Here is a 56,233-nt window from a genome sequence, read left to right as displayed (position 1 = left end):
CGGCGCCCAGTACTGCGCCTGACCGTTGGGGCCCATCACCCGGTCGTAACCGCCGATGCCGAAGTTGTCCTCGGCCGACACACCACCGGAGAAGTCCAGGGACTGCTTGCCGGTGAGCACCATCGCCGAATCCGGGGTCATCACCAGCACGCCCTTGGTGTGCATGAGCATGGTGGCCTCGGCGTTCCAGTACGGCTGGGCACCGACGTTGATGCCGGCGACGACGATGTTGATCTCGCCGCCGTCCTGGGTGAACTCGACGATCCGCTTGAGCGCGGCCGCGACCCAGTCCATGTTCTCGGTGCCCGAGGACATCGAGATCCGCGCACCCGAGGACAGCGCGTACCACTCGAGCGGAACCCGCATCTGCTCGGCCAGATCCAGCGCCGCGATCACCCGGCGGCACTCCGGCTCCGACAGGGCGCCCAGGGACTTGGTCGGGTCACCGAGCAACAGCACGCGGGTGACGCCCTCGGGGTGACGCGGGGTCGGCGTGGTGACCACACCGGCCACGAGCGCCGCCTTGTTGTGGCCCTTCGGTCGGTCGACGGGGACGAGCGCGTGGTTCTCGTCGAGGTCGTACTCGGTGAATTCGCCGAGCAGGCCGGTCAATTCGTAGGGGTAGACCGTGTTGCGGGCCGCCGCGCGCAGCACCTTCTGGCGGTACTCGTCGAGCGGTTCGACGGCTTCGTCGGTCCGCTCGCCGACCGTCACCTCGGTGCCGCCGGTGGCGTCGAAGGAGATCCGGACAACGATCTTGTTCAGCTCGCCGGTCTGCGGATCGCGCTGGCGGGCGATGAGCAGGATCTCCTCGAGACCGACACCGGCCGCCGACGGCAGCACGTGGCCACCGATGGTCTCGAGTTCCGCCCGGGTGACGTCCATCGGCGGCCAGATGTACATCACGATGCGGTTGGTGTTGAGCCGCTTGGCCGACGGGCGCCGCGACTGGGCCCGGCGGATCGAGTCGACACAGGTGGCGATGGCGCTCTCGGCCGTCGGCAGCGCGACCAGCCTGCCGTCCTGCTCACGCAGCGCCGCCAGGTCACGCACCTGGGCGAAGGCGATCAGGCGATCGTCGGAGGGGTTCTCCTTGGCCACGGCACGGAACAGGTACACCTCTTCGTCCGAGGACGACAGGCGGGTGAGGTCGAACTTGCGCAACCGCTCCATCTGCATGCGCTGCGCGATGTAGGGGTGCAGGCCACGGATCAGCCGCTCCTCGGCCATGCCGGTGACCGAAGGACGGAAGGTGAAGTGGTGGTGCATGACCGAACCGCCGCTGCCCGCGACCGTCGCGGTGATGCGGTGCACCTGGTTCGGCTGCGGGTGCGCGCCGAGCACTTCCTGCAGAGCCACCGCCATGGCGTCGAAGTCCTCGGGCTGGTCCTCCCAGCTGAGGTAGATGTCGGCGTCGATGGACACCGCGCCGCGGGCCAGCTCGGCCAGCCCGTCCAGTGCGGTACCGAGCGCGGCGAAGCTCACCGCGGTCGAGACCAGGCTCGACCCGGCGCGTTCGGCGACGACGAAGGTGGTCGAACCGACCTGCTCGGTGCGAACCCCGGTGATGCCCTTGTTGCCGTAGTAGCGGCGGGTGAGCACCTCGAGCATGGCGGTGTGGTCGGGCTTGCCGCGCTGCAGCCGCTGGCCGAGCAAGCGGACGAGCGGTTCGGTGCTGCGCACCATCTCCGCGATCCGCTCGGTGCGGTCGGACGCCTGCGGATTCGCGTCGAGGTAGCTCAGGTGCCTGCGGACATTGGTGTAGACGCGGGCACGGTTGCGGCGCAGCAGCGGCTGGCCGTACCAGGCGTACACCAGGCCGCGGGCGAGGTCGGCGACCACGGGGAAACGGACCTGGGTGGCGGCGACGAGCCGTTCGAGTGCCAGACCCACCGGTTCGCGCAGCACCTGGTCGGGCATGGGCTCGGTGAGCCATTCGCGCAGCAGGGTGGTGATCACCGCGCCGGTCTCGGCGGGCCGCTGCTGGGCCAGGAAGATCCGGAAGACGGCGGCCTCGAGATCGGGCGTGCGGTCCAGTTCGGTGATGCCGTAGTGGCCGAGCGCGGCCGACAGCTTGGCCTGGTAGGACTCGGGCAGCCCGGCCCGCTCCACGTCGAGGCTCTGCAGGTAGGTGTGGAAGTACTCGCGGGCGCTGTGCACGTGGCTGTGGGCGCCGTCGTCCTCGGCGGGCCGGTTGTGGCTCAGTTCGGCGAGGTCGGCGAAGACCTGCACCAGTTCGAGTTCCTCGCCGAGCGGGCGGATGTTGTCGGCGACGGTTTCCTTGCGCGCGATGACGTAGTCGTCGAGTACGCGACTGTTGTCGTGCGGGTCGACGTCGAAGCCGAGCAGCAGGCTGCGCAGGTCCTGCAGGCCACGCGACATCCGCTCGTGCGGGCTCCGCGGGGTCGGCTCGGCGGGCAGGTCGAGGACGACCGTGCCGGTGGCGGCGGTCTCCTCGGCGTCGTCGTCGGCCAGCGGTTCCAGGCGCAGCAGCGGCGCGCCCGTCTCCACCTGGGTGCCGACCGAGACCGCGCACTCCTTGAGGCGGGCGCGGAACGGCGCGCGCAGCACGGTTTCCATCTTCATCGACTCGAGCACGAGCACCGGCGCACCGGCCTCGACCTCGGCGCCGACTTCGAGCGGGGTGCCGACGACCAGCGCGGGCGCGGGCGAACGGACCACGCCGCCCTCGTCGCGGCTGATGCGGTGGGTGATGCCGTCGACGTCGACCACATGGGTGGGGCCGTGGGTGCCGGTGATCAGGCGGTACCGGGTGCCGTTGACGACGATCTGGCCGGTGTGGCGATCGAAACGATCGAGGTCCACGTCGGCGGTGCGCAGATCGGCACCGGCCTCGATGCCGACGCGGAAGCGGTGCGCGCCGATGCGGGCCACGCGTACGCGGTAGCTCGCGCCGCGCAGTTTCAGGTCGAGCGGGCGACCGCTCTGGTGCTGCACCTGCGGACGGCCACCCGAGGCGGTGGACAGCAACCGGTGCTGTTCGGCGCGTTCGTCTTCCTCGTAGGCGTCGATCGCGGCGACGGCCAGCGCGACGGTGGAGTGGCGGTGGGTGACCAGGCGGCCCTCGCCGCGCACGCGGTCGATCCAGCCGGTGTCGGCGCTGGCGTCGATCACCTCGGGCTGGTCGAGCAGGTCGAGCACGAAGCTCTTGTTGGTGGCACCACCCTCGATGACCACGCGGGTCTCGGCCATGGCCCGGCGCAACCGGCCGAGTGCCTCGTCGCGGTCGCGGCCGTAGGCGATGATCTTGGCGATCATCGAGTCGAAGTCGGCGGGGATGGTGTCGCCTTCGCTCACACCGGTGTCGACGCGGATGCCGGGGCCCGCGGGCAGGTCGAGGCGGACGATGCGGCCCGGGGCGGGCGCGAAGTCGCGGTCCGGATCCTCGGCGTTGAGGCGGGCCTCGATGGCGTGGCCGCGCTCGGCGGGCGCGGTGCCCTCGAGCTTGATGCCCGAGGCGACGCGGATCTGGGCGTGCACGAGGTCGAAACCGGTGGTGATCTCGGTGATCGGGTGCTCGACCTGGAGTCGGGTGTTCACCTCGAGGAACGCGAACAGCTGATCGCCGGGGTGGTAGAGGAATTCGACGGTGGCCGCGCCGCAGTAACCGACGGCGATCGCGAGCCGCTCGGCCGAGGCTTTCAGGTCGGCGGTCTGCTCGGCGCTCAGCACCGGCGAGGCCGACTCCTCGATGACCTTCTGGTTGCGCCGCTGCACCGAGCAGTCGCGCACACCCAGCGCCCACGCGCTGCCCTGACCGTCGGCGATCACCTGGACCTCGACGTGGCGGGCACCGGTGACCAGGCGCTCGAGGAACACGACACCGCTGCCGAAGGCGCGGGCGGCTTCCTGCTTGGTGCGCTCGTAGGCGTCGACGAGTTCGGCTTCGTTGGTGATGACGCGGATACCGCGCCCACCGCCACCGGCCGTGGCCTTCAGCATCAGCGGGTAGCCGATGCGGCCCGCCGCCTCGATGGCGTCGTCGATGGTGTCGACCGGGCCGCGGCTCCACGGCGCCACCGGGACGCCGACTTCCTCGGCGATCAGCTTGGCGCCGATCTTGTCGCCCAGCTTGCGCATGGCGTCGGCGCTCGGGCCGATGAAGGTGACACCGATGTGCTCGCACAGCTCGGCGAAGGCGGGGTCCTCGGCGACGAAGCCCCAGCCGACCCAGGCGGCGTCGGCTTTGGTGGCGACCAGCGCCTTCTCGAGCGCCTTGAGGTCGAGGTACGGGCGGGCCGAGGCGGGCCCGAGGTCGTAGGCGATGTCGGCCTCGCGTACGAAGGTCGCCGTGCGGTCGACGTCGGTGTGCAGGGCTACCGTTTCGATCGGTAGCCCTGTCGCCGCCGCCAGATCACGCACGGCATGGATGAGGCGCATGGCGGCCTCTCCCCTATTCACGATGGCGATACGGCTGAACACTCGCCGACTCCTTCCACAATTCTCCAAGGACCTGGCCCGGACGGGTGAGGTTGCGAACTCGCGATTGCTGGCAGTCTGCCTTCTTCTGCCACGTATGTGTACCGCGAGGCAGGGTTACCCGCACGTATCGTTGTCCGAAGCGGCAGTACGCGTCTGGCGATACAGTCGTATATCGCCGCGTGAGGGAGATGATTACGGATGGCGAGCCGATTTCGTTCGAGCCCGAACGCACGTTCGGCGGAGAACTAGGCCATGGCGAACACGGTCTCGTCGTACTCGATGACGTCGTCCACGAGGCGGCGAGGGGTGGATTCCAAAGGTGCGGCCGCGTGGGGCATGACGCCGAGGCGGACCATCACATGCGGGAAGGCGCATTCCTGCAGGACCGTGGTGCGGATCTGGTCGCGCAGGTCGAGCATGCCGAGGGGTTCGGACTGCAGACTGGTGGCGAGACCGAGCCGGGTGGCTTCGAGCAGGATGGCGCTGGTCGCCTCGCCCGCGCGCAGCTGGGAGAGCCGGGTGTCGCGCGGGGTGCACACCACCAGCCAGTGCGCGGCGTCGGGCTCGTCGGTGTACTCCGACAGCCGCGCGTCGGCGAAGACCCGCACCGGTAGTTCGTCGGGGCGTCGGGGTGCGGGGGCGTTGTGGGCGGGCACACCTGTGAGCTCACCGTGGCAACCGCTCCATTCGCTCAGTTCCGCGAGGTAGTCACCGTCGACGGCGTGCCGGGCGGCGGCCGAGCGCATGGGTTCGGCCAGCTCGGGCAGCAGCATGTCCGGAACGTGGCGGGCCGCGGCGCCGAACCGTGAGGCACAGCGCGACACCGTGCGCAGGTCGCGCGGCGGGATGGGCAAGTCGGGAAAGCGGCGCCGATCCGAGCGGCGCACATGGATGGCGGCGGCCAACCGGATGTCGTGGTCGCTCGGCGAGCGCGGGGTGAGTTCGACCCGCGCGAGGTGATCGGTCCGCGCGGGATCGGGCAGCCGTTCGACGACCGCGTGCCAGCCGAGCATCGCGAACGCGACGGTCAGATGGTGCAGCGCGGCACCGCAGCTCACCGTCAACGCGCGAGCACGCGGATCGGTCGCGGTGACCTGTCGGCCGAAATCGGCGAACAGGTCGACGCGGCCGTGGCCGATGCGCCACCGCCACGGTTGGGTGTTGTGCACCGACGGTGCTCGCACGGCCAACTCCACCGCGTCACGGCACGTCTGTGTACTGGGTCTCTTGCGAAGCAATGTCCGCCCCCGACTTCCTCTTGGCGAATACTCCATTTCGTCGAGCTCGGTAACCGACCCTAGGCGCACCACCTGGCACTTTCCATGTGATCTGGGCCGTTGACCAGTTCGTGACCTGGGCGCGGATCGGCGAAACCACCCGTCGATCGCCGAATCCCGCGCCCGCTCCCCCATCACGAGGACGGTCGGCAGTGGCGAAGCTCGCACCCGCGGTTATCTCGTCGTGACCACCGCCGACCAACCCTACCCTTACGGGAGGGTAGGGTTGGTCGATCGCACGAGCGTCCGCTCGTGCCGGCCGAGCGCCGTGAGGGCCAAATTTTCGTTGGGAGCAGCCGATGGGGACAGCCGTGCCCGCCAGTAGACAGACCGAAGGGTCGGTGATGGCCGCCCTGCGCAGCCCGCGCCGCCTCCGCACGGAAGTGCTGGCCGGGCTGGTGGTCGCCCTCGCCCTGATCCCCGAGGCCATCTCGTTCTCGATCATCGCCGGAGTCGACCCGAGGGTGGGGTTGTTCGCCTCGTTCACCATGGCCGTCACCATCGCGTTCGTCGGTGGCCGCCCGGCGATGATCTCGGCCGCGACCGGCGCGGTCGCCCTGGTGATCGCGCCCGTCATGCGGCAGTACGGGCTGGACTACCTGATCGCCACGGTCATCCTCGCCGGTGTGCTGCAGATCGTGCTCAGCGTGATCGGGGTCGCGCGGTTGATGCGATTCATCCCGCGCAGCGTGATGGTCGGATTCGTCAACGCGCTGGCGATCCTCATCTTCACCGCGCAGATCCCGCACCTGCTCGGGGTGCCGTGGCTGGTGTATCCGATGGTCGCCATCGGTATCGCGATCATGGTCTTCCTGCCCAAGCTGTCCGACATCGTTCCTGCCCCGCTGGTGGCGATCGTGCTGCTCACCGCCGCGACCCTCGCATTCTCGCTCGACGTCCCGAACGTGGGTGACGAGGGCGAGTTGCCGTCGAGCCTGCCCTCCTGGCTCATCCCCGATGTGCCGTTCACGCTGGAAACGCTGAAGATCATCGCCCCGTACGCGGTGGCGACGGCGTTGGTGGGCCTGCTCGAGTCGTTGATGACCGCCAAGCTCGTCGACGACATCACCGACACCCACTCCGACAAGACCCGCGAGGGCTGGGGCCAAGGTGTGGCCAATGTGGTGACCGGGTTCTTCGGCGGCATGGGCGGTTGCGCCATGATCGGCCAGACGATGATCAACGTGAAGTCCTCCGGTGCGCGCACCAGGATTTCGACGTTCCTGGCCGGGTTGTTCCTGCTGATCCTCGTCGTCGGGCTCGGTGACATCGTCGCCCTGATCCCGATGGCCGCCCTCGTCGCCGTGATGATCATGGTGTCGGTGGGCACCATGGACTGGCACTCGATCGCCCCGAAAACCTTGCGCCGCATGCCTGTCGCCGAGACCGCCGTCATGCTGGTCACCGTCGCCGTCACGGTGGCGACGCACAACCTCGCCTACGGTGTGATCGCCGGCGTGCTCACCGCGATGGTGGCCTTCGCCCACCGCGTCGCCCACTTCACCGAGGTCGAGAAGATCGGCGAGGCCGATATCGACCACGACGGCGACATCGACACCAGGGTCTACAAAGTGCGCGGCGAACTGTTCTTCGCCTCGAGCAACGACCTGGTGTACCAATTCGACTACGTCGAGGACCCACGCAATATCGTGATCGACATGTCCGACGCGCACATCTGGGACGCCTCGACGGTCGCCACCTTGGACGCGATCACCACCAAGTACGAGTCCAAGGGCAAGAAGGTCGAGATCGTCGGGCTCGACGCGGCCTCCGAACAGCGCCACGGCAGGCTCTCCGGACACCTGGCAGGGCACTGAGATGCCCGCCCGCGCGCACTTGCAGATCGGTCAGGTCGCCGAACGAACCGAGTTGTCGGTCAAGACGATTCGGCACTACGACGAGGTCGGCCTGGTGCGGCCGTCGGCACGCAGCGCGGGCGGGTTCCGCCTCTACACCGAGGACGATATCGACCGGCTGCTGGTGATCCGCCGGATGAAACCGCTCGGCTTCACCCTGGCCGAGATGGGCGAATTGCTGTCCGCCCTCGACGATCTCGGCAACCCGAAGGCCCGCGAACTGCTCGCCGAGTTGCACGCCAAAGCCGAGGACAGCGTCGCGAAACTGCGCCGCCAGCTCGGTTACGCCGAGGAGTTCACCGCGTTGCTCGCCGAGCGACGAGCGCGGTGATCACTTCTGCCAGTAGTTCTTCGGGCCGACGGTGGTGGCCGCCGCGTTGGCGCCCGCCTTGCACCATTCCTCCAGGCTGCTGTTGTCGGACAGGTCGATGTAGATGCCGGTGGCCTGGGTGAAGTAGCGGTGACTGTAGGCCGACCACTGCACCCGGGTGGCGGACATGATGTCACCGTGGCAGGTATCGCTGGCCAGTCCCGTTGTGGGGCACCAGATTCCCCAGTCCTGGGTCTGGCCGTCGAGAGTGTCGTAGGCGGAGCGGGCCGCGGAGTCGGTGGGGAACACCAGCACGTTCACCGACACCAGGATGTGGTCGTCCTTGTCGATGTAGGAGCCGGTGATGTTGGTGGTGCATCCGTTGGATGTGATCGCGGACGACACGTTGTCGGAGTTGCCCGGCTGATCGCACCCGTGTTCGCCGCTGGCACGCAGGGTGTAGAGCACACCCTTGGAGTCGGTGAAGCTTTGCGGCAGCAGAGCTTTCACGGTGAGCGGGGTGTCGTCGGTGGCGGCACTGTCGAGGGAGTTCCAGTCGAACGGCTTCGAGGTCGGTGCGGCCGAGGTGGTCGAGTAGGTGGACGGCACCGTCGAGGACGTGGTGGTCGGCGCGGCGACGACGGGCGAATCGGAATCGGAGTTGCCGCCGATCACCACCGCGACCACGATGAGCACGAGGAACGCGCAGACCACCGCACCGCCGATCAGCCACGGCGTCGACGACGACCCCGACCGCGCGTACGGCGGCCGCGGCTGCTGCCACTGCGGCTGCCCCATCATCGGCTGACCCTGCATCGGCTGACCGGGCATCGGTTGTCCCGGCATCGACTGCTGCCACGGCTGGCTCATCGGCGGCTGCTGCCACGGCTGACTCTGCTGACCGACCGGCCACTGCGGCTGGCTCGGCGGGGGCTGGGGCCCGAAACCGGGCGTATCCGCGCGCACCGTCGGCGGGGCGGCATCGGGCTGTTGCCCGTCGGTACGCGGTGTCATCCACCACGAACCCTGATCGTCGGCACCCCCGGCGGGCGGATCTTCGCGTGTCACAGGTCTCTCCCAGCCCCGCGCGGCATCGATTCGGTGATGTCCGCGTCCCTTCCCGCAATTTTGGCGCCTGTTCGGGTGGAAGGCAAACCCGTCGCGCCATGTTCGCTGCGGCGCACCGTTTTCGATGCCTCGATGTGACATCCACGCGGGCCGCGTGATAGTCACATGACATGGCGTGGTCACCCTCGGTTCTCTCGCCGGAGACCTCGGCAGGTTCGGGCTCGACGGCCGAACAACGCAGCGGCACAGTGCAATACCGCTCCGACCTCGACGGTCTGCGTGGTCTCGCGATCGGCCTTGTCGTGGTTTTCCACATCTGGTTCGGCCGGGTGTCGGGTGGCGTAGACGTCTTTTTGGTGCTGTCCGGTTACTTCTTCACCGGGATGCTGCTGCGTCGCGCCGAGCACGGTCCACGCGGGTGGGTGTGGCCGGTGGTGCGGCGTACCGCGCGGCGGCTGCTGCCTGCCATGGCGGTGGTGCTGGCCGGGGTGCTGGTGGCCTCGACGCTGCTGCTGCCCTACACCCAGTGGTCGGCGGTCGCGGCGCAGACACTCGCCTCGCTGCTGTTCGCGCAGAACTGGGAATTGGCGCTCACCTGGGCCGACTATCTGGCCGCCGACCCGTCGGTGAGCCCACTGCAACACCTCTGGTCGATGTCGGTGCAGGGCCAGTTCTATCTGGCCGCGCTGATCCTCGTCGCGGTGTGCGCTCGGCTGCGCCAGGCGCGAGCCTTTGTCGGAGTGATCGTGATCGCCGCTGCCACGGCATCTTTCGTGTACGCGACCCGTGGCACCGCGACCCATCAGGGCTGGAACTACTACGACACCTTCGCGCGCGGCTGGGAACTACTGATCGGCGCGGCACTCGCGGTCGCCGCACCGTACCTGGTGCTACCGCGCTGGTGCCGGGCGCCGCTGGCCACCCTCGGCATCGCGGGAGTCGTGCTGTGCGGCTGGCTGATCGGCGACGCCGCCAACCGCTTCCCCGGCCCGGCCGCCCTGCTTCCGGTGCTCGCCGCCGCCGCGGTGATCGTGTCGGTCGCGAACGTGCCACGCCACGAATGGGACGGCCCCAACCGGCTGCTCGCGCACCGGCACATGCGGTTGCTCGGCGAACTCGCCTACCCGCTGTACCTGTGGCACTGGCCGATTCTCATCTTCTTCCTCACCGAACGCGACAGCCCCGACGTCGACCTGCTCGGTGGCACCGGCGTGATCGCGGTGTCGCTGGCACTGGCCTGGCTCACCAACCAGCTGATCGAGAAACCACTGCGCGCCAAGACGCGCAGGCCCGGCAGGCGCCTGGTCACCGCGGGCATCGCGGCACTGCTCGCGGCCGTGGTTGCGACCGCGTCGGCCTGGGAGTACGCCGTTGTGCGGGCGGCGCCACCGGCCGCGACCACCGACGTCGAGGCGACCAGGTATCCCGGGGCGCGAGCACTCACCGCGAACACTCCCGTCGCGCCCGAACCGTTGCGGCCCAACCTCTTCGAGGCCCGCAACGACCAACCGCCGCCGACGCTGGACGGCTGCATCGCCGACTGGAACACCCGCTCCGTCATCACCTGCACCTACGGCGACCCCGACGCCGAACGCACCATCGCCATGGCGGGCAGCTCCCACGTCGAACACTGGTTGCCCGCGCTGCAGATACTGGCCGAGGAGCATTCCTTCCGCATCCAGGTGTATCTGAAGATGGGGTGCCCGCTCACCCTCGCCGAGGACGCCACCTACAACGGCGAACCCATCCCCGACTGCCGGGACTGGTCGCGCGAGGTGATCGACCGGCTCGGCACCGACCGCCCCGACTGGGTGTTCACCATCGGCACCCGGCCCCGCGACGCGGGCGGTGACGAGACCCCGCCGGAATTCCTCGATGTGTGGACGGCGCTGTCCGAGCGCGGCCTCGCGGTGCTCACCCTGCGCGACACACCGTGGCTGCGTCGCGACGGCGTGCGCTACCGCGCCACCGACTGCCTGGCCTCGGGCGGCGACCGCATCAGCTGCGGCATGCGCCGCGGCGACGCACTCGACCCGATCGACCCGCAGCGCGAAGCGGCGGCACCCTTCCCGCACGTCTTCCCCGTCGACCTCACCGACGCCGTGTGCGGCCCGACCGTCTGTGCCGTCGCCGAGGGCAATGTGCTGATCTACCACGACGAGCACCACCTCACCGCCACCTACTCGCGCACCCTCGCCGACGCGCTCGGCCGCGCCATCGGTCCCGTGCTCGGATGGTGGTGAGGCAGCGAAATCGCTTGGGCATGCGGGTAACTCGGGAAGTCCGTAGCCTCGGAGCTGTGATTACTCTGAAGAAGGAAGACGGCGCGGCCGATCTCGCCGGTATCACCAAGATGAGCGTGGGGGTGAGCTGGGACCCGTCGGCCGGTTCCAGCGGTGGACTGCTCGGCATCGCCCGCCGCAAGCGCGGCGTCGACCTCGACCTCGTCGCCGTCCTGATGCAGGGTGGCGAGCCGGTGCGTTTCGCCGGTCTCGATTCGCTCGACCCGCTCGGCAACGGCGCGGTGCTGCACACCGGTGACGAGCAGACCGGCGCGGCCGCCGGCGACGACGAGACCGTGCACGTCACCTTCGCGAATGTGCCAACCGCGATCGACGCCATCGTGTTCGTCGCCGCCGCGTTCAAGAAGGGCTCCTCGTTCGACAAGGCCAACAACGTCTCGTTCAAGATCTACGACGCCACCGGCGCCGACAGCCAGCCGGTGGCCGATATCTGGCCGTCGCTGCTGGGCGCCGAGAACGCCAACGCCATCGCGCGGGCCTTCCGCAACGGCCCGGTGTGGCAGCTCGAGGTGCTCGATCGCAAGGGCAAGATCAAGCAGGGTGACAAGCAGGCGCTGCTGCGTTTCGCCCTCGGCTAGCGAGGCGCACGGTTTGCACGGGGTGTGGTCGGTGCGGCAAAGTTAGGCTCGGTGCGCCGGGAAGTCTGGTCGGCAGCCCGGCTCGAATTCCGTCGAGCGGGGTTCGAGCGAAGACGGGAACCCACATGTCCGCACCTACCTCTTCCCGGCACGGATGATCCGCGCAGCACGCCGCACCGTTCTCACCCGGGGCAGCTGGCCCGAGGCCCGTCGCGTCAGCGAGGTGCTGCGCCGCGAAACGGTCGGCGGTATCCTGCTGATCGTCGCGGCGATCGTCGCTCTCGTCTGGGCGAATACGCCATGGGCGGATGCCTATGTGGCACTGCGCGACTACCGCATCGGCCCCGAATCGCTGCACCTGAACCTGACGCTGAGTCAGTGGGCCGCCGACGGGCTGCTCGCCATCTTCTTCTTCGTCGTCGGCCTCGAACTCAAACGTGAGTTCGTGGCGGGCGATCTGCGCGACCCGCGCCGCGCCGCGCTGCCGGTGGTGGCGGCCGTCGGCGGGATGGCCGTACCCGCGCTGATCTACTTCGCGATCAACCGGGGCGGCGCGGTCGACGGCTGGGCGATCCCCACCGCCACCGACATCGCCTTCGCGCTCGCCGTGCTCGCGGTGATCAACACCCACCTGCCCACCGCGCTGCGCACCTTCCTGCTCACCCTCGCCGTGGTCGACGACCTGCTCGCCGTCACCGTGATCGCCGTCTTCTACACCAGCGAACTGCACCTGCCCTATCTGGCGCTTGCCCTGATCCCGATCGCCCTGTTCGCCGTCGCCGTGCAGCGCCGGATCAGTTCGCCGTTCCTGCTGGTGCCGCTGGCCATGGTGACGTGGTGGCTGGTGCACTCCTCCGGCGTGCACGCCACGGTGGCGGGCGTGCTGCTCGGCTTCACCGTTCCGGTACTGGCCGGGCGCGGCGAGACCGACACCGAACACGGCCTGGCCGAGCGGTTCGAACACACCATCCGCCCGCTCTCGGCCGGGGTGGCGGTGCCGGTGTTCGCGTTCTTCGCGGCCGGTGTCACCATCGGCGGTCTCAGCGGGTTCACCGATTCCCTCGCCGACCGGGTGACGCTCGGCATCATCGCGGGCCTGGTCCTCGGCAAGCTCGTCGGCATCACCGCGACCACCTACCTCACCGCCAAACTCACCCGCGCCGAACTCGACGCCGACCTGGCCTGGGTGGACGTGGCGGGTGTCGCGCTGCTGGGCGGCATCGGTTTCACGGTGTCGCTGCTCGTCGGCGAACTGGCCTTCGCGGGCGACCACACCCGCGCCGACCACGTACGCATCGGCGTGCTGTGTGGCACGCTGGCCGCGGCCCTGCTGGCGACCATCGTGCTGCGCGCCCGCAACCGCGTCTACCGCCGCCTCGACGAGGCCGAACACGTCGACGCCGACGGCGACGGCATCCCGGACGTCTATCAGCAGACCCCACCATGATCCAGGAGCTCCACCATGTCTCTCACCCACGTCACTGTCGGCCTCGGCTGGGACCCCGCGCCACCGAGCGGCCCCTTCGGCAATACCCGCAAGGACATCGACCTCAATGTGACAGCCCTGGAGTTCGCGGGCAACGACTTCGTCGACGCGGCGTTCCACGAACAGCTCACCTCCCGCGACGGCGCCCTGCGCCATCTCGGCGACAGCGTCACCGGCGACGGTGACGGTGACAACGAGATCATCACCGTCGACCTCACCCGCGTCGACGCCGCGACCAGCACCATCGTCTTCCTCGTCACCTGCTACACCGGACAGACCTTCGCGCAGGTCGTCAACGGCTTCTGCCGCGTCGCCGACAGCGTCGCCGGGGTCGAGCTCGTGCGCGTCGACCTGTCGAGCGCCACCTCACACACCGGGTTCGTCCTCGGCAAACTGCACCGCACCGGCGCGGGCTGGGAATTCGCGATGATCGGTGACCCGATCTTCGCCGATCACCCGACCGTCGCACTGCCCCAGCTGACCGTATATTTGGGCCAGGTATGAGCGCGCAGTTGATGATCGTGGAGGACGACACCCGGGTACGGGAGTCGCTGCGGCTGGCGATGGAGGACGAGGGGTATGTCGTCGCCGAGGCCGAAAGCGCCGAACACGCGCTGGAACACGTGCACAACGTCGGTGTGCCGGACGTCCTGATCGTCGACCTGATGCTCGGCGGCATGGACGGTTTCACCTGCATCCGCGAGGTGCGCCGCGAACACGACGTGCCGATCATCGTGGTCAGCGCCCGTGACGACACCCACGACGTGGTCGCCGCCCTGGAAGCGGGCGCCGACGACTTCGTCACCAAACCGTTCGAGGTCAAGGAACTGACCGCGCGCATCCGGGCGGTGGGCAGACGCACCCGCAACAACACCGAGCGCGAGGTGGTCGAACTCGTCCTCGACGCCGACCGGCAGCTCGTCCTCTGCCCGGAGCGCGGTTCGGTGCGGCTGGCGGGCGAAGACGTGCACCTGACGCTCACCGAATTCCGGTTGCTGTGCGAACTGGCACAGAACGACGGGCTCGTGCTGAGCAGGCAGGTGCTGCTCGACAAGATCTGGGACCGCGGCTTCTTCGGCGACGACCGCATCGTCGACGTGCACATCCGCCGCCTGCGCACCAAGATCGAACGCGATCCCGCCGAACCGCGCCTGATCGTCACCGTGCGCGGGCTCGGCTATCGCCTCGATGCCGGGTCCTGAGTTGCCCACCCGGTTACGCGGCCTGCGTGGTCGCGTAACAGCGGCGTTCGTCCTCAGCGCCAGCCTCGTCGCGGTGCTGCTGTCGGGCTCGGTGTATGGCATCAGCACCAATTACATGGAGTCCCAACGGGTTCGGACGGTCGAACGCGCGGTAGGAGTGCACGCCGAGATCCTGCGGCTGCGGATGGAATCGCTGGCCACCGGGCAGGAGGCCCTCGAATCGTTGCGGCTGCCCGCCGGAACCATCGCCCTCCTCGACACCACCACGGGCACCGGTGTGCTCGGCGCCGACCAGGCCACCGTCGCCACGCTCGAACGGGCCGCCGAGGTGCCCTCGCCCGCCACCCGTGTGCGCATCGCGGGCGAGCCCTATCTGCGCACCGCGACCTACGTCGAAAACGGCGCCGTCCTCCAGGAATTCGCGCCGCTGCGCGAGCTGGAGGACACCCTGAAGATGCTGCGCACCATCCTCTTCGCCTGCGCGGTGCTCGCCGTCGCGGTGGCCGCCGCGCTCGGCGCCTGGGCCGCGCACCTCGCGCTGCGCCCGCTGCGCCAGATGGCGGGCACCGCGTCGCACATCGCCGCGGGCGACCTGGACCTGCGCTTGTCGCGGCCCGAAGACGTCGACCTGTCGCCGACCGTCGAGGCCTTCAACGCCATGGTCGACTCCCTGCAGCGGCGCATCGAGCGCGAACGCAGGCTCGTCTCCGACCTCAGTCACGAGTTGCGCACCCCACTCACCACCCTGACCACCACCGCGACCGTGCTGGCCGGGCACCGCGACGAACTGTCCGAAAGACCGCGCGCCGCACTGGGACTGCTCGTGGAGGAGACCACCTACCTGCGCGGTCTGCTCGACGACATGCTCGCCCTCGCACGCGCCGAGGCGGGCATCCACCGCTCCGACCCGGCGCCGCTGTCGCTGGCCGAACTGCTTGCCCACCTGCTCGCGAGCCGTCGCGTCGCGGCCGAAGTACTCACGGCTACCGACCCGGGACTGGTGCGCGGACGGCGGATGGAACTCGAACGCGCCCTGCTGAACCTGCTCGTCAACGCCGAACGCCACGGTGGCGGCGTGGCCGCGGTGCGCGTCGAGCGCGACGGCGACGACGTGCGCGTCACCGTCGACGACGAAGGCCCCGGTGTCGAGGCGGCCGATCGCGAGCGCATCTTCGAACGCTTCGTCACCGCCTCGCGTCGCACGGGCGGCACCGGCATCGGCCTGGCCCTCGTCGCCGAAACCGTTGCGGGACACGAGGGCCGGATCCGCTGCTCGGAGCGGCCGGGCGGTGGTGCGCGCTTCGAGTTGACGCTGCCCGCGCTGGATCGTCACGTGATCGCAAAGAAAACGTCCGAGCCGCCGCAATGAAAGTGATCCATTCTCGTCTCGGTCACCGGGTCGGGTGATCGCCACGGCCTCGGGCTGGAGGAGGACAAGTCGCGCTGCCACGGCACGCGGCCGATTCCCGAAGTCGTCGCGCGACACCGACACCGGTGACTTCTCGTCATCACGCAGCGGGGCCCGGCGTCACTCGACGCCGGGCCCCGCTGGGGTTGTCAGGATCAGCCGATGCTGAAGGGCTGGCCCCACAGGGTGACGACCGAGCTCACGTTCTCGGTCTCCACCTTGACCTTCACGAAGGCACGCGCCTGGGCGTACCCGGCGCAGCCGCTCAGGCCGATGGTCGAGTCGGCCCAGGTCACCGAGCCGCTCTTGCCCTTGAACTTGTTGTTGGTGCCGTGGTCCTCGTTGCCGTAGTCGTCGGCCTTCTCGATGTCGAGAATGTAGAACGACTTGGCCTGGCCGGGGCCGAGGCTCAGCTCGGCACCGGACTCGGCGCCGACGCTCACGTCCTCGCCGTCCCAGCTGCTCTCGCCTTCGACGCCACCCTCGACGCCACCGCCGTCGATGTTGACCTGGCAGCCCACCACGTAACCGGGGTAGATCTTGCCGCCCTTGGCGTTACCGGAGACCTCGACCTGCGCGGAGCCGGACACCCACGCGTTGCGGTGCACCGGGGTCGAGCCCATCGACGGGCTGATGAGGGCCGACTCGCCGACCAGGCGAACGGTGACGGTCGAGCCGTCGGACAGGGTCTTGACGATCTCGCCGCCGGGCAGCGGAACGAAGGTGTCGGCGTTGGCGGCACCGGCGGACAGCAGGCCGAAGGTCACGGCGGCCGCGCCGACCAGACCGGCCATGCGGGCCGAATTCTTACGGTCGATCATGTGTGTCATTCCTTGCGATCGAAGTCGGACGCGCTCAGCCGATGCTGAACGGGGCACCGTAGAGGGTGGTCTTGGAGTAGTGGTCGCCGATGATCTCCACGACCGAGTAGGCGCGGGCCTGGGCGTAACCGGCGCAGCCCTGGATCTCGATCTCGACGTCCTGGTACTCGACCGAGTAGACGCCCGCCTTCAGGATGTCCTTCTTCTCGATCTGGACGAACTTCACCTCGCCGGGGCCCAGGTCGAGACCGACCGAGCCGCCGATGCTGCCGCCGGACAGGTCGATGCCGCCGGAGACGCCCGCGGAGATGGCGTCGTCACCGATGGCCACCTGGCAACCGACGATGTAGCCGGTGTTGAGCTGCGAGGCGCCGTGGGTGGAGGAGTTGTTGGAGCCGTCCTTGCCCGCCGGACCGTTGAACGGGCCGACCTCGCCCTCCGGCGTCGCGGTGACGTCGGCGGTGACGGTGCCCGAGACCCAGGCGACGCGGCCCGCGCCGTTGGCCGCCAGCGACGGCGAAACGGTGGCGCGCTCGGCGGTGCGGGTGATCGTCACGCCCGGGCCTGCCTTCTGGCCGTCGGGCAGCGGGACGAAAGCGTCGGCGCCGGCGGAACCGGCGGCGAAACCACCGAGTGCGACCGCGGCGGCCGTGGCCACGTAGAAGCGTTTGATTGTCATTCTTCCCCTCATCAGGTTCGAGCGGTATCGCCTCGACGTCGGCACCTGGCAGGGCGCGTCGAGGGCCGGATCGAAGCATTCACGCGCCCCATGGCGGGGTGAGAACCAGTCGAGGACCCGGCGATGAAGCTCACGGAACGAGAAGATTTCCGGTTCTTTGCGATGGTGTTGCGATGGGCGCAGACCGATCGTCACAAACACGGCGTTCAGCCAATGTTGCGAAGTTCGGTATAGGGGGCGTGATTTCGATGTTCCCTGGATAGTTGCTGCGTTACGGTTTCCCACATGGACGACATCGAGTTGGATTTGCCGAGCGTCGCTTCTCCCAACAACTCCGGACGAATTCTCGACATCGGCGCGGTCGGATTGCGCAATCCGCTTCCGGTCGACGGTGAACAGACCCACGCCTATGTTTCCTGCGTCGACGGCACCACCCTGCGGCTGCCGGATTCTTTGCAGAACTGGGCAATGCAGACCCTCGCCGCGAACTACGACCTGCGCGCCACCGGCCTGCCGTCGCTGTTCCCGTGCCGGTTCGAATTCGGCATCCGCGACGGGGCGGCCTACGCTGTTCCAGTCAGCGATCAGGCGCGTCAGAGGAGGCCATCATCACCACCGCAGCAGATGTCGGCGACTTCGCCAAGCGTCACGGGCTGACAGTCGCCGTAGCCGAATCCCTCACCGGCGGTAACCTCGCCGCCGCCCTCGCGGCGGCACCCGACTCCGCGCAATGGTTCCGCGGCGGTGTCGTCGCCTATTCCGTGACGGTGAAACAGTCCGTCCTCGGTGTGCCCGACGTGCCGGTGGTGTCGGAGACGGCCGCACTGGCCATGGCCGAAGGCGTGCGGGCACTGACCGACGCCGATATCGCCGCCGCGACCACCGGCGTCGGTGGACCGGGCGATCAGGACGGCGAACCGGCGGGGTCGGTGTGGTGCGCTGTCGCCACCCGCGACACCTCCTGGGCCGTGCACCGGAATTTCGACGGCGAACCCGAGCAGGTGCTCGAGCAGTCGGTACGGTGCGCGCTGGAGATGTTGCGCGAGAGCGAGAAACGCATCACCGGCTAGACGATCGGTGGCAGGTGCACCACCTGGCCCGCGTACGCCAGACCCGCCCCGAAGCCCAGCAGCAACGCGGTCTGGCCGGGTTCGGCGGCGCCGCTGCGCAGCAACTGTTCCATGGCCATCGGGATCGACGCGGCACTGGTATTGCCGGTGTCGACGATGTCGCGCGCCACGGCGACGCTATCGGGCAGGTCGAGGGTGCGGACCAGCGCGTCGGTGATGCGGATATTGGCCTGGTGCGGCACGAAGGCGTCCAGGTCGGCTGCGGTGACACCGGCCAGCTTCAAGGCCTCCCGGCACGCCTGTTCCAGAAATGTGACGGCCCAGCGGAATACCTCCGTGCCGTTCATCCGGATGTAGGGCCGCACCGTCGTGCCACCACTGGCCTCGGCGGCCGCCACCTCGGCGAAGTACTCCTGGAAGTCCTTGTCCTGCTTGATCGCCGAGGTGCGTGACCCGTCCGAGCCCCACGCCACCGGGCCGATCCCCTCCTGCTCGGCGGCGCCGACGACCACCGCGCCCGCGCCGTCGGCGAAGATGAACGCGGTGCCGCGATCGGTGCGGTCGAGCAGGTCCGAGAGCCGCTCCACACCGATCACGAGCACGTGGCGCGCCTGACCGGAGCGGACCAGGTTGGCGGCATCGGCCAGCGCGTAGCAGAAGCCCGCGCACCCGGCGGAGATGTCGTAGGCGGCGGTGTCGTGCATGCCGAGTTCGGTGGCGACCACCGCGCCCGCCGAGGGGCCGAGGACCATCTGCGACGAGGTCGCCAGCAGCACGGCGTCGACCTGATCGGCGGTGACGCCCGCGGCGGTGAGGGCGTCGCGGGCGGCGGCGGTGCTCATCGACACGATGGTCTCGTCGTCTTCGGCCCAGTGCCTTGCGGCGATGCCGGATCGGGTCTTGATCCATTCGTCGGAGGAGTCGATGGCCTCGACGATCTCCGAGTTGGGCACGACGCGGCGCGGCCGGTACACGCCGAGGCCGAGAATTCCCGTGTGGGTGATCGGAATCGAGGTGGCGATGGGGGTTGGCATGACATCCTCTCCATGTGAACCGATCGGTTCATCCGTTATAAGGTCTAACATGAACCGATCGGTTCAATCAAGCGTTTCGGGGAGGAGAGTCGGATGCCGGCCGGACCACGCGCCCGACTGATCGAGCACACCATCGCGACCGTGCAGGAGCACGGTGTGCACGCGGCGGCGTTGAGTGAACTGCTCAAGCGGAGCAATACCTCACGTAACTCGCTCTACCAGCACTTTCCCTCCGGCAAGAGCGAACTGGTGCAGACCGCCGCCCGCATCGTGTCGCGGCTGGTGTACTCGCACGTCAGCGCCGTGGCCGACGCTCTGCAGACCGCTCCGTCGGCGCAGCGGTGGCTGACCGACCTGTTCGCCTTCTGGCGGGTGCCGCTCGAACAGAGCGAGTTCCGGGCAGGTTCGTTCATGATGGCCGCCGCGCTGGACGAAAGCGATCCGGTGGTGCAGTCGATCGCCGGGCAGGCCTTCGCCGAATGGACCGCGCGCCTGGCCGACGGCATCGTCGCGGCCGGGATCGAACGCGCGACGGCGGTGTCACTGGCCGGGTTCCTGCTCACCACCATCGAGGGCACCATCGTGCACAGCCGGGCGCTCAAGTCGGCGCATCCGTTCGATCAGGCGGTCACCCAGCTGACCATCCTGTTCAACTATCACCTGTCTCAGCGTTGAGGTGAAACATCTTGTGCGCCATCTAGATCGGCGCACAGGGTGGTGACGATGTGGCGGCGGGCCGTTGCGCCTTCGGGACTCGGGGTCAGCGGATACACGTGGACCAGGCCCGGTTTCTCGATGTAGTCCAGGTCGACACCGGCCGCGCGGGCCTTGTCCCGCAGCAGGCGGGCATCGGGGTTGAGGATGTCGTCGGTGCCGGTGAACAAGGTGATCGGGCCGAGGCCGGTGAGCTCGCCGAACAGGGGGCTCACCATCGGGTCCTTCATCGGCAGCTCGCCGCTCCACCGGCGGCCGTAGACGAGCCCGCCGTCGCGACCGAGCCACGGGTCGCGTTGCTGTACGACGTCGATCTGCGGGTTCTCGAGGGTGAGGTCGAGGGCCGGGGAGATGAGGATGGTGCGCGGCAGCGTGGTACCGAGGTCTCGCAGGTGCAGCGCGGTGGACAACGCGATCTGGCCGCCCGCCGAGTCGCCGGCGAGGAAGGTGTGGCCGTGTTCGTCGGCGCTGGTGCGGACGAGCTCGGCCACGCGGGGAATCACCTCGGCGGCAGTGCCGAACGGGATGAGCGGGTAGATCGGCACCGTCACCGTGAGCCGGGCGCGGATCGCGAGCATGGCGGCCAGGCGCCAGTGCTGCACCGCGATCTCGCCGACCCAGCCACCGCCGTGCGCGTAGACCAGACCGCCGCGTGCTCTACCGGCGCGCGGGGTGAGGGTGTACACGGGCCAACCGGCCTCGCGCACCACGGTGATGTCGACTCCGCGCAGGGTGCGCGGTGGGCCGTAAGGCAAAGGGCGAAGCGCCAGTTCGCGGATATTCGCCTCGGCGCGTTCGGCATTGATGTAGTTGCGGTTGCGGCGTGCGACACGGAGGAACCCCGGAATCACGAACCGACTCATCACTGTCGCCACCACGACCTCCACTCCCCCCGCGACGACACGGGTTCCCGCCAAAATACCCGTCGGCCGCGCGCGGCGGGCGGGAGTCAGCCCAGCGGTTGTTCGGTGATCTCGGTACGCAGGCTCGTTCCGTTGAGGTCGAGGTACACCACACTTTCGGTGATCGACAGGCTCGCGGAATTGCGCCGGTCCACCAGCCGCGCGGCCTCGTCGATGAACGCCCGATCGAAACTGTAGAGCGGAATCGCGGCCGCGTTGTGAATCTTCTTGCCCGCGTACTGCGCGAGCACCTTCACCGGATCCCGATGCGTGTACACCGCCGCCCGCCCCGCCAGCTTGCTCCCCCGATGAACCCGCTCCGCATCCGGCGCCCCCACTTCGATCCACGCCGTCGTCCGCCCGGTCAGATCCCGCACCTGCACAGCCGGCTCGTCGGTAGCCGAGATCCCACCCTCACTGAACACGATCCCCTCCTCGTACTGCAGGCAGTACGCCAGAATCCGCGTCACCATGTACTCGAGCGTCTCCGAAGGATGCCGAGCCACCCGCAATTCCAACTCCTCATAAACCCCCCGATCCACATCGGCGAGCTGAATAGCGAAAGTGTGCACAGTAGCGCTGATTCCCATAAGACCCGCCACCCTAGTTGGTTGCGGACTCATGAGACTCCAGGAGGGCTCGGGGGGCGGCCTGGGTCCAGGAGTCGGTGATGATGGCGGTGAGTTCGTCGTGGTCGTCGAGGGCTGCGAGGCGGACTCGGACCCAGGCGTTGTTGGCTTCGTGGGGAGCGATCCAGAATTTGGCCGGTTCGGCTTGGACGAGTTCGTCGCGGTCGACGATCGGGCAGCGGACGGCCATCGAGGTCTCGTTCTCGGGGAGGGTGAGGAACAGGCGGCCCGAGACCTTGAAAATCGGCATGCCCCAGGCGAATTCCTCCGCGGTGCCGGGTAGGGACAGAGCGAAGGTGCGGACGTCGTCCCCGGTGACTGTCATGACCCGATCATCTCAAAACGCACCGACAGGCTCAGACGGCGAGCTTGGCCGAACGGGCGCGGCTCGCGGTGATGCGGCGGCCGATGATGCCGTGGCGCGGCGCGAACAGGTAGACCAGGGTGAAGGCGACGCCCTGGGTGACCACCACCATCCCGCCCGCGGCGGTGTCGAGGTGGTAGCTGATGTACAGACCGGTGACCGCACACACCACCGACACGCTCGGCGCGATCACCAGCATCCGCGAGAAACGGTCCGTGAGCAGGTACGCGGTCGCGCCGGGAATGATGAGCATGGCGACGACGAGCACCACACCCACCGCCTGCAACGCCACCACCGAGGTCAGCGCGAGCAGCGCAAGCAGCGCCGTACCGAGCACGCGCGGATTGAGACCGATCGCGTGCGCGTGCGTGGCATCGAACGCGTACAACGTGAAGTCGCGACGCTTCAACACCAGGGCCACGAGTACGATCGCCGCCAGGATCATGATCTGGATCATCTCGTCGCGGCTCACCCCGAGCAGATTGCCGAAAACGATGTGGTTCAAGTCGGTTTGGCTCGGTGTCACCGACACCAGCACCAACCCGAACGCGAACAGCGTCGTGAAGACGATCCCGATGGCCGCGTCCTCCTTCACCCGGCTGGTATCGCGCACCACCCCGATCAACGCGACCGCGAGGAACCCGAAGATCACCGCGCCCACCGCGAACGGCCAACCGACGATGTAGGCGAGCACCACCCCGGGCAGCACCGCGTGCGACACCGCGTCACCCATCAGCGACCAGCCGATCAGCACCAGCCAGCACGACAGCACCGCGCACACCACGGCCGCGGTGACGGTGGTAGCCAGCGCCCGGACCATGAATTCGTAGCGCAACGGGTCGAGGAAGAATTCTTCGAGGTTCACTGGTCTGTGTCCAATCCGAACGCCTTGGCCAGGTTCTCGGGCCGCAACACCACGTCGGGGTCGCCGTGTTCGAGCACCCGGCGGTTCAAAAGCACAGCCTCGTCGGCCAATCGGGGCAGGGCGTGCAGGTCGTGGGTGGAGACGAGGATCGTCGCGCCACCAGCGGCGAGCTCACGCAGCAACGCGGTGATGGTGGCCTCGGAGCGCTTGTCGACCCCGGCGAACGGTTCGTCCAGCAGCAGAATGGTCGCCTCCTGCGCGATGCCGCGCGCCACGAAGGTCCGCTTCTTCTGCCCGCCGGAAAGCTGCCCGATCTGCCGGTCGGCGAAGTCGGTGAGTTCGACCCGGGCCAGCGCCTCCTCTACGGCGGCCTTGTCGGCCTTGCTCGCACGCCGGGTGAAGCCCATTTTCCCGTAGCGCCCGGTCGTCACCACATCGCGCACCGACAGCGGGAAAGTCCAATCCACGTCCTCGGATTGGGGCACATACCCGAGGGCGCCCGCCTTGCGCGCGGCGGCGGGCGCGCCACCGTTGACCAGCACCCGGCCACGGTCGGGCGTGACCAGCCCCATGACGGTCTTGAACAGTGTCGACTTCCCCGACCCGTTCATCCCGATCAGCCCGCACACCCGACCCGACTTCAACGTGAGTTCCACGTTGTCCAGGGCGAGCACATCACCGTAGTGAACTGTCACGTCCTGGATTTCGACAACGGTCTCGGTCATTTCGGTGCTCCTGCCAGTGCCGCCGCGATGGTGTCGGCGTCGTGCCGGATCAGGTCGAGGTAGGTCGGCACGGGGCCGTCCGCCTCCGACAGCGAGTCGACGTACAGCGTGCCGCCGAAGCGCGAACCGGTCGCCTCGACCACGCGCTGCATCGGCGCGTCCGACACCGTCGACTCGCAGAACACGGCGGGCACCCCGCGCTGGCGGACGAAGTCGATCACCGATCCGATCTGCTGCGGTGTGGCCTGCTGTTCGGCGTTCACCGGCCAGATGTACTTCTCGGTCAGCCCCGCGTCACGGGCCAGGTAGGAGAACGCCCCCTCGCAGGTGACCAGGGCCTTCTGGTCGGCGGGTAGCGTGCTGACGGCGGCCACCAGCTCGTCACGGACCTCACCGAGCTGGGTCTTGTACGCCTCGCCGTTGGCGCGGTAGGCCTCGGCGTGGTCGGGGTCGAGATCGGTGAACGCGCGAACCATGTTGTCCACGTAGATCTGCGCGTTCACCGGCGACATCCACGCGTGCGGATTCGGCTTGCCCGCGTAGGCGTCCTCACTGATGTTCATCGGCGTCACGCCCTCGCTCACCACGGCGTGCGGCACCTCGAGGTCGGCGACGAACTGGGCGAACCAGGCCTCGAGATTGAGCCCGTTGTCGAGGATGAGATCGGCCTCGGCGGCCTTCTTGATGTCCCCCGGCGTCGGCTCGTACCCGTGGATCTCGGCACCGACCTTGGTGATCGACTCGACCCGTAGATGCTCACCGGCCACATTGCGCGCCATATCGGCGAGCACGGTGAAGGTGGTGAGGACCACCTTCCGGTCGTCGTCGGACGCGCCGACGCCACCGCAAGCGGTGAGCGCGAACACCATGACACTCAGCACGCACGCCGCGAGCACTCGCGACGAACGGTGGAACCCAACCTTCATCCCGGAATTATATTGTTCGGGTGACCGAACTTTCAAGTTCAGCCACCGAAACAGCGGTGGTGACCGGTCATGACGCCCAGGGCGGGACGAAGGTCGACCCGTCCGGCAACTCCGCGGCGAAACCGGCCCGGACGGCGACCAGCAGCCGCGCACCCGCCCCTGCTTCGTCGGTGAGCGCGATGAGCGAACCGGCGGGCGCCACGGCGGCATCACCGGGTCGCAGGGTGGCGGCCGCGCCGTCGATGGTCAGGACGATTTCGCCCGTGAGCAGCACGAATGCCTCCTCTCCGAGGATCCGGTGCGCGACCCCGGCCGTGCCGGGCGCGACCTCGGTCTGCCAGACGCACAGGTCGGCACTGCCGGTGCCGGGGCGGATCAACGAGGTGAAGCGGGCGTTGTGCACTTCGTGCACCTGGGCGTCGGCGGAACGGACAACCGGCATTGCGTCTCCCTTATGGTCAATTTACTTGTCTATATAGTCAAGTAGCTTTCCTATATCGTCAAGTGCCAGAATGACGGACGTGCCCCCTGCCGGTGACCTCCCCTTGTTGCTGCTCGCGGCAGCCGCCCAGGTGACCGACGCGGTCCAGGCCGGGGTCGCCGCGGCCGGCTTCCCCGATGTACGGCCCACGCACGGATTCGCCTTCGTGCGAATGGCACCCGACGGGGCGACCGTCGGTGAGCTCGCCGAGCATCTCGGCGTCACCAAGCAGGCGGCGAGCCAACTGGTCGACGAGCTGGTCACCAAGGGCTACGTCGAACGCAATCCGCACCCACGCGACGCACGCGCGCGGCTCATCACGCTCACCGACCGCGGCTGGGCATGCACTCGCGCCGCCGACGCGGCCTTGGGCGAACTCACCGAAAACTGGTCCGAAACCCTTGGCGCGGGCGACCTCGACCAGGTCAGGGACGCATTGGCGCGAGTCGTCGCCCCGGGTCGGGTCCGCCCGAGCTGGTGAGGGCGTAACCCTTCGCGACGGACGAACGATCTGTTGTCAGGTATCCGTTAATCCGAACAACAGGATTTTCGAAACCCGCGCGCGGCATCGCGACGAGCGGCATACTCGGCTGCGAGCGGTGACGCGCCACCGCAGCACCCCGGGCCGCCGGTCCGGGCGTGCCTCGTCACGCACCGTTCACGCTATCCCGGAGTTCCGAATGTCTGCTCTAGCCGCCGTCACCTCGGTCGACACCATCACCCGCCACAAGTACGAACGGCTGCAGTACACCGGTTCCGCCGGTGTCGTCGCCTCCCTCGAAGACCCGCGGCTTGTCGACCGCTGGCGCACCGAGCACCCCACCTGGCGTGGCGAGCACTGGGCGTTCGAGGCGGGCACCACCGGCAGCCTCCGCCCGATCAACGTGGCGACCCGCCACAACTGAGCCCTCAGGCCGCGCCCGCGTCGGCGCGACGGTCGGTGATCCGGGGGAACGGGCTGGCCGCTTCCAGCTGGTAGGCCAGGTCGAGCAGGGTTCGCTCCGCGCCGCGCGGGGCGGCCAGCTGCACCGAGCCGGGCAGACCCGTCGGCAGCAGCCCGTGCGGAAGTGAAATGCCCGGTCCCCCACCGACATTGTTGAGCGGCGTGAAACCGACATAGTCGACGAGCTTGGCGAACAGGTCGTCGAACGGCTGGTCCGGCGCCAGCTCACCGATGCGTGGCGCCGGATGTGACAGCACCGGGCTGAGCATCACATCGATATCGGCGAAGTGCCGGTCGTAGGCGGCGGTTCCGGCGCGTAGCCGCCACGCGGCGGCCGCGGAACCCAGTGGGTTGCGTTTGGCCATTGCGATCAGGCCGGTGGTGAACGGGTCGAGTTTGCGCGCATCGAAGCGTCCGCGATGACCGAGCCGGAACGACAGCGTCATCGCCGCGGCCATCACCGCCCAGTACTGCTTGAAGTCGTCGACGAAACGCGGGTCGACCTCCAGCCGCTTCGCGACGATCTCGTGCCCGAGACCCGCGAAGACATGGACGGCCGAATCGAGGACGGCCCGGTTGTCGGGATGCACCGGCCTGCCGAACACGTCCGCGGTGACCACGCCGATGCGCAGTCGTCGCGCAGTCGGGCCTTCCACCAGCCCCACCGGCGCCAGTTTCGGGTGGGCACCGAAACTCTCGACCGCGGCCAGGTAGTGCGCCGTATCGCGCACCGACCGGGTGAGCACACCCTCGGCCACCAGATGCACCGGCAGTTTGCGTGCGCCCGGCTGGTCGAGCAGCCGGTACCGGGTGGGCTTCAGCCCCACCAGACCCGTCGCGGCGGCGGGGATGCGGATCGAACCACCGCCGTCGTTGGCATGGGCGATCGGCACCGCCCCGGCCGCGACCAGCGCCGCCGACCCACCCGAGGACGCGCCCGCGGAGAACTCCGGATTCCACGGGTTGCGCGTCGGCGGGCGGTGGACGAACTCGGTGCTCGCGGTGAGCCCGAACTCCGGCAGCGTCGACTTGCCGAGCACGACGACACCCGAGTGCAGGAATTGCGCGGCGGGCCCGCTGGTCGCCGTCACCGGGTGCGGCGTGAACGCGGCCGACCCGTGACAGCTCGGCAGCCCGGCGACATCGGTGTTGTCCTTGACGAACGCGGGCACCCCGGCGAACACCCCGGCGGTTTCGGGTGCCGAGGCGGCCCGTTCGAAGCTGCGCACCTGCACGGCGTCGAGGCGCGGGTCGACGGCCTGGGTCCGGGCGATCGCGGCCTCGATCACCTCGGCCCGGCTCACCTCCCCGGCGCGCAGTGCGGCGGCGAGGCCGACGGCGTCGCGGTCGCCGAGGGCGTCGTCGGTGAATCCGTGGACGGCAGAGCTCATGACCGCAGCCTAATCGCGGCCGTACGCGCGGGTAACGAACTTCGGCCAGACAGTGCGGCCCGCCCGGCAGTGGGCGAGCCGCACCAGCGGGTCCCTACTTGGCAGGCGCCGTGAACGGCTGGTTGATCGTAGTGACGTACTGGATCACCGCGCCGATGGCGACCGGCGCGGTGACGAAGATCTGACCCGCGAGGACACCGAGGAAACCGACGGCGGCCGCACCCGCGACACAACCGGCCAGCGGTCCCGCACCGAACAGGGTGAGCAGGGCACCGGTGAGCACGACGCCCGCGGCCGCACCGGCGAGGCAACCGAGGGCCGCGCCGCCGATGCCACCGACGAGCGTGCCGATGGTGGCGCCCATGGAGATGGTGCTCGTCATCCGGGACCAGGCGGCCTGTTCACGGTCGTATTCGGACTTCCACGGCGCCTTGTCCTCGAACGGCAGGGCGACCGGCTTGTATACGGCCTTGTCCATGCTCAGCGCGGGGGTGAGGGTCGCCGTTCGACCGTCGACCCGGGCGTCGATGGGGAACTGGAAGTCGTCGATCGCGAAGGTCAGCGGCGTCGCACCGACCACGGCGCCCGCGGCGTCGCGCACCTGCAGGGTGCCGTTGTCGACCACCAGCGAACCGTGCTCGATCTCGATGACCGAGGTGGTGCCGTCGGTGTGCGCGGTGTATTCGACCGGCCGGGGTGCCGCGGGTTCCGCCTGCGCCCCGGCTGCGGTGACGGCCAGGGCCGACAGCGAAAGTGCCACGGGCACAGCGATTTTCTTCAAGAACATGGGTGATTCCTCATCGATTTCAGCCGATCGCGGTGACCGGCGGTGGCAATCGTAGCGATAACGGTTATCATTATCATCTCGATGAGGCTGGGAGGTCGTAGTGGGACATCTGCTGATGGTGGAGAGCTGGGTCGGCTCGATGAGCACCCTGTTGCCGCGGGGAATCAAGGACGGCGGACACCGATTCAGCTTCCTGACCAGGGATCTCGGGCATTACCTCCGCCCGGGCACACCGTCGCCGCACCCGCTGCTGGCCGCTGACAACGTGTTCTCCGCCGAGACCAACGATGAGGCCGCGCTGCTGCCGTATGTACGAAAGCTGCACGAGCTCTTCGGTTTCGACGGCGTACTCACCTCGTGCGACTACTACCTGCCGACGGTCGCCGCGATCGCCACCGATCTCGGCCTGCCCGGCCCCGGCCGCGAGGCAGTGGTCGCGGCGTGCGACAAGTCCCGGACCCGCGAGATCTGTCGCGCTGCCGGAGTTCCAGGACCGGACTTCGCGGTCGCCGAGACGGTGGACGAGATCCTCGGCGCCGCAGCTCGATTGGGCTTTCCGCTGGTGGTGAAGCCGATCGATCTGTGTGGCGGGATGTTCGTGCGCCGGGTCGACGACGACGCCGAGTTGCGCGCCGCGGTGGAGCGTATCGCGGGATTCCCGTTGAACGCCCGTGGGCAGCGCAGGTCACCGCAGGTGCTGGTCGAAAGATGCGTGCAGGGGCCGGAATTCAGTGTGGAGACGGTGACCGTCGCCGGGCGCACGACTGTCGTCGGGGTGACCGACAAGCAGCTCACCGGCGCCCCCGCCTTCATCGAGTCGGGCCATATGTTCCCGGCCGACTTGTCGGATACCGAGCACAAGGCCGTCGCCGAGACCGCCGTGGCGGCGGTCGAGGCGCTCGGTCTGGACGCGACCGTCGCCCATACCGAGGTCAAGCTGACAGCGGACGGTCCGTGCCTGATCGAGGTGAATCCACGGCCAGCGGGCAACCGGATCACCGAACTGGTTCGCCGGGTCACCGGTATCGACCTCACCAGAGCCCACGTCGAGGCGATCCTGGGCGGAGCACCCGACCTCACTCCACGACACACCGATGCCGCGAGCGCGGCCGTCGCCTTCGCCGTCCCCGACCGGGCGGGCGTGGTGAGCCGTGTCGCCGGGGCGGCCGGCTGGGCCGACGATCCGCGCATCGTGGAATACAAACTCCCGGAACCCGGCGTCGAGGTCCGGCCTGCCACCGACAACAACACTTATCTGGGCCACGTCCTCGTGACGAGCGAAAAGCCGGCCGGTGCGGGTGAATCGGCGAACTCCCTCATTGCCGGGCTGCGGCTCGAACTCGACGGTGGTGCCGCGTGATCCGGACGCACCCCGCCTCGGTGGCCGAGCTCACCGCGTGGGCACGGACCGGACGACTCGGCCCCGACCCCGACACTCTGAAGGCGTCGACCGCCTTTCTCACGACCTACGGCACCAGGCACGCGGGACGCACCCGCGCCTACCGCAACGAGGTGCTCAGCATCCGGGTCGGTGCGGCCGTCGGCTCGTGCGGTGTCGAACCACACACGGGCACAGCGGATTTGATCGATGACTGCGTCGGGGCGAAGCTCGGCGAGCTACTCGATCATCCGGTGACCGCCGTGCGGATCGCGGCACTGGACGCCTATCTGATGCACACGCAGCCGCATCCCCGGGCGGGCGGGCGGGACGGTCGTCCGGTCGTCGTGTCGGGACCGACTTCGTTGACGAAGTCGCGGCGCCGCGCGCACGCGGTGATCGATCTGCTGCCCGCGGAAGTCACCAAGGTGCTGGTGGTGGGGGTCGTGGGTTCGCTACTCGCAGAGTTGCGTGATCGTTCCGTCGCCTATGTGCCGTGTGATCTCGCGGGCGGTGTGACCGAGTGGGGCGAGCCGATTCTCGAATCCGTGGCGGCGGTTGCGCCGGACTACGACGCGCTGCTGGTCACCGGAATGACCCTGGGCAACGGCACATTCGACGAATTCCGCACCATCGCACACGAGCGCGGGTTGCCACTGGTCCTCTTCGCCCAGACCGGCAGTGCGGTGCTGCCCTGGTTCCTCGGCGCCGGCGTGCACGCGGTCTCGGCCGAGCCCTACCCGTTCTTCTCCCTCGACGGTGCCCCGAGCACCCTGGTCACGTATCGAGAGCTGTCATGATCGCGCCGCAACCCGACTTGCTGCGGCTGATCGGCGGTACCCCGGTCGTCCAGGTGACCACCGAGAACAGCTCGTACACAGCCAAACTCGAATCGGCGAGCATCGCCGGGATGAAAGCCCGTGCCGCCGTCTCGATGATGCGAGCGGCGGCCGCGCGGGGCGAACTCGCGCCGGGCGCCACCATCATCGAATCGACCAGCGGCACACTGGGATTGGGTCTCGCACTGGCGGGCAAGGCGCTCGGGCACCCGATCGTGCTCGTGGTGGACGACGAGCTGGAACCTGACCTGCGTGCCCTCTTCTCGGCCTTCGGCATCACCCTCGAGGTGGTCACCACGCCACACCCGACCGGCGGCTGGCAGCAGGCCCGGCTCGACCGGCTGGCCGAACTACTGGCCGCCACCCCCGGCGCGTACTGGCCCGACCAGTACGACAATCCCGACAACGCCGGTGGCTACCAGGCGATGGGCGCGGAGATCCTCGCCCAGGTCGACGCCGTCGACGTGCTCGTCGCCTCGATCGGTTCCGGCGGCCACTGCGCGGGACTCACCCGCGTCCTGCGAACCCGCTGGCCTCGGCTGCGGGTGGTGGGCGTCGATGCCGTCGGCTCCCGCATCTTCGGTCAACCGGACCGTCGCAGGCTCATGCGCGGCCTCGGCAGCAGCATCCTCCCCCGCAACGTGGCCTATGCCGACTTCGACGAGGTGCACTGGATCGGCGCCGCCGAAGCCGTCGCGTCCTGTCGCGCACTCGCGGCCCACACCGGAATCGCGGGCGGCTGGAGTACCGGTGCCGCCGCCTTGGTCGCCGCCTGGATCGCCGACCGCGAACCTGATTCCCGCGTACTCACCGTCTTCCCCGACGGCCCCCACCGCTACCTCCGCACCATCTATAACGACGCTTGGTGCCACACCAACGGCCTCTTCGCCACTCCCGCAACAGAACCCACGACCATCCCAACTCCCGACAGCGCCGAGGTCAGCGGCTGGGGGCGCTGCACAGTGGTGCGCGACCCTGCCGCTACGTCGAGCGATCCCGCCACCGAAGTGGGTGATCCGTCCGGCCGGGCGCAGGATTCCGCCGACCAAGGGCGCGGCACCGCCGAGCCTGTGCGGGAATCCGCCACCGCAGTGCACGACGACGCTGCCGAGGTGCTCGGGTGAGGGCGACGTTTCTCGCGCTGCCCACGGGCGTGCGGTTGCTGCTGGTCAATCATCTGGTCGGGCATATCGGTTTCTATCTGCTGATCCCGTTCCTCGCCGACTATCTGCTGCACGACCTCGCGCTGTCGGCGGCGGTGGTCGGTGTCGTGCTCGGGGTGCGCAATCTGAGTCAGCAGGGCCTGTTCCTCGTCGGGGGGTCGGCGGCGGATCGGCTGGGGGCGCGAGGCGTGATCATGGTCGGGCTGGCCGTGCGGGCGCTGGGGTTCGCGTTGTTCGCGCTGGGTGGTTCATTACCGATCGTGCTCGCGGCGGCGATCCTCACGGGTTTCGCCGGTGCGCTGTTCAATCCGGCGGTGCGCGCCTATATCGCCACCGACAGTGGCGCGCGGTCGGCGGAGGCGTTCGCGCTGTTCAATGTCTTCGGCAATGCGGGCTCGGCGATCGGGCCGGTGCTGGGGACCGTGCTGATCGCGGCGGGCTTCCGGATATCCGCACTGGTCGCGGCGGCGATTTTCGTGGTGCTCGCGGTGGTGCAATGGGTACTGCTGCCCGCGCGACCGGTGCCCGCGCACGAGGCCGGAGTCGGCGCGGACTTCACGACCGTGTTCACCGATCGCCGGTTCTGGGCGTTCACCCTCGCCCTGATGCCGATGTTCGCGTTGCAGAGCCAGATCTATTTCCTGTTCACCCTGCAGGCGCAGGACAGCGCCGAGCCTCGGCACCGCGCCGGGGCGGTGGCCGCGCTGTTCGTGGTGGAGACCATTGCCGTTGTGGCCCTGCAGGTCCGGGTCACCAAGGTGCTGATCCGGCGGCCCCAGCGTGGGCCGGCGATGGCGGCGGGGATGGCGATCATGGGCGCGTCGTTCCTGATCGCCCCGGCAGTCGGGGGTGTCGTCACAGACCTGGGCAGCGGACTCGCGGGGACGGTGCTGCGGGTGACGCCCGTGGTGGCGGGCGCGGTGGTGCTGGCCGTCGGGGTGACGGCGGTACAGCCGTTCGTGAACGAGTCGATCGGCCGATTCGCCGGAAACCGGCTCACCGGAACCTATTTCGGCGCGTTCTATCTGGCATCTGGACTGTTCACCGTGGTCGCGACGTCACTCAGCGGCGCGGTGCTCGACCGGGCGGGCGGATCGCTCACCTGGCCACCCGCGCTGCTGTGCGCCGGGACCGGTGCGATCTCGGCACTCGCAGTCCTGGGCCTGCATCGGCGCGCGGTGCTGCCCGATGCCCGACTGGCCACCGCCGACTCCGGAGACCACCCATGACGAATCCCAGGCGCCGGCTCGACCGGGGCGAACGGCACACCCATGTCCTCGAACACACGGCACCGCCGACGGCCGACCAACCGGGTATCGGTGTGGGACGGGCCAACGGCAGCTGCGGGGAACTGTTGCAGGGCGTGTTGCATCCGGACCGCCACTTCCTGGTCACGCTGCCCATCCAGCGTGGCTCGGTCGCCGTCTTCGAACCGGGCGGTGACGACATCACCGTCGTCCCCGGGCACAAATCGAAAGCCCGGCACCTGGCAAGCGCGATGGTGGCGCGCTCGCGGGTGCTGCGCGGCGGACGACTCACCGTGCGCAGCGAACTGCCCGAGGGCAAAGGCCTGGCCAGCTCCACCGCCGACCTGGTGGCGACGGCTCGCGCGGTCGCCGATGCCGAAGGCCGCACGGTCGGCCTCACCGAACTCGAAGCCGACCTGCGTGCCATCGAGCCCTCCGACGGGGTGATGTATTCCGGCACGGTCGCCTATTTCCATCGGGAGGTGCGTCTGCACACCCGCCTGGGCGCTCTGCCGCCGCTGACCATCGTCACCGGCGACGAGGGTGGCGTGGTCGACACCGTCGAATTCAACCGCACCGAGCCGTCCTTCGGCCCCGGGTACCAGCGCGAATATGCCGGATTGCTCGACGAACTCGGTGTCGCGATCGTGCGCGGGGACGTGACGGCGATCGGCGCGGTGGCCACCCGCAGCGCTGTGCTCAGTGCCGCGTTCCGTCACCGCCCGCATCTGGACTCGACCATCCGGGAAGCCCGCGCGCTCGGGGCAGTGGGTGTCGTCGTCGCGCACAGCGGCACGACGACCGGCATCCTGCTGAGCGAGAACGACCGGGACTACCGGTCCAAACTCGCCGCCGCAGAGCAGCTTTGCGCCTCCTTCGCGCACGCGGTGAGCGTGCACCACACCCGCAGGCCGATGCGGGGACACCGGCTTCCGCACGAGCGAATCCCGAGCAGAGAGCTACCCGCATGATCACCATCGACCAGATCCGCTTCGGATACGGCGGGCACATCACGTTGGCCGACATCAGTTTCCGGGCCGAGCCGGGCAGCACCCTCGGTCTGATCGGCCCGAACGGGTCGGGCAAGTCGACGCTGTTGCGCCTGCTGTACCGCGCCCTGCGCCCGGCCGGTGGGACCATCACGATCGATGCCACTCCGGTCGGCGCACTGCGCGGACGCGAACTCGCCACCCGCCTGGCCGTCGTCGCCCAGGAATCGCCGCCGGACACACCGATCACGGTCGCCGAGACGGTACTGCTCGGACGGGCGCCGTGGGTCGGTGCCTTCCAAGGGTATTCACGCGACGACCGCATCACCGCGGCTGCCGCGCTCGCCCGCGTCGGTGCCCGTGACCTGGCCGACCGTCCCTTCGCAACCCTGTCCGGCGGCGAACGTCAGCGCGTCCTCATCGCCCGCGCCCTTGCCCAGCAGGCCGACCATCTGCTCCTGGACGAACCGACCAACCACCTCGACATCCGCTACCAGCACGAACTGCTCTCCCTGGTCCGAGGCCTCGGCGAGACGACGACCATCGTCGTCCTGCACGACCTGAACCTGGCCGCCCGCTACTGCGACCACCTGGTCCTGCTCGACAACGGCCGCGTCGCCGCCGCGGGCCGGGTCGACGAGGTCCTCACCCCCGAAACCCTCGAGCCCGTCTACCGCATCCCCGTCCGCCGCACCACCGCCTTCGGCGCCACCCAACTCCTCTTCGGGCCGTCGGACGATGCGGACCAGCATCACGACGCAGCAGACGAACCACCGCAGGCGACCATTCCGCCCGGCGCCTCGACAGAGGCCACCGTCGGCGGCCCGGGCGACGCAGCCCGTCCTCCCGCCGAGATCCACCCCGCGCCGGCTGACCACCCTCCCGGCGGCTCAGCAGAACTCACCGATGACGGCCCTGTCGGGTCACCGTCGATGACCGAGACCCGAGAGGCGGTGACGCGATGACCGCGACGCTGGAAGTCGAGCAGATCGTCGACGACCTCGATCACGCACGGCACCGCACGCGCACAGTGCTGCTGATCGGCGGACTGCTCATCGCGCTGGCCGTCACCGTGTTGGTGGCGGCCGGGCTCGGGCCGGTGGCCGTTCCGCCGGGCACCGTCGCCCGGATCATCGGGCACCACACCTTCGGCCGCCCGGTGACTCCCGATTGGACCACCGCGCAGGACTCGATCGTCTGGCTCGTCCGGGTGCCGCGCGTACTGCTCGGCGCGCTCGTCGGTGCCGCATTGGCGATCACCGGCGCCGTTCTGCAGACCATCGTGCGCAATGTGCTCGCCGATCCGCACATCCTCGGTGTCACCTCGGGCGCCTCGACCGGTGCCGCCGTCTACCTGCTGTTCGGTGTGAGCGCGGCGGCCACCTCCGCCGCCCTCGCGGCGAGCGCGTTCATCGGGGCACTGATCGCCACGGTGCTGCTGTTCGCGATCTCCCGGATCAACGGGCAGCTCACCTCGCTGCGCCTGCTGCTCGGCGGGGTGACCATCGGCTACATCTTCTCGGCCGCCACGAGCTTTCTGATCTTCGCCTCCGACCGCCCCGAAGGCGCGCGTACCGTGCTGTTCTGGCTGCTCGGCTCGCTCGCCCCGGCGGCGTGGTCCTCGGTGGCGACCACCGTCGCGGTGGTCGCGGGCGCCCTGCTCGCGGTGCTGCTGATGGCGCCACGCTTGGACGCGCTGGCCGCAGGCGACGACACCGCACGCACGCTCGGCTTCGCCCCGAATCGGATCCGGTTGTGGGCATTGCTGATCGTCGCACTCGCCGTCGGCGCGGTGGTGGCCGTCGCGGGAGCGATCGGCTTCGTCGGGCTCATCGTTCCGCACGTCGCGCGGCTGTGTGTCGGCGGAACCCACCGGCACCTGTTGGTGGTGAGTGCCCTGCTCGGCGCGCTGTTCCTGGTGATCGCCGATGTGGGCGCCCGCACCGTTTTCGCACCGCGTGAACTGCCCATCGGCATCGTCACCGCGGCCGTCGGCGCGCCCCTGCTCCTGCTGCTGATCCGCCGCTCCCGCGCCTCCTGATTTTCTGTTCCATCGAAAGGAATACCGATCACCGTGTTCACAGGTGTCTCCTCCGCACGTCACCGCGCGCTCCCCGCCCTCGCGCTGCTCACCGCCGTGGTCACCGGTTGCGGTGCGCCCGCACCGGCCACCACCACGGCGGAAGACGGCTTCCCCCTTACTGTTTCGAGTTGTGGGCGCGATGTCACGTTCACCGCGCCACCGCAGCGGGTCGTCACCGTCGGCTCCATCGCCGCACCGACGATCGCCGCTGCCGGTGCCGCCGACCGCATCGTCACCCGCACCTTCGAAGCCGCCGCTTTCCCCGGCCAGTACGGCGATGCCCTGAAAGGCATCGAAATCACCGCCCCCACCGCCGAACTCGCTCGCGAGGAGATCATCGCCCGCTCCCCCGACCTCGTGGTGAGCGTCGAGGGACTGTCGGTGACCCCCGACGACCTGGCCCAGGTGAACATCCCGCTGATCGTCACCCGTGGCTACTGCCGCGACGCGGCGGGCACCTTCGAGGACGTCTTCGCCGACATCTCGCTCTACGGCAAGCTCTTCGGCACCGCGCCCGCCGCCGACGCCGAAGTCGCGACGCTACGGCAGCGCGTGCGAACCGTCACCGAAAAGCACAGCGGCACAACTACTCCTCGCCGTGCCGCCGCGCTGATCCTGTCGCGGGACGGTGCCCAGCTCAAGGCCTACGGCTCCCAGAGCACCGTCCACGAACAGATGCGGATCCTCGGCCTGTCCAACATCTACGGCGACATCACCAAACGCAATTTCGAAGCCAACACCGAAACGCTCATCGCCCAGGACCCCGAGGTGATCATCCTGCTCACCCAGGGCGACCAGACCCCCGAGTCGGTGCGAACCACCCTGCGCCAGCGCCCCGAACTGGCCGGACTGCGCGCCATCCGCGACAACCGGATCATCGTCGCGCCCTTCGGTTACACCGGGCCGGGACCGGTCGCCGTCGAGGGTCTGGAAGTGCTCGACCGCGAACTGGCGGGCCTGCGATGACCGCGACCACCACCGACTATCTCGTCCGCCCGGCCGGTCCCGCCGACCTGGCCGGCGCGCGCAGCGTCATGCTCGACACCTTCTACCTGGTGTTCGGCATCGGCTACCTGCCCGAACACCACCACGACGTGATCGACCTCGACGCCACGTACCTGCGTCACCCGCGCAATCGGCTGTGGGTGGCCGAGCACGAGGGAGTCGTCGTCGGCACCACCGCGATCCGCGCGAAGGGTCCCGCGCACCCACCCCATCCGGCCGAGCTGGCACACCGCTATCCCGACGACACCACCGCCCAGCTGTTCCGGGTCTACGTCCGGCCCGAACACCACCGGCGCGGGCTGGCCACCCGGCTCGTCACCGCCGCCGTCGAAACTGTCCAGGACACACCGGAATTCGACCGGCTGTACCTGCACACCGACGCGCGGACACCGGGCGCTCTGGAGTTCTGGCTCACCTTCGGCCACATCGTGCACGACGCGCGGGGTCCGCACGACGGATTCCAGACGGTGCACCTCGAGATCCCCCTCGACCGGCCGAATCGGGAACTGGCGCGGTGACGGCACACACGGCACTATCGAACTCGTGGAACAGCAGCGAAACCGCCCGCGTTCGGGTGCCGTGTCGTGACCGTGCTCGCACCGGGAGAGAACCGGCCCGCGCCGGGCGATGAGCTGACCGTCACCGTGGCCTGTTCGGCCCCGGTCGACGTGTCGGCCCTGTTGCTCGATACCGCGGGCAAGGTGCGCTCCGACGCCGACTTCGTCTTCTTCAACCAGCCGACCGGGCCGGGCGTGGTGTACCGGCACGGCAACGGTGGACCCGACATCGTGCAGGTGACGACCTCCGCGCTGCCCGCCGACGTGGACAAGGTGGTGGTCACGGCAAGTCTCGACGGGCGCGGACCCGCCACCTTCGCCGCCGTCGGCAACCTCACCGCCACCATCCAGTCCGGGCCGACGGCTCTGACGTTCCCCGTCTCCGGGCTCACCACCGAGAGCGGTGTGGTGTGCGTGGAGATCTACCGGCGCGGCGGGGCGTGGAAGGTGCGCGCCATCGGCCAGGGATACGACGACGGGCTCGCGGGCATCGCGTCGGCCTACGGGGTGAACCTGGACGACGAACCGGAACCCGCCGCGCCCCAGGGCAATACGGCGCTTACCGCGCACCCGCCACAGGGTGCACCGCAGCATCCCGGCGCCCCGATGCCTCCCGGGCAGTTCCCCCCGCCTGGTCAACCGGGTTCCCCACCACCCGCTCACTTCGGTGCGCAACCCTCGTACGCCTCTCAGCAAGGAGTCCCGCCCGTGCACAGCGACCTGTTCGACCCCTCGCATGCCGAGGTCAACGGCCTCGGCATCCAGAAGCAGGGCGGCAAGATGGTCAAGGTCGGGTTGAACGGGGAGGTGATGGCGCGGTCCGGGTCGATGGTGGCCTACCAGGGTGACCTGAAATTCGAAGCGCTCGGCTCCGGCGGCATCGGCCGCGCGATCCGGCAGCACCTCACCGGCGAGGGTGTGCCCTTGATGAAGGTGAGCGGCCGCGGCGATCTGTTCCTGGCCAACAGCGCCGCCGACGTGCACATCATCGACCTCGACGGCTCCGACGGTCTCACCATCAACGGCGCCAACGTCCTCGCCTTCGACTCCACCCTGCGCTACGACATCGGCCGGGTACAGGGCGCGGCCGGCATCGCCTCCAACGCAGGCCTTTTCAACTGTGTCTTCACCGGCCGCGGCCGCATCGCCATCACCACCCACGGCACCCCGGTAGTCCTCACCGTCGACCAGCCCACCTACGCCGACCCCAACGCCGCCGTAGCCTGGTCCTCGAGTCTGCAGACAGGCATCAAACGCAACGACTCCTTCGGCCTCGGCCGCCTCATCGGCCGCAGCACCGGCGAAGCGAGCACCCTGTCCTTCTCCGGCCGTGGCTTCGTCATCGTCCAGCCCTCCGAACTCCCACCCGGCGGCCTCCTCGGCGGCACCGGCGGCGGCCAGCAAGCAGGCACCGGCGGCAGCCTCTTCGGCTGACACACACACGAAACCGCCCTGGTTCACTCGGAACCAGGGCGGTTTTGCGTGTGTGTCAGGAGCGCCTACGACCCCGCGCGCTCCTTGCGGGCCTGCCTCCGGGCCTCGCGCATCTCGTTGAGTTCCTGTTCCAGGCTCTCGGCGATGCGGAACTGGCCGGTGTCGTAGATGCTGGTCGGTTCGATGGCCTCGTAGCCGAAGTTGGCTTCGGCGAAGGCCTTTTCGACCCGGGCCTCGATGTCGGAGATCGTGCTCTTGCGGGCGGCGGGGACCGAGTCGGTGGTCTTCACCTGCTCGGCCGGTTTGGGCGTTTCCTTCACCGGTTCGGCGGCGGCGACGACGGTCTTCTTCGCTGTGGCCTTGTCACCCGAGGACGGCTTGCCGATGCCGAAACGCTTGCGCTTCTCGGCCGGCCTGCCGTTGGAGACCGGCTCGGACGGGGTCCAGGCGGGTTCGCGGGTGATCGGGGCGGTCACCGACGGCGCGGGCGGCGCCGACTCGATGCGGGTACTTCCGGTCATCGGTGGGGTGTAGGTGAGGCGCACGCCGTCGACGGCCTGGCGGTTGAGGATGCTCTCGGCGGGGTCGGGCAGGTCCCTGACCTGGCTGGTCGCCCGGGTGATCGCCAGGCCGTACCTGGCACTCACCGCGTCGTGGATGAGCAACGCGACACCGATCATCACGGGCGCGACGGCATGCACCGCGGCGTCGTACCAGCGGCCGTCACGCACATAGGGGTAGGTGTTGAGCGTGACGGTGAGCGAGAGCAGCGCCATCTCGGCCAGCGCCACCTGGCGCCGGTTGTCGATGACACCCCATTCGGCCACCTTGTTGGTACCGACCATGATGATGATCAGACACACGCTGATCATGGCCTCGAGCAGGTAACTGAACCAGAACAGCGGGTCCGTCGGCCCGCCGGGCGCGATGTTCTGCTGCACGTTCACCGCCGACCACAGCATGCCCGCGGCGACCACGCCCGCCAGCGCCTTCAATGACCAGGACCGGTGCCGATACAGCGAGGCGAGTTTGGCGTGCGGGCTCGATTCGCGCCGCTGGGCGGCCATCGCCTTCCTGGCGAGCAGCAGATCTCGCATGTCGGCCTTCTCGATAGCTTCGGTGGTCTGCCTTGCACGGTCCGAGGCCTGCGCCATCGCCTGGGTGTGTTTCCAGCGCTGTTCGCGATCCTGTTCACGGATGCGTTCGGCGAGTTCACGTTCGGCGCGCAGTTCGTCCTCGGACAGGGCGTCGGTGAGCGCCGGGTCGAACTGGTAGGCGAGTCGTCCGCGCGCCCGTTCGACGCGCTGGGCGAGCTGGCTGACGTCGTCCTCGAGGGGCGATTCGCTGGTCATGCCAGACCACCGCCCCGGGATCGCGATGGCAGACAGGTGAGCACACGTGTGAACGGCACACGCCATTCTTAGTGCATTCACCCTCCGGCGCGAAACCGATGCTCCCACACCACTGCCCAAACGCGGCGCGCCGCGAGCGACACGCGCATTTCACACCGGCGGCCGAAACAGCCCACTTTTCACTTCACTGCGGCTCAAATGTTGTCGAACACCGTTCGCGACCCCGATCGAAGCCGCTATTGTCACTCCGCCAATATTGGTACACACTGTATCCGTAACCACCGGTCACGCCTGAGGCCGGTGCTGTGCCGAGCCGTAATAAGGAGACTCGATGGCCGCCAATCGGTCCAGCTGGATGAACGAGGATCTGGACGCCCTGCGCGACCTCGCCCGCGCCTTCATGGCCAAGGAACTCGCCCCTAATATCGACAAGTACCGCGAGCAGCACCATGTGGATCGCGACCTGTGGAACAAGGCGGGCGAAGTGGGTCTGCTCTGTCTGTCGATCCCGGAGGAGTACGGCGGCGGTGGCGGCACCTTCGCCCACGAGGCGGTGCTGATGGAGGAGCAGGCGCGCGCCGTCGACACCTCGTGGGGCGTGAGCCTGCACAACGGCATCGTCGCCCACTACCTGCTCGCCTACGGCACCGAGGAGCAGAAGAAGCAGTGGCTGCCCAAGATGGCCTCCGGTGAGGTCGTCGGTGCCATCGCCATGACCGAGCCCGGCACCGGCTCCGACCTGCAGGCCGTGAAGGCCAAGGCGATCCGCGACGGCGACGAGTACGTCATCAACGGCTCCAAGACCTTCATCACCAACGGCGCCCAGGCCGATCTCATCATCGTGGTCGCCAAGACCGACCCCACCCAGGGTGCCTCCGGCGTCTCGCTGGTGCTGGTCGAGGCCGACCGCGAGGGCTTCCGTCGCGGCCGCGTGCTCGACAAGATCGGTCAGAAGGGTCAGGACACCTCCGAGCTGTTCTTCGAGGACGTGCGCGTCCCGGTGAGCAACCTGCTCGGCACCCAGGAGGGTCAGGGCTTCGTCCAGCTGATGCAGCAGCTGCCCCAGGAGCGCCTGATCGTGGCCCACGGTGCGGTCGCGGGCATGGAGGTCGCGCTCGAGCACACGCTGCGCTACACCAAGGAGCGCGAGGCGTTCGGCCGTCCGGTGTTCGGTTTCCAGAACACCAAGTTCAAGCTGGCCGAGGTCGCCACCGAGGCCCGCATCGCGCGCGTGTTCATCGACGACTGCATCGAGAAGCACCTGCGCGGCGAGCTCGACATCCCCACCGTCGCGATGGCCAAGTGGTGGTGCACCGACAAGGCGATGCAGATCGCCGACACCTGCCTGCAGCTGTTCGGTGGCTACGGCTACATGAACGAGTACCCGATCGCGCGCATGTGGGTGGACAACCGCGTGCAGCTGATCTACGCGGGCACCAACGAGATCATGAAGGAGATCATCGCGCGCAGCCTGTAGGACCGCGGGCGGAACCGTCCGACCTATCCGTATCAGCGACCGGGACGAATGTTCTGCGGAAAACGGTACGAACTCGGACAGGACGGTGCGGCGAAACGTGGACAGGGAACCGGGACTGCCTGCCCGCGCCGACATGATGCGCGCCGTGTGCGGGGTCACCGGGTCCGCCGACCCCGTGCTCACGGCCGCGCACGAACTGGCGGCCCTGCACGAACGCCGCGAACAGCTGGTGCCCGGCGACACCAGCGATATCGATTGGGAGCGCGCCCGGTTGGTCTGCGAGATCGACCGCTGGGTGCTGCTCCGCTCGCCGAAACCACCGACAACGGCGCCGATGCACACCGAGAGCATCGGCGCCGTTGTCGATCGCATGGCCCATTTCGCCGCGCTCACCTACCGGGCGCTGGCCTGCGGCGCCGAGGACGAGTTGCGTGCCGCTCAGCAGCGGCTGCACGAATTGGCCTGCGGCTACAACGATCTCGTCGCCGAGGTGGCCAACGGCACGCGCCGCCTGCCCGACGGCTCCGACGACGCCCCCGGCAGCGGCCGCGACCAAGCCGACCAGCATCGGCCGGGCACCGAATAGCCTTCTTCAATACATTCGCAGTGCGACCAACCGCCAGGTGTCCTTGCTCGATTCGATCCGTCCGGCGATGGCGAGGGTGCGCTCGCCCCGCTGATACAGGGCGAACACCTCGGCTGCTCCCGGTTCGGCCGAGGTCTGCCGGACACGGGTGAGATTGGCGGCGCCCAATCCCTTTCCTGGAACCAGATCCTGGGCGAGCATGGTGGCGACCGCCGACACCACCAGCGGATCGGCGAAGGGTCGCAGATGCGTGACCGACCGCCGCCGGTCCAGGACTTCGAGCACCCACCGCAGCACCTGCTCGGCGAATCGCATTGTGTCCGGCGTTGATTCGACGGCCGGCGTCTGCGCAACACACGCACCGCGTACCGCGCGCCTGATCCCCGCGGGCGTGCCGTGCCCGGACCGCCGCGTGCGCGCCCGGGTAACCCGATGCGGCACAACCTCTTCCGATCGCCCGCCGTGCTCCAAGCGCGGCTCACAGTGCGGCGCGGGCAACAACGACGTTCCCTCCATCGACCCAGACATGGGCTGTCCCCTCGAGTCCCGCCCACACACTCCCCAGTGCTGGCGCACAGCATGCCACGACCCGCCGACAAGTGTGCGCGGAATCGGCGCGAACAGGCTGGTCAGAACAGTGTCATCGGTTCCTCGGTGCCGCCAACGGGTTGCGGTGGCAGCTCGGGAACCACCGCGGCGACCTCGGCGTGGAACCGGCGGGCCAGGTCGCGGGCCGCCGCGTTGTCGGGCGTGTGCACGAAGACCGTCGGCGACCGGCCTTCCCGCAACCACCGCGCCACCGTCTCCACCCAGGGCGCCCACCCGGCCACCGTGCGCTCCTCGTCGGAACGGCCGTGATAGCGCACGATCGGGTACTCGGTGAGCGCTCGGGTACGCCTGGGCACCCGAGGCTTCTTCGCCCGCGCCTCCACCTCGGCCGGGTCGGCCGAGGGCCCGTCGAACAGCACCGTCGTATCGAAGGGCACCCATTCGGCGCCGATTCGCCCGAGCACCCGTTCCAGCTGCACGGCGGCGCGGTCGTCGGTGAAGAAGGCCGGGTGCCGCACCTCGACGGCGCAGCGCAGGCCCGAGGGCAGCTCACGCTGGAACCGGGCGAGCGCACCGAGATCACCGGGACCGAACGACGCGGGCAGCTGCAACCACAGCGCGTGCACCCGGGAGCCGAGCGGCGCCATCACGTCCAGAAAGGCGGCGAGTTCGGCGCGCGCGTCGACGAGCCTTCGTTCGTGGGTGATCGCCCTGGGCGGTTTGAGGACGAACCGGAAGTCCGGCGCGGTCTGACGCGCCCAGGATTGCACCGTCGAGGCCGAGGGGGTCGCGTAGAAGGTCGTATTGCCCTCCACGGCGCCGCAGTGCGCGGCGTAGGAACGCAGCTTCTCGGCCGACGCGGACCACTGCGGATGAGTCCACATCGCACACCCCACCCGCAGCTCACGCACTACCCGACCGTATTACAGCGAGCGCCCGTCCCTAAAATGAGACCGGTTGCCACCATTTCGCCCGTGCGCGTTTCCCCGGTGCGCGCACGACGGAAAGGGCCTGTGATGGCGATTCTCACCAGCGAGCGGCCCCGTGCTGTCCCGGCGACCCGCGCCTGGCAGGCGGTCTCGGCCGCCGTAGTGGCGATCGCCTGGGGCGGCAACGAGTTCGCCCCGTTGCTGGTGATGTACAAGGGGCACGGACTGGCCGCCACGGCCGTCGATCTGCTGCTCTTCTACTACGTGCTCGGCATCGTGCCCGCCCTGCTCATCGGCGGTCCGCTGTCGGACCGATTCGGCAGGCGCCCGCTCATGCTGCCCGCCCCGCTCGTCGCCGCGACCGGTTCGCTGTTGCTGGCGGCGGGGGCGTCGTCGGTGCCGATGCTCGCGGCCGGGCGGATGCTGTGCGGTGTCGCGCTCGGGCTGGCGATGGCCGTCGGCGGCAGCTGGCTCAAAGAACTGTCCGGGCCAGGCGTCGGCGCCCGCCGCTCGGCGATGAGCCTGACCGCGGGTTTCGCCCTCGGCGCGGGGGTGGCGGGCGTGCTCGCGCAGTGGGGTCCGCTGCCCGATTCCACCGCGTATCTGGTCAATGTGGCGCTGTGTGTTCTGGCGACGGCCTGGCTGGTGAGAGCGCCGGAAACCGTGCGGCGACAAACGCATCGAGCCCGCCTGCTCGACGATCTGAAGATCCCGGCCGCAGGTCACCGCCGCTTCTTGCGGGTCGCGGTGCCCGTGGCCCTGTGGTTGTTCACCGCCAACGCCACCGCCTACGCCGTGCTGCCCACGCTCATGCTCGGGCAGGTCGGCGAGGCCCCGATCGCGTTCTCCGCCCTGGTCACCATGGTCACGCTCGGCTGCGGTTTCACCATTCAATCGGTCGCGCGTCGCATCGACCGGCCCGGCACCGCCCGCGCCGCGGTGCTCGCGCTCGTGCTGCTCACCGCCGGCATGCTGCTCGCGGCGTGGACCGCGTCGACCCTCACCATCGGCGCGACGCTGCTCACCGCCGTGGTCCTCGGCAGCGGTTACGGCATCGGCCTGGTCGCGGGACTACAGCAGATCGAGCGGATCGCGGGTCCCGGGGACCTGGCCGGGCTGAACGCGGTGTTCTATTCGGTGAGTTACCTCGGTTTCGGTGTGCCCGCGATCCTGTCGGCGCTGCACGGCAGCTTCGGCTTCGGTTATCCCGCCATGTATCTGGTGACCGCGACGATCGCCGCGGCCTGCCTCGCGCTGGTCGCGGCCAACTATCGTGAACGGGTATGAGCACCGACCCGGTCGAAACCCTGCGCCGCTGGGCGGATTCGGGCGCGATCTGGCGGGTGCTCACCCGCCGCGCCGACAGCGTCACCATCGGTTTGTTCGAATGCACCGGCGGCCAGGAGGTCGACCGGTTCACCTCCGCCGACCCCGCGCTGCTGCGGTTCCTCGGCGAACGGACGAGCAGCGATAGCTGACCGATACTCTCCGCCGGGCTAGGCTGGGTTCGTTATCGCTTCACGCCCCGCCGGCCGTCTCGGCCGGATCGTCAAGTGAGGAGAGATCATGTCGGCACCCCCCAAGGGATTGGCCGTGGGAACCTGGGTCATCGACCCGGCCCACTCCAGCCTCGGCTTCTCGGTTCGTCACCTCATGGTGAGCAAGGTGCGCGGCCGGTTCACCGACTTCTCCGGCACCCTCGTCGTCCACGACGACGGCACCGCCGACACCGAAGCCGAGATCCAGGTCGCCTCGCTCACCACCGACAACCCCCAGCGTGACGCCCACCTGGCCACCGCCGACTTCTTCGACGCCGCCAACTACCCCACGGCCACCTTCAAGGCCACCGGATTCAAGGCCCTGAGCACCGAATTCAGCGTCACCGGCGATTTCACCGTTCGTGGCATCACCCATCCGGTCACCCTCGACGTGGAATTCCTCGGCACCGGCCCCGGCATGGCCGACGCGCCGGTCGCCGGTTTCACCGCGACCGCCACCGTGAACCGCCGCGATTTCGGCCTCACCATCGACATGCCGATGGCCGACGGCGGCGCGGTGATCGGCGACAAGATCAACCTGTCCCTCGACATCGAGGTCGGCCTGCAGAGCTGAGCGGAACCGGACCGAGGGAGGGGCAGATGATTCGACAACGTTGTTCGGCCGCGCTGGCCGCCGTGCTCGTGCTGCTGCTGGTCGCGGCCTGCGGCGGCTCGACCACCGACTCCGGGTCCTCGACCCGGACCCCACCCGAGGCCGTGGTCTCGGTGTCGCCCGAGCCGGGCGCCACCGAGATCGACCCGCTGGCCCCGGTCCGGGTCGGCACCAGCGAAGGCACGCTCACCTCGGTCACGATGACCAATGAGCAGGGCAACGAGGTGGAGGGCGTCTTCACCCCCGACCGCACCGCGTGGAAGCCGACCGAACCCCTCGGCTACGGCCGCACCTACACGATCACCGCCGCGACCGACCGCGGCACCGAGCCGACCACCTCGACGTTCACCACGCTGGCCCCCAACAACCAGACCAAGGTGTATTTCCGCACCACGGGCGGCACGGCCCTGTCACCACAGGGAACCTTCGGCGTCGGCACGGTTGTCGTGGCCCATTTCGACGAGAACGTGCCGGATCGCGCCACCGCCGAACGGCACCTGTCGGTCACCACCGACCCGCCCGTCACCGGCTCCTGGTACTGGCTCGACGACCGCAACGCCCACTGGCGCCCGCAGAACTACTACGAGCCGGGTACCCGCGTGACGCTCGCCGCAGATATCTACGGCAAGGACCTCGGCGGCGGCCTCTACGGCCAGGAGGACACCGAGACCAGCTTCACCATCGGCCCGTCCCACGTCTCGATCGTCGACGACACGACCAAACAGGTCCAGGTCTACGAGAACGGCACCCTCGTGCGCACCATGCCGACCTCGATGGGTCGCGGCGGCAGCGAGGAAGTCGCGGGCAAGACCATCTCCTTCTGGACCCAGCCCGGTATCTACACGGTGATGGACAAGGCCAATCCGGTGGTGATGGATTCCTCCACCTACGGTCTGCCCGTGAACTCGCGCCTCGGCTACAAGGAGACCATCGGCTGGGCGACCAGGATCAGCACCGACGGCATCTACCTGCATCAACTCGACGACACCATCTGGGCGCAGGGCAACACCAACGTCTCGCACGGCTGCCTCAACCTGAGCGGGGAGAACGCGCGCTGGTTCTACGAGTTCTCCCAGCCCGGCGATGTGGTGGAAATCCGCAATACCGGCGGCGCACCGCTCGAAGTGTGGCAGAACGGTGACTGGAGCGTGCCCTGGGACCAGTGGCTGGCGGGTAGTGCCCTGAGGTGAACCGGATCGATGAACCACCGGCGCCCTGGCCGCGCCGGCAGCCGCCCAGACGTATCGGCGCCCCACCCGTCCCCCGGTCGACCGGCCATGCCCGGTTGCGCCGCATCGGCTCGATCGTCACCAGGATGTTCGTCGCCGCCGTCGCGCTCGCGGTGCTGGCGGGTACCGGCCTCGCCTGGTCGGCGAAGAACGGTTTCGATGCCGGTTTCCTGCACTCCGACGCGCTGGGGGACGACGCGCCGCGCTCGCTCGACGGCGCGGTCAACATCCTGCTGATCGGCCTGGACACCCGCAAAGACCTCGACGGCAAGGACCTGCCGAAAGCGATCCTCGATCAGCTGCACGCCGGTGACGGCAGCGAAGGCGGCTACAACGCCAATTCGCTGATCCTGCTGCACATTCCGGCCGACATGAGCAAGATCGTCGCCTTCTCCATCCCCCGCGACAACTACGTGGCGGTCACCGGCATCCCCGGCTACTCGCGAATCAAGATCAAAGAGGCGTACGGCCTGAAAAAGGCCGTGGTGCAGGCGAAACTGATGGAGCAGGGTGTCGACGACCCGGTGGAACTCGAGCGCCGCAGCCGGGAGGCGGGCCGCGAATCCATCGTCACCACGGTGCGCAACCTGGTCGGGGTGCCGATCGACCGGTTCGCCGAGATCTCGCTCGCGGGGTTCTACGACCTTGCCGACGCGGTGGGCGGCGTCGATGTGTGCCTGACCAACGCCGTCGACGACAGCGAGTTCTCCGGCGCGGTGTTCCCGGCGGGCCGTCAGCACCTCGATGCGGCCCAGGCCCTCGCGTTCGTGCGCCAGCGCCACGGTCTGCCCAACGGCGACCTCGACCGCACCCACCGTCAGCAGGCGTTTCTCACCTCGGTCGCCAAGTCGCTCAAGGACTCCGGCACGCTCACCGATCTGAGCAAGCTGTCCGCCCTGATGGATGCCGCCCACCGCGACATCGTGCTGTCGCAAGGCTGGGATCTGTTCGAGTTCGTCCGCGATCTCGGTGCGGCGGGCAGCATCCCGGTCGAGTTCCGCACCCTGCCGGTGCTGCGCTACGACGTGATCGACGGCCAGGACGTCAATATCGTCGATCCGGCTGCCATCAAACGCGAGGTGCGCGCGGCTTTCGGTCAGCAGACCCCGACCACCACTATGGCGGCGGCGAATCCCGATGCCGTGGTGGACGTGCACAATGTCGGTTCGACGACCGGGCAGGCTGCCCTGGTGTCGAAGATGCTGACCGCGCGCGGCTACGGCAAGGGCGAGGTCGGCGGTGGTGACGGCAACGACGAGCCCTATTCGGCGGTCACCTACGGCCCCGGCGCTATCCAGGACGCGCGTGCTGTCGCCGAAATCCTCGGTGGCCTTCCGGTTTCCGCGTCACCCTGGGTTGAGGACGGCCACGTGCGCGTCATCCTCGGCACCGACTTCACTCCCCCGGCCGAACTGAGCCCGACCACCACCACCCGCCCCATAACCACGACGAGCAGCGTTGCCGGACAGCCCCTGCCGGACGCCGGGAAACCACTCACCACCAATATCGGCGACACGATCCCCTGCGTGAACTGATCCGCTCCGCGGTCGAAGACAAACGGCTCGGCCACCGGTTTCCCAGCGGCCGAGCCGTTTTCGGTGACTTCAGTCGACCGGAGCGTCAGGATAGTCCTGCTGCCGGTAACCCCCACGCAGCGTCCCGTCGAGGTACGCCGCCCGGCACGCGCGCCGGGCGATCTTGCCGCTCGAGGTCCGCGGAATCGAACCAGCAGGCACCAGCAGCACATCACGCACCGTCACGCCGTGCCTGCGCGAGATCGCCGCGCGCACCGTGTCGATGATCGGCTGCGGATCGAGTTTCGCGGCACCCGAACCTCTTTCGGCCACCACGACCAGCTGTTCGGCGATGTCGTCGGCATCGGCCACCCGCACCGGCGCGGGCAATTCTCCCGCCGGAACCGAGAACGCCGCGACGAAGCCCGGCCGCAGCGCGTTGCTCGCTTCCTGTGCCGAATACTCGAGGTCCTGCGGGTAGTGATTACGTCCGTCGACGATGACGAGGTCCTTCACCCGGCCGGTGATGAACAGTTCCCCGTCGTAGTAGGCACCGAAGTCGCCGGTGCGCATCCAGGTCGCGTCCGCCGGCGCGCCCTCGGCCCGGCTGCCGATCGGATTGCGGGTCACCCGGTTGTGGAAGGTCTGCGCTGTCTCCTCCGGCCGCCCCCAGTACCCGATGCCCATGTTGTCGCCGTGCAGCCAGATCTCGCCGACCTCGCCGTCACGCCGCTCGATACCCGTCTCCGGATCGACGATCACAGCCCACTGCGACCTGGCGACATACCCGCACGACACCTGGGCCACCGCCTGCGCGGCGTGCTCGTCGACCTCGACCATGCGCCCGGCATTGAGTTTGCCCCGGTCCACATAGACCACCCGCGCCTCGTCCTCGCGGCGGGTGGCCGATACGAACAGCGTCGCCTCGGCCATCCCGTAGCAGGGTTTGATCGCGGTCTTGGACAGCCCGAACGGCGCGAACGCCTCGTTGAACTTGCGCATCGAGGACACCGAAACCGGTTCGCTGCCGTTGATGAGCCCGATCACGTTCGACAGATCGAGTGTCTCGTCGCCTTTGGGCAACCCGCGCACCGCGGCGTGCTCGAACGCGAAGTTCGGTGCGGCCGAGTAGATCTCGGCACCGTCGGCCTGTGCGGCGAGTTCCTTGATCCAGCGCGAGGGCCTGCGCACGAACGCGCTCGGCGACATGATGGTGATGAACTTGCCGCCGATGGTCGGCAGGATCACCGTGAGCAGACCCATGTCGTGGAACAGCGGCAGCCAGGTGACACCGCGCGCGTTCTCGGTGATGCCGATGGCGTCGATCATCTGGAGCAGATTGGTGCCGACTGAGCGATGGGTGATCTCCACACCGGCGGGCACCCGGGTGGAGCCGGAGGTGTACTGCAGGTAGGCCACGCTGTCGATCGAGATGTCGGGCCTGCGCCAGCGCGATCCCACCGCGTCGGGAATCGCCTCCACCGCGATGATTCTCGGCCTTCGCGTGTTCGGCTGTTCACGGAAGAAGTTGCGTACCCCCGCCGCCGAACCGGTGACGGTGAGCACCGCGGCCGGTTCGCAGTCACCGAGCACCGCGTGCAACCGATCGCTGTGCCCCTGCTCCTCCGGATCGAACAACGGCACCGCGACATTGCCCGCGTACACCGCCGCGAACAGCGCCACCACATAGTCGAGCCCCTGCGGCGCCAGGACCGCAACACGGTCGCCCGGCTCGGTGACCTGCTGCAGACGCGCCGCCACCGCCCGCAACCGCACTCCGAACTCACGCCAGGTGAGCTCCTGGTACTCGCCGTCGCGTTCCCGCGAGTAATCGATGAACCGGTAGGCCAGCTCGTCGCCGTTGGCCTCGCTGTGCTTGTCGACGAAATCGATGAGCGTCTGGTTACCGGGAATTCGGATGGCGCCCTGCTCGTCGAGGTAGTCGTCGAGTGTCTCGCCGATCATCAGAACCGCCCGAAGGCCAAGGCCACGTTGTGCCCGCCGAAGCCGAACGAGTTGTTCACCGCGTAATCGATGCGGCCCGGCCGCGCCTGACCCGAGACCACATCGAGGTCGATCGCGGGGTCCTGGTTCTCCAGGTTCAGCGTGGGCGGGACGACGCTGTCGCGCACGCTGAGCACGGTGATCACCGATTCCAGCGCACCGACCGCGCCGATCGAATGCCCGAGCGCCGATTTCGGCGCGTACACCGAGGCATGCGACCCGATGGCCTTGCCGATCGCGTTGGCCTCGGCGGTGTCGCCGATGGGGGTAGCGGTGGCGTGGGCGTTGATGTGGGTGACGTCGGTGCGGCTGATGCCGCCGGTCTGCATGGCCCGCGTCATCGCCCGAGCCGCACCGGTGCCGTCGGGGTCGGGCGCGACCAGGTGGAAGCCGTCGGAGGTGACTCCCGCACCGAGCAGGCGCGCGTGGATCGTCGCCCCGCGCGCCTTGGCATGGGCCTCGGTCTCGATCACCATCATCGCCCCGGCCTCACCGAAGACGAAGCCGTCGCGGTCGACGTCGAACGGGCGTGAGGCGCCCTTGGGGTCGTGATTGCGGGTGCTCATGGCACGCATCTGGGTGAAGGCCGCGATCGGCACCGCCTGGATGCAGCCTTCCACCCCGCCGGTCACCACCATGTCGGCATCGCCCATCACGATCATCCGCCACGCGTTGGCGATGGCCTCCGAACCCGACGAACACGCCGAAACGGGCGTGGAAACGCCTGCGCGCGCGCCCAATTCGACGCCGACACACGCGGCGGCGCCGTTGGGCATCATGGCCGCCACGGTCTGCGGCGACACCTTCCGGTAGCCGCCGTTGGACAGCTTGTCCCGCGCGTACAGCAGGGATTCGGCACCGCCGAGCCCAGTACCGATGGAGACGCCGAGCCGGTCCAGGTCGACCTCGGGGCTGCCCGCGTTGCGCCAGACCTCACGGCCGAGCGCCACGGCCATCTGCTCGACGTAGGACAACCGGCGCGCCTCCTCGCGGGTGAGCGAGGCCGCCGGCGACACCTTCAGGTGACCACCGATCCGCACCGGAAGGTCGAAGTCGTCGATGAAGGAGTCCTCCAGGACGTCGATCCCGCTCTCGCCGTTGAGCAGACCTTTCCAGGTCGAGTCGACGTCGCCCGCGATCGACGTGGTCGCCGCAAGGCTCGTGACCACGATGTCCGTCATAATTCTTCGCTCACTCTCTCTAGCTATGCCACGACTGAACGGGAACCGCTGATGGAGCTGAACTGGTGAAGCGTAGAGAATGGCACCGCGTTTCGCCAGGTGCCTTGTGCCGGGTCTATTCTCGGCGACGACCGGCAACATTACCGACTCTTGCTTTTCCCTGCAGCGAAAGGGCACGAGCGTGGCCAGGAACCTCACCCAGCTGGAACTGCTGATCGAATTGGAAGATGTTGCGGCGCGCAATGTCGATCGTCATCTATCGATGGCCAAGGACTGGCATCCGCACGACTACGTGCCGTGGGAGCAGGGCCGCAACTTCGCATCGATGGGCGGAATCGATTGGGCGCCAGAGCAATCCGCCTTGAACGAGGTCGCCAAGGCAGCGATGATCACGAATCTGCTCACCGAGGACAACCTGCCCTCTTATCACCGGGAGATCGCCGAGAACTTCTCCCAGGACGGCGCCTGGGGCACCTGGGTCGGCCGCTGGACCGCCGAGGAGAACCGGCACGGCATCGTGATGCGTGACTATTTGGTCGTGACGCGCGGCGTCGACCCGGTCGCACTCGAGAACGCGCGAATGATCCACATGACCAACGGCTACTCGGCCATGTCGGTGGTCGACGAGAAGGCCGGTGCCTTCGCTGTGCGCGACACCTCCGGCGCCGGTTTCCTGTACTCGGTGGCGTATGTGACCTTCCAGGAACTGGCCACCCGGGTGAGCCACCGCAACACCGGCCGTGCCTGCGACGACCCGATCGCCGACCGCATGCTCGCCCGCATCGCCGCCGACGAGAACCTGCACATGATCTTCTACCGCAACCTGTGCGCTGCCGCCCTCGACCTGGCACCCGACCAGACCATGGAGGCGATCGCGACCATCGTGGCCGGTTTCCAGATGCCGGGCGCGGGCATGCCCGGGTGGCGCCGCAACGGTGTGCTGATGGCCAAGCACGGCATCTACGATCTGCGCCAGCACCTCGAGGAAGTCCTGCTACCGGTGCTGCGCAAATGGAACATCTTCGAGCGCACCGATTTCGGTCCGCGCGGCGAGCAGGCACGCGACGATCTGGCCGCCTTCCTCGACCGGTTGCGCCAGGACGTGGTGCGCTTCGAGGAACAGCGCGATCGTTCACTCGCGCGCGCGAAGCAACGTCAGCTGGTCTGATCGAGCGCGGGCGGCGACCGGTGCACCTGTGGCCGGATCGCCGCTCGCGCGTGGTGTTTGTTCCGGTACATCGCGGCGTCGGCGGCTTGGAGCAGTTCGTCGGCGGCGGCCGGTGGCTGTTCGAAGAAAGCGGTGCCGATGCTCACGCCCACGGCGAGCATGTGCCCGTCCACCTCGAGCGGCGCCGACAACGCCGCCATCAGCTCGTCGGCCAGCTCGGTCAATGCCTGTTCGCCCGAACACTTTTCGACGAGCACGAGGAATTCGTCGCCACCGATGCGCGCGGGCAGCGCCGAGCGGGGGCCGAGGGTGTCGCGAAGCCGGTCCCCGACTACCCGCAGCACCCGGTCACCGATGGTGTGGCCCCACAGATCGTTGATCTCCTTGAAGCCGTCGAGGTCCAGATAGCACACGCCGACCGGCGGTTCGGCGTCCGCGAGTCGGCTGAACAGGTGCGACCGGTTCGGCAGGCCGGTGAGCGCGTCGTGGTTGGCGTCGTGCCACAGCCGGTCGGCCAGCTGCTTGCGCTCGGTGACGTCGACCGCGACACCGACCAGGAACCGGATCGCGCCCTCGGCGTCACGAACCGCCGACATCGACAGGTCGATCGAGGTGACCCGACCGTCGTCGCGAATGTGTTCGGTCTCGGTCCGGAAGCTCTCCGACTCCCCGGCGACCATCCGCTGCAGTTCGACGAAGGCATCGTTGAGGTTCGCCGGGCCGAGGATGTCGGCGACGGTGCGCCCGACCATAGACTCGGGGGTCTGCCCGAGCATTTCGGCCAGCGTCAGGTTGCAGTTCACCACGCTGCCGGTCATGTCGACGGTGCCGATGCCGACCAGCGCACCGTCGAAAACGGCCTCGAAACGGGCCTCCGACAGGGCGCGCCGGTCCTCTGCCTCCTGCGCGGCCGAGAGCACCGCGGCCAGCGTCTGCTCCTGTTCGGCCAGTGCCGCCGCCCGCAGCGCGGCGGTGAAACCGGCCGCGAAGTCACCCGCCAAAGCGACTGCGCGACTACGGATTTCGGGAAGCGCCGGGTCGTCGAAACCGGCGGCGGCATGCTCGACGAGGTCGGTGCACAGCACCGGAACCGTGCGGCTCACCGCGGCCGGGTCCCGGTAGTTCACCGCGACCAGCATGCGCGCCGCCTGCCGGGCGACGTCGGGGTCCTCACCACCGCGGGCTGCATCGATGAGGCCCGTGCACAGGGCGGCGAGCATGTCCTCGATCTGGGAGCGGGTGAGGGTGGGAGCGACCACACCGTCGAGCGCGTCGGCCCACCGCTGCGCCAGCTCCCATGACCCCACCGTTCATCCGCCCCTGTCGTCGTCTCTCGCACCGCCGTGACGACGGGCTCAGCCCTTGCGCGCGACCCCACCGAGACCGAGCGAACGCCCGGGCTTCTCGTGCTGATCTCGCTCCGACTCAGGTCGCCACGCCGGCAGTTCCACCACGCCCGGCGACTCCAGATCCCAACCATCGAACATGGCGGCGATCGCGTCCTTGGGCCGGAAATGGATACCGACCCGGTTCTCGTTCGCCGCGTTGGCGCTCAGTTTACCCGCGTCCTCCGGCCGCAATTCCGAGGTCAGGTGGGAGATGGCGACGAGACTGCCCGGCGCGAGCACCTCGCGTAGCGCGCTCACTTTCCCCGCCGGATCGTCGTCGTCGGACACCAGATGCAGCACCGCGATCAGCAGCAGTCCGACCGGCTGCGCGAAGTCGATCAGTCCGGTGTCCCGGACGGCGGCCAGCAGGTCGTCGGTCTTGCGCAGGTCGGCCTCGATCGCGCCCGCCCGCTCGTTCCCGTGCAGGATCGTGCGCGAATGCATGACGGCCACCGGGTCGATGTCGACATAGAGCACACGCGCCTGCGGGTCGAGTTCGTGCACGATCTCGTGCACATTGCCCGCGGTGGGGATGCCGGAACCGATGTCGAGGAACTGGCGGATGCCCGCGTCGAGCATGAACCGGACGGCCCGCCGCAGGAACGCACGGTTGCTCAGCGCCAGGCGCGGCAGATCCGGCACCAGCTTGGTTCCCATTTCGGCAGCCATCCGGTCGACCGCGAAATTGTGCGAGCCACCGAGTAGTGCGTCGTACATCCGAGCCGGGCTCGGTTGCTGCATATCGACACCGTCCGGTGCCCAGGCAGGCCTGTCCATCGCCGATCAACCCCTGTCTTTCCGTGCCGCGCCCCGGCGGCATTCGATGATCGTAAACTCCGGCACCGACATCGGCGCGGTTCGGTTCACTTGTCCGCACCGTACGGCTGCGCCCACAGCGGCGCCACGTCCGGCGTCATCGTCGCGACGACCGGCACCCCGGCGGCCAGAAAGTTCTCCAGCGCCCGGCGCATATGGTCGGCGGAGGTGATGAGCACCGCCTTGTGCACGCCGAGTGCTGCCATGAGCTGTGCCGAGAACTGCGCGTTCTGCACGGTGGAACCGGCTTCGGTTTCGGCGTGCAGCCGGTGCCTGGCCACTCCGCGCACATGCAGCCAGTCGGCCATCACCTGCGCCTCGGTGACCCCGTTACGCGGGTTGCCGCCGGTGACGATCACCGGCGACGCGGGCGACATGTACGCCTGAACAAGCGCGGCGTGCAGCCGATTGCTCAACTCGGCACGCATGGTGCCGTCGGGTTGCAGGCCGTAGCCGAGTACGACGATCGCCGTCTCGGGGCCGTAGGTTTCGGGCAGGTCGATTCCCGCGACTCCCGCAAGGGAATTCGCGGCGCCGAGCATATCGGCGGTGACCCGGTCGGTGATGCCGGCGAGCGGGTCGGGTTCGGGTTCGGCGGCTACCGGTGCGGCGGTGAGGACCGCCCCGATGAGGGCGGCGGGCAGCACGAGTGCGGCAGCGCCGCGACGGAGAACTTGATGAGCGAGCCGGTCCATGCGACAACCTCCAGAGCGACGTCGCATCATGGTGACGGACAAGCGCTCCCGCCGCTGCCGAATCCGAAACATTCGCTGGTCGGTTCCGTTTCGTGCCCCGAATTGCCCTGGAAACAACGAAAGCCCCCTGACCGTAGTCAGGGGGCTTTCGTGAATGATTGTCCGGCGGTGTCCTACTCTCCCACACCCTGTCGAGTGCAGTACCATCGGCGCAGGTGGCCTTAGCTTCCGGGTTCG

The 56,233-nt window shown here is 68.7% G+C and carries 54 protein-coding genes (1 of these 54 cut by a window edge); 31 read left to right on the top strand and 23 right to left on the bottom strand.

Features of this window, described 5'->3' with window-relative positions:
* Together AB0I35_RS29285 and AB0I35_RS29280 are read right to left on the bottom strand one after the other, a co-directional pair.
* A protein-coding gene (locus AB0I35_RS29285) for a carboxyl transferase domain-containing protein (RefSeq protein WP_357399558.1) crosses the window boundary here: on the bottom strand, positions 1-4,443 show its 5' portion. Its footprint begins 1,014 nt before the window's first position; the window shows 4,443 of its 5,457 coding nt (coding positions 1-4,443); it begins with the start codon at positions 4,441-4,443; the stop codon falls past the left edge of the window.
* A gap of 245 nt (positions 4,444-4,688) precedes the next feature.
* Positions 4,689-5,627, bottom strand: coding sequence for a hypothetical protein (locus AB0I35_RS29280; protein WP_357399557.1), 939 nt, complete (start codon positions 5,625-5,627; stop codon positions 4,689-4,691).
* Between the two features lie 392 nt (positions 5,628-6,019).
* On the opposite strand from AB0I35_RS29280, the gene AB0I35_RS29275 reads away from it, so the two are divergent.
* On the top strand, positions 6,020-7,537 hold the full coding sequence (locus AB0I35_RS29275) for a SulP family inorganic anion transporter (RefSeq protein ID WP_357399556.1): 1,518 nt from the start codon (positions 6,020-6,022) through the stop codon (positions 7,535-7,537).
* A 1-nt stretch (position 7,538) separates the two neighbouring features.
* Complete coding sequence (locus tag AB0I35_RS29270) at positions 7,539-7,907, top strand: MerR family transcriptional regulator (protein ID WP_357399555.1); 369 nt, start codon at positions 7,539-7,541, stop codon at positions 7,905-7,907.
* On the opposite strand, the gene AB0I35_RS29265 is transcribed toward AB0I35_RS29270, so the two are convergent.
* The gene (locus tag AB0I35_RS29265; protein WP_357399554.1) at positions 7,908-8,954 is read right to left on the bottom strand and encodes a hypothetical protein; all 1,047 of its coding nucleotides are present in this window, start codon (positions 8,952-8,954) and stop codon (positions 7,908-7,910) included.
* A 170-nt stretch (positions 8,955-9,124) separates the two neighbouring features.
* Between AB0I35_RS29265 and AB0I35_RS29260 the strand changes: the two genes are divergently transcribed.
* The 6 genes from AB0I35_RS29260 to AB0I35_RS29235 all read left to right on the top strand — a co-directional run bounded on the left by AB0I35_RS29260 (position 9,125) and on the right by AB0I35_RS29235 (position 15,892).
* The gene (locus AB0I35_RS29260) at positions 9,125-11,197 is read left to right on the top strand and encodes an acyltransferase family protein (RefSeq protein ID WP_357399553.1); all 2,073 of its coding nucleotides are present in this window, start codon (positions 9,125-9,127) and stop codon (positions 11,195-11,197) included.
* A 56-nt stretch (positions 11,198-11,253) separates the two neighbouring features.
* Positions 11,254-11,835, top strand: coding sequence for a TerD family protein (locus tag AB0I35_RS29255; protein WP_067496979.1), 582 nt, complete (start codon positions 11,254-11,256; stop codon positions 11,833-11,835).
* A 157-nt stretch (positions 11,836-11,992) separates the two neighbouring features.
* Positions 11,993-13,282 (top strand): Na+/H+ antiporter NhaA, encoded by a 1,290-nt coding sequence (nhaA, locus tag AB0I35_RS29250; protein WP_357399588.1) that lies wholly within the window; start codon positions 11,993-11,995, stop codon positions 13,280-13,282.
* Positions 13,283-13,297: 15 nt separating this feature from the next.
* Positions 13,298-13,825 carry a TerD family protein gene (locus AB0I35_RS29245; RefSeq protein WP_357399552.1) on the top strand — a complete coding sequence of 176 codons (528 nt, stop codon included), beginning with the start codon at positions 13,298-13,300 and terminating at the stop codon, positions 13,823-13,825.
* Positions 13,822-14,523 carry a response regulator transcription factor gene (locus tag AB0I35_RS29240; protein ID WP_357399551.1) on the top strand — a complete coding sequence of 234 codons (702 nt, stop codon included), beginning with the start codon at positions 13,822-13,824 and terminating at the stop codon, positions 14,521-14,523. Before AB0I35_RS29245 ends, AB0I35_RS29240 begins: the two co-directional genes overlap by 4 nt.
* The gene (locus AB0I35_RS29235) at positions 14,510-15,892 is read left to right on the top strand and encodes a HAMP domain-containing sensor histidine kinase (protein WP_357399550.1); all 1,383 of its coding nucleotides are present in this window, start codon (positions 14,510-14,512) and stop codon (positions 15,890-15,892) included. Before AB0I35_RS29240 ends, AB0I35_RS29235 begins: the two co-directional genes overlap by 14 nt.
* 194 nt (positions 15,893-16,086) lie before the next feature.
* On the opposite strand, the gene AB0I35_RS29230 is transcribed toward AB0I35_RS29235, so the two are convergent.
* Both AB0I35_RS29230 and AB0I35_RS29225 read right to left on the bottom strand, forming a co-directional pair.
* On the bottom strand, positions 16,087-16,752 hold the full coding sequence (locus AB0I35_RS29230) for an MspA family porin (RefSeq protein WP_067496968.1): 666 nt from the start codon (positions 16,750-16,752) through the stop codon (positions 16,087-16,089).
* A gap of 34 nt (positions 16,753-16,786) precedes the next feature.
* Complete coding sequence (locus AB0I35_RS29225; protein ID WP_225280896.1) at positions 16,787-17,431, bottom strand: MspA family porin; 645 nt, start codon at positions 17,429-17,431, stop codon at positions 16,787-16,789.
* A gap of 285 nt (positions 17,432-17,716) precedes the next feature.
* Here AB0I35_RS29225 and AB0I35_RS29220 point away from each other — a divergent pair, with 285 nt between their 5' ends.
* Positions 17,717-18,088 carry a hypothetical protein gene (locus tag AB0I35_RS29220; RefSeq protein WP_357399549.1) on the top strand — a complete coding sequence of 124 codons (372 nt, stop codon included), beginning with the start codon at positions 17,717-17,719 and terminating at the stop codon, positions 18,086-18,088.
* Positions 17,971-18,501: a CinA family protein gene (locus AB0I35_RS29215; RefSeq protein ID WP_357399587.1), complete on the top strand. Its 531-nt coding sequence runs from the start codon at positions 17,971-17,973 to the stop codon at positions 18,499-18,501. Before AB0I35_RS29220 ends, AB0I35_RS29215 begins: the two co-directional genes overlap by 118 nt.
* On the opposite strand, the gene AB0I35_RS29210 is transcribed toward AB0I35_RS29215, so the two are convergent.
* Complete coding sequence (locus AB0I35_RS29210) at positions 18,498-19,535, bottom strand: beta-ketoacyl-ACP synthase 3 (RefSeq protein WP_357399548.1); 1,038 nt, start codon at positions 19,533-19,535, stop codon at positions 18,498-18,500. The genes AB0I35_RS29215 and AB0I35_RS29210 overlap by 4 nt on opposite strands.
* 93 nt (positions 19,536-19,628) lie before the next feature.
* On the opposite strand from AB0I35_RS29210, the gene AB0I35_RS29205 reads away from it, so the two are divergent.
* Entirely contained in the window at positions 19,629-20,210 is a 582-nt protein-coding gene (locus tag AB0I35_RS29205) for a TetR/AcrR family transcriptional regulator (RefSeq protein WP_357399547.1), read from the top strand.
* Here the strand turns inward: AB0I35_RS29205 and AB0I35_RS29200 are convergent.
* The 7 genes from AB0I35_RS29200 to AB0I35_RS29170 all read right to left on the bottom strand — a co-directional run bounded on the left by AB0I35_RS29200 (position 20,201) and on the right by AB0I35_RS29170 (position 25,102).
* Positions 20,201-21,112: an alpha/beta hydrolase gene (locus tag AB0I35_RS29200; RefSeq protein WP_357399546.1), complete on the bottom strand. Its 912-nt coding sequence runs from the start codon at positions 21,110-21,112 to the stop codon at positions 20,201-20,203. The two genes, AB0I35_RS29205 and AB0I35_RS29200, sit on opposite strands and share 10 nt — an antisense overlap.
* Positions 21,113-21,198: 86 nt before the next feature.
* The gene (locus AB0I35_RS29195) at positions 21,199-21,741 is read right to left on the bottom strand and encodes a YaeQ family protein (protein WP_357399545.1); all 543 of its coding nucleotides are present in this window, start codon (positions 21,739-21,741) and stop codon (positions 21,199-21,201) included.
* A 13-nt stretch (positions 21,742-21,754) separates the two neighbouring features.
* Complete coding sequence (locus AB0I35_RS29190) at positions 21,755-22,105, bottom strand: MmcQ/YjbR family DNA-binding protein (protein WP_357399544.1); 351 nt, start codon at positions 22,103-22,105, stop codon at positions 21,755-21,757.
* A gap of 31 nt (positions 22,106-22,136) precedes the next feature.
* Complete coding sequence (locus AB0I35_RS29185) at positions 22,137-23,009, bottom strand: metal ABC transporter permease (protein WP_357399543.1); 873 nt, start codon at positions 23,007-23,009, stop codon at positions 22,137-22,139.
* Positions 23,006-23,734 (bottom strand): metal ABC transporter ATP-binding protein, encoded by a 729-nt coding sequence (locus tag AB0I35_RS29180; RefSeq protein ID WP_357399542.1) that lies wholly within the window; start codon positions 23,732-23,734, stop codon positions 23,006-23,008. The genes AB0I35_RS29185 and AB0I35_RS29180 overlap by 4 nt, the downstream gene beginning before the upstream one ends.
* Complete coding sequence (locus AB0I35_RS29175; protein WP_357399541.1) at positions 23,731-24,660, bottom strand: metal ABC transporter substrate-binding protein; 930 nt, start codon at positions 24,658-24,660, stop codon at positions 23,731-23,733. The genes AB0I35_RS29180 and AB0I35_RS29175 overlap by 4 nt, the downstream gene beginning before the upstream one ends.
* A 67-nt stretch (positions 24,661-24,727) precedes the next feature.
* Entirely contained in the window at positions 24,728-25,102 is a 375-nt protein-coding gene (locus AB0I35_RS29170) for a cupin domain-containing protein (protein WP_357399540.1), read from the bottom strand.
* Positions 25,103-25,172: 70 nt separating this feature from the next.
* Between AB0I35_RS29170 and AB0I35_RS29165 the strand changes: the two genes are divergently transcribed.
* Both AB0I35_RS29165 and AB0I35_RS29160 read left to right on the top strand, forming a co-directional pair.
* Positions 25,173-25,622 carry a MarR family transcriptional regulator gene (locus AB0I35_RS29165; protein ID WP_357399539.1) on the top strand — a complete coding sequence of 150 codons (450 nt, stop codon included), beginning with the start codon at positions 25,173-25,175 and terminating at the stop codon, positions 25,620-25,622.
* Positions 25,623-25,821: 199 nt separating this feature from the next.
* Positions 25,822-26,046 (top strand): hypothetical protein, encoded by a 225-nt coding sequence (locus AB0I35_RS29160; RefSeq protein ID WP_357399538.1) that lies wholly within the window; start codon positions 25,822-25,824, stop codon positions 26,044-26,046.
* A 4-nt stretch (positions 26,047-26,050) separates the two neighbouring features.
* Here the strand turns inward: AB0I35_RS29160 and AB0I35_RS29155 are convergent, their stop codons facing one another.
* Positions 26,051-27,475: an amidase gene (locus AB0I35_RS29155; RefSeq protein ID WP_357399537.1), complete on the bottom strand. Its 1,425-nt coding sequence runs from the start codon at positions 27,473-27,475 to the stop codon at positions 26,051-26,053.
* 94 nt (positions 27,476-27,569) lie between these two features.
* The gene (locus tag AB0I35_RS29150; protein ID WP_357399536.1) at positions 27,570-28,262 is read right to left on the bottom strand and encodes a hypothetical protein; all 693 of its coding nucleotides are present in this window, start codon (positions 28,260-28,262) and stop codon (positions 27,570-27,572) included.
* A 100-nt stretch (positions 28,263-28,362) separates the two neighbouring features.
* Between AB0I35_RS29150 and AB0I35_RS29145 the strand changes: the two genes are divergently transcribed.
* From AB0I35_RS29145 to AB0I35_RS29100, 10 genes are all read left to right on the top strand, one after another.
* Positions 28,363-29,622, top strand: a complete 1,260-nt coding sequence (locus AB0I35_RS29145) for an ATP-grasp domain-containing protein (protein ID WP_357399535.1) — start codon at positions 28,363-28,365, stop codon at positions 29,620-29,622.
* Entirely contained in the window at positions 29,619-30,440 is an 822-nt protein-coding gene (locus AB0I35_RS29140; RefSeq protein WP_357399534.1) for a hypothetical protein, read from the top strand. The genes AB0I35_RS29145 and AB0I35_RS29140 overlap by 4 nt, the downstream gene beginning before the upstream one ends.
* Positions 30,437-31,603: a pyridoxal-phosphate dependent enzyme gene (locus AB0I35_RS29135; RefSeq protein WP_357399533.1), complete on the top strand. Its 1,167-nt coding sequence runs from the start codon at positions 30,437-30,439 to the stop codon at positions 31,601-31,603. Before AB0I35_RS29140 ends, AB0I35_RS29135 begins: the two co-directional genes overlap by 4 nt.
* Complete coding sequence (locus AB0I35_RS29130) at positions 31,600-32,871, top strand: MFS transporter (protein WP_357399532.1); 1,272 nt, start codon at positions 31,600-31,602, stop codon at positions 32,869-32,871. The genes AB0I35_RS29135 and AB0I35_RS29130 overlap by 4 nt, the downstream gene beginning before the upstream one ends.
* Complete coding sequence (locus AB0I35_RS29125; RefSeq protein ID WP_357399531.1) at positions 32,868-33,860, top strand: hypothetical protein; 993 nt, start codon at positions 32,868-32,870, stop codon at positions 33,858-33,860. The genes AB0I35_RS29130 and AB0I35_RS29125 overlap by 4 nt, the downstream gene beginning before the upstream one ends.
* Complete coding sequence (locus AB0I35_RS29120; RefSeq protein ID WP_357399530.1) at positions 33,857-34,843, top strand: ABC transporter ATP-binding protein; 987 nt, start codon at positions 33,857-33,859, stop codon at positions 34,841-34,843. The genes AB0I35_RS29125 and AB0I35_RS29120 overlap by 4 nt, the downstream gene beginning before the upstream one ends.
* Positions 34,840-35,919, top strand: coding sequence for an iron ABC transporter permease (locus AB0I35_RS29115; RefSeq protein WP_067642676.1), 1,080 nt, complete (start codon positions 34,840-34,842; stop codon positions 35,917-35,919). The genes AB0I35_RS29120 and AB0I35_RS29115 overlap by 4 nt, the downstream gene beginning before the upstream one ends.
* A 33-nt stretch (positions 35,920-35,952) precedes the next feature.
* Positions 35,953-36,927, top strand: a complete 975-nt coding sequence (locus AB0I35_RS29110; RefSeq protein WP_357399529.1) for an ABC transporter substrate-binding protein — start codon at positions 35,953-35,955, stop codon at positions 36,925-36,927.
* A complete protein-coding gene (locus AB0I35_RS29105; protein ID WP_357399528.1) occupies positions 36,924-37,484 on the top strand; it encodes a GNAT family N-acetyltransferase in 561 nt (186 codons plus the stop codon). Before AB0I35_RS29110 ends, AB0I35_RS29105 begins: the two co-directional genes overlap by 4 nt.
* 66 nt (positions 37,485-37,550) lie before the next feature.
* Positions 37,551-38,957 (top strand): AIM24 family protein, encoded by a 1,407-nt coding sequence (locus tag AB0I35_RS29100; protein ID WP_357399527.1) that lies wholly within the window; start codon positions 37,551-37,553, stop codon positions 38,955-38,957.
* 65 nt (positions 38,958-39,022) lie between these two features.
* Here AB0I35_RS29100 and AB0I35_RS29095 read toward each other — a convergent pair whose 3' ends face one another.
* The gene (locus AB0I35_RS29095; RefSeq protein WP_357399526.1) at positions 39,023-40,309 is read right to left on the bottom strand and encodes a hypothetical protein; all 1,287 of its coding nucleotides are present in this window, start codon (positions 40,307-40,309) and stop codon (positions 39,023-39,025) included.
* Positions 40,310-40,640: 331 nt separating this feature from the next.
* On the opposite strand from AB0I35_RS29095, the gene AB0I35_RS29090 reads away from it, so the two are divergent.
* A complete protein-coding gene (locus tag AB0I35_RS29090; RefSeq protein WP_357399525.1) occupies positions 40,641-41,786 on the top strand; it encodes an acyl-CoA dehydrogenase family protein in 1,146 nt (381 codons plus the stop codon).
* Positions 41,787-41,883: 97 nt separating this feature from the next.
* Complete coding sequence (locus tag AB0I35_RS29085) at positions 41,884-42,372, top strand: DUF4254 domain-containing protein (protein ID WP_357399524.1); 489 nt, start codon at positions 41,884-41,886, stop codon at positions 42,370-42,372.
* A 6-nt stretch (positions 42,373-42,378) separates the two neighbouring features.
* On the opposite strand, the gene AB0I35_RS29080 is transcribed toward AB0I35_RS29085, so the two are convergent.
* Positions 42,379-42,687, bottom strand: coding sequence for an Rv3235 family protein (locus AB0I35_RS29080; RefSeq protein WP_357399523.1), 309 nt, complete (start codon positions 42,685-42,687; stop codon positions 42,379-42,381).
* Between the two features lie 314 nt (positions 42,688-43,001).
* Positions 43,002-43,832 (bottom strand): DUF72 domain-containing protein, encoded by an 831-nt coding sequence (locus AB0I35_RS29075; protein WP_357399522.1) that lies wholly within the window; start codon positions 43,830-43,832, stop codon positions 43,002-43,004.
* A 105-nt stretch (positions 43,833-43,937) separates the two neighbouring features.
* Between AB0I35_RS29075 and AB0I35_RS29070 the strand changes: the two genes are divergently transcribed.
* From AB0I35_RS29070 to AB0I35_RS29050, 5 genes are all read left to right on the top strand, one after another.
* The gene (locus tag AB0I35_RS29070) at positions 43,938-45,137 is read left to right on the top strand and encodes an MFS transporter (RefSeq protein ID WP_357399521.1); all 1,200 of its coding nucleotides are present in this window, start codon (positions 43,938-43,940) and stop codon (positions 45,135-45,137) included.
* Positions 45,134-45,328: a hypothetical protein gene (locus AB0I35_RS29065; protein WP_067496910.1), complete on the top strand. Its 195-nt coding sequence runs from the start codon at positions 45,134-45,136 to the stop codon at positions 45,326-45,328. Before AB0I35_RS29070 ends, AB0I35_RS29065 begins: the two co-directional genes overlap by 4 nt.
* 88 nt (positions 45,329-45,416) lie before the next feature.
* Positions 45,417-45,962, top strand: coding sequence for a YceI family protein (locus tag AB0I35_RS29060; protein ID WP_357399520.1), 546 nt, complete (start codon positions 45,417-45,419; stop codon positions 45,960-45,962).
* A 26-nt stretch (positions 45,963-45,988) separates the two neighbouring features.
* Positions 45,989-47,191 (top strand): Ig-like domain-containing protein, encoded by a 1,203-nt coding sequence (locus tag AB0I35_RS29055; RefSeq protein WP_357399519.1) that lies wholly within the window; start codon positions 45,989-45,991, stop codon positions 47,189-47,191.
* Positions 47,188-48,765, top strand: coding sequence for an LCP family protein (locus AB0I35_RS29050; RefSeq protein ID WP_357399518.1), 1,578 nt, complete (start codon positions 47,188-47,190; stop codon positions 48,763-48,765). The genes AB0I35_RS29055 and AB0I35_RS29050 overlap by 4 nt, the downstream gene beginning before the upstream one ends.
* 69 nt (positions 48,766-48,834) lie before the next feature.
* Here the strand turns inward: AB0I35_RS29050 and fadD32 are convergent, their stop codons facing one another.
* Positions 48,835-50,709, bottom strand: coding sequence for a long-chain-fatty-acid--AMP ligase FadD32 (gene fadD32, locus AB0I35_RS29045; RefSeq protein ID WP_357399517.1), 1,875 nt, complete (start codon positions 50,707-50,709; stop codon positions 48,835-48,837).
* Positions 50,709-51,929: a KasA/KasB family beta-ketoacyl-ACP synthase gene (locus AB0I35_RS29040; RefSeq protein WP_357399516.1), complete on the bottom strand. Its 1,221-nt coding sequence runs from the start codon at positions 51,927-51,929 to the stop codon at positions 50,709-50,711. The genes fadD32 and AB0I35_RS29040 overlap by 1 nt, the downstream gene beginning before the upstream one ends.
* A 181-nt stretch (positions 51,930-52,110) precedes the next feature.
* On the opposite strand from AB0I35_RS29040, the gene AB0I35_RS29035 reads away from it, so the two are divergent.
* Positions 52,111-53,097: an acyl-ACP desaturase gene (locus AB0I35_RS29035; RefSeq protein WP_357399515.1), complete on the top strand. Its 987-nt coding sequence runs from the start codon at positions 52,111-52,113 to the stop codon at positions 53,095-53,097.
* On the opposite strand, the gene AB0I35_RS29030 is transcribed toward AB0I35_RS29035, so the two are convergent.
* The 3 genes from AB0I35_RS29030 to AB0I35_RS29020 all read right to left on the bottom strand — a co-directional run bounded on the left by AB0I35_RS29030 (position 53,085) and on the right by AB0I35_RS29020 (position 55,996).
* Positions 53,085-54,404, bottom strand: coding sequence for a sensor domain-containing diguanylate cyclase (locus tag AB0I35_RS29030; RefSeq protein WP_357399514.1), 1,320 nt, complete (start codon positions 54,402-54,404; stop codon positions 53,085-53,087). The genes AB0I35_RS29035 and AB0I35_RS29030 overlap by 13 nt on opposite strands.
* Positions 54,405-54,452: 48 nt before the next feature.
* Positions 54,453-55,262: an SAM-dependent methyltransferase gene (locus tag AB0I35_RS29025; protein WP_357399513.1), complete on the bottom strand. Its 810-nt coding sequence runs from the start codon at positions 55,260-55,262 to the stop codon at positions 54,453-54,455.
* A gap of 86 nt (positions 55,263-55,348) precedes the next feature.
* The gene (locus tag AB0I35_RS29020) at positions 55,349-55,996 is read right to left on the bottom strand and encodes a YdcF family protein (RefSeq protein ID WP_357399512.1); all 648 of its coding nucleotides are present in this window, start codon (positions 55,994-55,996) and stop codon (positions 55,349-55,351) included.
* Positions 55,997-56,233: the final 237 nt, after the last annotated feature.

This window comes from Nocardia sp. NPDC050378 (genome assembly GCF_040655675.1).
GTDB lineage: Bacteria > Actinomycetota > Actinomycetes > Mycobacteriales > Mycobacteriaceae > Nocardia > Nocardia coubleae.
This window is presented reverse-complemented; position numbering and strand designations above follow the sequence as displayed.

What these genes read in the sequence shown, in the direction of transcription:
- AB0I35_RS29275 (WP_357399556.1), top strand. Translation starts at nt 6,020, where the DNA reads ATGGGGACAGCCGTGCCCGCCAGTAGACAGACCGAAGGGTCGGTGATG.
- AB0I35_RS29270 (WP_357399555.1), top strand. Translation starts at nt 7,539, where the DNA reads ATGCCCGCCCGCGCGCACTTGCAGATCGGTCAGGTCGCCGAACGAACC.
- AB0I35_RS29260 (WP_357399553.1), top strand. Translation starts at nt 9,125, where the DNA reads ATGGCGTGGTCACCCTCGGTTCTCTCGCCGGAGACCTCGGCAGGTTCG.
- AB0I35_RS29245 (WP_357399552.1), top strand. Translation starts at nt 13,298, where the DNA reads ATGTCTCTCACCCACGTCACTGTCGGCCTCGGCTGGGACCCCGCGCCA.
- AB0I35_RS29240 (WP_357399551.1), top strand. Translation starts at nt 13,822, where the DNA reads ATGAGCGCGCAGTTGATGATCGTGGAGGACGACACCCGGGTACGGGAG.
- AB0I35_RS29235 (WP_357399550.1), top strand. Translation starts at nt 14,510, where the DNA reads ATGCCGGGTCCTGAGTTGCCCACCCGGTTACGCGGCCTGCGTGGTCGC.
- AB0I35_RS29230 (WP_067496968.1), bottom strand. Translation starts at nt 16,752, where the DNA reads ATGATCGACCGTAAGAATTCGGCCCGCATGGCCGGTCTGGTCGGCGCG.
- AB0I35_RS29225 (WP_225280896.1), bottom strand. Translation starts at nt 17,431, where the DNA reads ATGACAATCAAACGCTTCTACGTGGCCACGGCCGCCGCGGTCGCACTC.
- AB0I35_RS29220 (WP_357399549.1), top strand. Translation starts at nt 17,717, where the DNA reads ATGGACGACATCGAGTTGGATTTGCCGAGCGTCGCTTCTCCCAACAAC.
- AB0I35_RS29210 (WP_357399548.1), bottom strand. Translation starts at nt 19,535, where the DNA reads ATGCCAACCCCCATCGCCACCTCGATTCCGATCACCCACACGGGAATT.
- AB0I35_RS29205 (WP_357399547.1), top strand. Translation starts at nt 19,629, where the DNA reads ATGCCGGCCGGACCACGCGCCCGACTGATCGAGCACACCATCGCGACC.
- AB0I35_RS29200 (WP_357399546.1), bottom strand. Translation starts at nt 21,112, where the DNA reads ATGAGTCGGTTCGTGATTCCGGGGTTCCTCCGTGTCGCACGCCGCAAC.
- AB0I35_RS29195 (WP_357399545.1), bottom strand. Translation starts at nt 21,741, where the DNA reads ATGGGAATCAGCGCTACTGTGCACACTTTCGCTATTCAGCTCGCCGAT.
- AB0I35_RS29190 (WP_357399544.1), bottom strand. Translation starts at nt 22,105, where the DNA reads ATGACAGTCACCGGGGACGACGTCCGCACCTTCGCTCTGTCCCTACCC.
- AB0I35_RS29180 (WP_357399542.1), bottom strand. Translation starts at nt 23,734, where the DNA reads ATGACCGAGACCGTTGTCGAAATCCAGGACGTGACAGTTCACTACGGT.
- AB0I35_RS29175 (WP_357399541.1), bottom strand. Translation starts at nt 24,660, where the DNA reads ATGAAGGTTGGGTTCCACCGTTCGTCGCGAGTGCTCGCGGCGTGCGTG.
- AB0I35_RS29170 (WP_357399540.1), bottom strand. Translation starts at nt 25,102, where the DNA reads ATGCCGGTTGTCCGTTCCGCCGACGCCCAGGTGCACGAAGTGCACAAC.
- AB0I35_RS29165 (WP_357399539.1), top strand. Translation starts at nt 25,173, where the DNA reads ATGACGGACGTGCCCCCTGCCGGTGACCTCCCCTTGTTGCTGCTCGCG.
- AB0I35_RS29160 (WP_357399538.1), top strand. Translation starts at nt 25,822, where the DNA reads ATGTCTGCTCTAGCCGCCGTCACCTCGGTCGACACCATCACCCGCCAC.
- AB0I35_RS29155 (WP_357399537.1), bottom strand. Translation starts at nt 27,475, where the DNA reads ATGAGCTCTGCCGTCCACGGATTCACCGACGACGCCCTCGGCGACCGC.
- AB0I35_RS29150 (WP_357399536.1), bottom strand. Translation starts at nt 28,262, where the DNA reads ATGTTCTTGAAGAAAATCGCTGTGCCCGTGGCACTTTCGCTGTCGGCC.
- AB0I35_RS29135 (WP_357399533.1), top strand. Translation starts at nt 30,437, where the DNA reads ATGATCGCGCCGCAACCCGACTTGCTGCGGCTGATCGGCGGTACCCCG.
- AB0I35_RS29125 (WP_357399531.1), top strand. Translation starts at nt 32,868, where the DNA reads ATGACGAATCCCAGGCGCCGGCTCGACCGGGGCGAACGGCACACCCAT.
- AB0I35_RS29120 (WP_357399530.1), top strand. Translation starts at nt 33,857, where the DNA reads ATGATCACCATCGACCAGATCCGCTTCGGATACGGCGGGCACATCACG.
- AB0I35_RS29115 (WP_067642676.1), top strand. Translation starts at nt 34,840, where the DNA reads ATGACCGCGACGCTGGAAGTCGAGCAGATCGTCGACGACCTCGATCAC.
- AB0I35_RS29105 (WP_357399528.1), top strand. Translation starts at nt 36,924, where the DNA reads ATGACCGCGACCACCACCGACTATCTCGTCCGCCCGGCCGGTCCCGCC.
- AB0I35_RS29095 (WP_357399526.1), bottom strand. Translation starts at nt 40,309, where the DNA reads ATGACCAGCGAATCGCCCCTCGAGGACGACGTCAGCCAGCTCGCCCAG.
- AB0I35_RS29090 (WP_357399525.1), top strand. Translation starts at nt 40,641, where the DNA reads ATGGCCGCCAATCGGTCCAGCTGGATGAACGAGGATCTGGACGCCCTG.
- AB0I35_RS29080 (WP_357399523.1), bottom strand. Translation starts at nt 42,687, where the DNA reads ATGCGATTCGCCGAGCAGGTGCTGCGGTGGGTGCTCGAAGTCCTGGAC.
- AB0I35_RS29070 (WP_357399521.1), top strand. Translation starts at nt 43,938, where the DNA reads ATGGCGATTCTCACCAGCGAGCGGCCCCGTGCTGTCCCGGCGACCCGC.
- AB0I35_RS29065 (WP_067496910.1), top strand. Translation starts at nt 45,134, where the DNA reads ATGAGCACCGACCCGGTCGAAACCCTGCGCCGCTGGGCGGATTCGGGC.
- AB0I35_RS29060 (WP_357399520.1), top strand. Translation starts at nt 45,417, where the DNA reads ATGTCGGCACCCCCCAAGGGATTGGCCGTGGGAACCTGGGTCATCGAC.
- AB0I35_RS29055 (WP_357399519.1), top strand. Translation starts at nt 45,989, where the DNA reads ATGATTCGACAACGTTGTTCGGCCGCGCTGGCCGCCGTGCTCGTGCTG.
- fadD32 (WP_357399517.1), bottom strand. Translation starts at nt 50,709, where the DNA reads ATGATCGGCGAGACACTCGACGACTACCTCGACGAGCAGGGCGCCATC.
- AB0I35_RS29040 (WP_357399516.1), bottom strand. Translation starts at nt 51,929, where the DNA reads ATGACGGACATCGTGGTCACGAGCCTTGCGGCGACCACGTCGATCGCG.
- AB0I35_RS29025 (WP_357399513.1), bottom strand. Translation starts at nt 55,262, where the DNA reads ATGGACAGGCCTGCCTGGGCACCGGACGGTGTCGATATGCAGCAACCG.
- AB0I35_RS29020 (WP_357399512.1), bottom strand. Translation starts at nt 55,996, where the DNA reads ATGGACCGGCTCGCTCATCAAGTTCTCCGTCGCGGCGCTGCCGCACTC.